Source organism: Streptomyces dysideae, from assembly GCF_001514305.1.
GTDB lineage: Bacteria > Actinomycetota > Actinomycetes > Streptomycetales > Streptomycetaceae > Streptomyces > Streptomyces dysideae.
This window is the reverse complement of record NZ_KQ949101.1, coordinates 111,931-152,394: the sequence shown is the minus strand read 5'-3', so window position 1 is coordinate 152,394 and position 40,464 is coordinate 111,931. Positions and strand designations below refer to the sequence as shown.

At 70.1% G+C, this 40,464-nt stretch carries 38 protein-coding genes and 4 pseudogenes (1 of these 42 only partly in view); 19 read left to right on the top strand and 23 right to left on the bottom strand.

Annotated elements, in window-relative coordinates; translation table 11 throughout:
- Nucleotides 1-163 precede the first annotated feature (163 nt).
- The 6 genes and pseudogenes from AQJ91_RS33730 to AQJ91_RS57525 all read left to right on the top strand — a co-directional run bounded on the left by AQJ91_RS33730 (nt 164) and on the right by AQJ91_RS57525 (nt 8,717).
- A complete protein-coding gene (locus tag AQJ91_RS33730) occupies nt 164-880 on the top strand; it encodes a helix-turn-helix domain-containing protein (protein ID WP_407696965.1) in 717 nt (238 codons plus the stop codon).
- 139 nt (nt 881-1,019) lie between these two features.
- Nucleotides 1,020-1,382, top strand: a pseudogene (locus tag AQJ91_RS33725) (transcriptional regulator); the annotation flags it as partial.
- Between the two features lie 13 nt (nt 1,383-1,395).
- Nucleotides 1,396-1,977, top strand: a complete 582-nt coding sequence (locus AQJ91_RS33720) for an HD domain-containing protein (RefSeq protein ID WP_067029182.1) — start codon at nt 1,396-1,398, stop codon at nt 1,975-1,977.
- A gap of 290 nt (nt 1,978-2,267) precedes the next feature.
- Nucleotides 2,268-3,095 (top strand): glycoside hydrolase domain-containing protein, encoded by an 828-nt coding sequence (locus AQJ91_RS33715; RefSeq protein WP_067029180.1) that lies wholly within the window; start codon nt 2,268-2,270, stop codon nt 3,093-3,095.
- Nucleotides 3,096-3,170: 75 nt separating this feature from the next.
- Complete coding sequence (locus AQJ91_RS33710; RefSeq protein WP_107122601.1) at nt 3,171-3,437, top strand: IS3 family transposase; 267 nt, start codon at nt 3,171-3,173, stop codon at nt 3,435-3,437.
- Nucleotides 3,438-4,445: 1,008 nt separating this feature from the next.
- Nucleotides 4,446-8,717, top strand: a complete 4,272-nt coding sequence (locus AQJ91_RS57525; RefSeq protein WP_067029176.1) for an RHS repeat domain-containing protein — start codon at nt 4,446-4,448, stop codon at nt 8,715-8,717.
- A 472-nt stretch (nt 8,718-9,189) separates the two neighbouring features.
- Here the strand turns inward: AQJ91_RS57525 and AQJ91_RS33695 are convergent, their stop codons facing one another.
- The gene (locus AQJ91_RS33695) at nt 9,190-9,390 is read right to left on the bottom strand and encodes a hypothetical protein (protein WP_067029174.1); all 201 of its coding nucleotides are present in this window, start codon (nt 9,388-9,390) and stop codon (nt 9,190-9,192) included.
- A 601-nt stretch (nt 9,391-9,991) separates the two neighbouring features.
- Entirely contained in the window at nt 9,992-12,820 is a 2,829-nt protein-coding gene (locus tag AQJ91_RS33690) for a glycoside hydrolase family 2 (RefSeq protein ID WP_067029172.1), read from the bottom strand.
- Nucleotides 12,821-13,024: 204 nt separating this feature from the next.
- On the opposite strand from AQJ91_RS33690, the pseudogene AQJ91_RS33685 reads away from it, so the two are divergent.
- Both AQJ91_RS33685 and AQJ91_RS33680 read left to right on the top strand, forming a co-directional pair.
- A pseudogene (locus AQJ91_RS33685) lies at nt 13,025-13,174 on the top strand (PIN domain nuclease); the annotation flags it as partial.
- Nucleotides 13,175-13,312: 138 nt separating this feature from the next.
- Entirely contained in the window at nt 13,313-14,641 is a 1,329-nt protein-coding gene (locus AQJ91_RS33680; protein WP_234383200.1) for a hypothetical protein, read from the top strand.
- Nucleotides 14,642-14,754: 113 nt separating this feature from the next.
- On the opposite strand, the gene AQJ91_RS33675 is transcribed toward AQJ91_RS33680, so the two are convergent.
- On the bottom strand, nt 14,755-15,042 hold the full coding sequence (locus tag AQJ91_RS33675; RefSeq protein ID WP_067029170.1) for a hypothetical protein: 288 nt from the start codon (nt 15,040-15,042) through the stop codon (nt 14,755-14,757).
- On the opposite strand from AQJ91_RS33675, the gene AQJ91_RS33670 reads away from it, so the two are divergent.
- Together AQJ91_RS33670 and AQJ91_RS33665 are read left to right on the top strand one after the other, a co-directional pair.
- Nucleotides 15,026-15,199, top strand: coding sequence for a hypothetical protein (locus AQJ91_RS33670; protein ID WP_234383199.1), 174 nt, complete (start codon nt 15,026-15,028; stop codon nt 15,197-15,199). The genes AQJ91_RS33675 and AQJ91_RS33670 overlap by 17 nt on opposite strands.
- 502 nt (nt 15,200-15,701) lie before the next feature.
- Nucleotides 15,702-16,469, top strand: a complete 768-nt coding sequence (locus tag AQJ91_RS33665; protein ID WP_067029210.1) for a GAF and ANTAR domain-containing protein — start codon at nt 15,702-15,704, stop codon at nt 16,467-16,469.
- A gap of 39 nt (nt 16,470-16,508) precedes the next feature.
- Here the strand turns inward: AQJ91_RS33665 and AQJ91_RS33660 are convergent, their stop codons facing one another.
- Nucleotides 16,509-16,907 carry a DUF5994 family protein gene (locus AQJ91_RS33660; RefSeq protein ID WP_067029169.1) on the bottom strand — a complete coding sequence of 133 codons (399 nt, stop codon included), beginning with the start codon at nt 16,905-16,907 and terminating at the stop codon, nt 16,509-16,511.
- Nucleotides 16,904-17,938, bottom strand: coding sequence for an acyl-CoA desaturase (locus AQJ91_RS33655; RefSeq protein WP_067029167.1), 1,035 nt, complete (start codon nt 17,936-17,938; stop codon nt 16,904-16,906). Before AQJ91_RS33655 ends, AQJ91_RS33660 begins: the two co-directional genes overlap by 4 nt.
- Nucleotides 17,939-18,151: 213 nt before the next feature.
- On the opposite strand from AQJ91_RS33655, the pseudogene AQJ91_RS56285 reads away from it, so the two are divergent.
- Nucleotides 18,152-18,514 (top strand): annotated as a pseudogene (locus AQJ91_RS56285) (DUF5994 family protein); the annotation flags it as partial.
- 177 nt (nt 18,515-18,691) lie between these two features.
- Here the strand turns inward: AQJ91_RS56285 and AQJ91_RS33650 are convergent.
- Nucleotides 18,692-19,177: a DUF5994 family protein gene (locus tag AQJ91_RS33650; protein WP_067029165.1), complete on the bottom strand. Its 486-nt coding sequence runs from the start codon at nt 19,175-19,177 to the stop codon at nt 18,692-18,694.
- Nucleotides 19,178-19,414: 237 nt separating this feature from the next.
- On the opposite strand from AQJ91_RS33650, the gene AQJ91_RS33645 reads away from it, so the two are divergent.
- The 3 genes and pseudogenes from AQJ91_RS33645 to AQJ91_RS33635 all read left to right on the top strand — a co-directional run bounded on the left by AQJ91_RS33645 (nt 19,415) and on the right by AQJ91_RS33635 (nt 20,538).
- Nucleotides 19,415-19,675, top strand: coding sequence for a hypothetical protein (locus tag AQJ91_RS33645; protein WP_067029208.1), 261 nt, complete (start codon nt 19,415-19,417; stop codon nt 19,673-19,675).
- Between the two features lie 4 nt (nt 19,676-19,679).
- A pseudogene (locus AQJ91_RS33640) lies at nt 19,680-20,084 on the top strand (IS200/IS605 family accessory protein TnpB-related protein); the annotation flags it as partial.
- A 163-nt stretch (nt 20,085-20,247) separates the two neighbouring features.
- Entirely contained in the window at nt 20,248-20,538 is a 291-nt protein-coding gene (locus tag AQJ91_RS33635; RefSeq protein ID WP_067029161.1) for a hypothetical protein, read from the top strand.
- 15 nt (nt 20,539-20,553) lie between these two features.
- Here the strand turns inward: AQJ91_RS33635 and AQJ91_RS33630 are convergent, their stop codons facing one another.
- The 5 genes from AQJ91_RS33630 to AQJ91_RS33610 all read right to left on the bottom strand — a co-directional run bounded on the left by AQJ91_RS33630 (nt 20,554) and on the right by AQJ91_RS33610 (nt 24,005).
- Nucleotides 20,554-20,886, bottom strand: coding sequence for an SCO5918 family protein (locus AQJ91_RS33630; RefSeq protein ID WP_067029158.1), 333 nt, complete (start codon nt 20,884-20,886; stop codon nt 20,554-20,556).
- Nucleotides 20,887-21,022: 136 nt separating this feature from the next.
- A complete protein-coding gene (locus AQJ91_RS33625) occupies nt 21,023-21,226 on the bottom strand; it encodes a cold-shock protein (RefSeq protein WP_067029156.1) in 204 nt (67 codons plus the stop codon).
- 257 nt (nt 21,227-21,483) lie between these two features.
- Nucleotides 21,484-21,810, bottom strand: a complete 327-nt coding sequence (locus AQJ91_RS33620; RefSeq protein ID WP_067029155.1) for a MerR family transcriptional regulator — start codon at nt 21,808-21,810, stop codon at nt 21,484-21,486.
- 483 nt (nt 21,811-22,293) lie between these two features.
- Nucleotides 22,294-23,010: a TIGR03943 family putative permease subunit gene (locus AQJ91_RS33615; protein ID WP_067029153.1), complete on the bottom strand. Its 717-nt coding sequence runs from the start codon at nt 23,008-23,010 to the stop codon at nt 22,294-22,296.
- The gene (locus AQJ91_RS33610) at nt 23,007-24,005 is read right to left on the bottom strand and encodes a permease (RefSeq protein WP_067029206.1); all 999 of its coding nucleotides are present in this window, start codon (nt 24,003-24,005) and stop codon (nt 23,007-23,009) included. Before AQJ91_RS33610 ends, AQJ91_RS33615 begins: the two co-directional genes overlap by 4 nt.
- Nucleotides 24,006-24,223: 218 nt before the next feature.
- Between AQJ91_RS33610 and AQJ91_RS33605 the strand changes: the two genes are divergently transcribed.
- On the top strand, nt 24,224-26,101 hold the full coding sequence (locus AQJ91_RS33605) for an NAD-binding protein (RefSeq protein ID WP_067029151.1): 1,878 nt from the start codon (nt 24,224-24,226) through the stop codon (nt 26,099-26,101).
- Nucleotides 26,102-26,139: 38 nt separating this feature from the next.
- Here AQJ91_RS33605 and AQJ91_RS33600 read toward each other — a convergent pair whose 3' ends face one another.
- On the bottom strand, nt 26,140-27,981 hold the full coding sequence (locus AQJ91_RS33600; RefSeq protein ID WP_067029149.1) for a S9 family peptidase: 1,842 nt from the start codon (nt 27,979-27,981) through the stop codon (nt 26,140-26,142).
- 229 nt (nt 27,982-28,210) lie between these two features.
- Here AQJ91_RS33600 and AQJ91_RS33595 point away from each other — a divergent pair, with 229 nt between their 5' ends.
- Nucleotides 28,211-29,026, top strand: a complete 816-nt coding sequence (locus tag AQJ91_RS33595) for an SURF1 family protein (RefSeq protein WP_067029147.1) — start codon at nt 28,211-28,213, stop codon at nt 29,024-29,026.
- Between the two features lie 147 nt (nt 29,027-29,173).
- Here AQJ91_RS33595 and AQJ91_RS33590 read toward each other — a convergent pair whose 3' ends face one another.
- From AQJ91_RS33590 to AQJ91_RS33570, 5 genes are all read right to left on the bottom strand, one after another.
- Nucleotides 29,174-30,241, bottom strand: coding sequence for a hypothetical protein (locus AQJ91_RS33590; protein ID WP_067029145.1), 1,068 nt, complete (start codon nt 30,239-30,241; stop codon nt 29,174-29,176).
- 89 nt (nt 30,242-30,330) lie between these two features.
- Complete coding sequence (locus AQJ91_RS33585; RefSeq protein ID WP_079085397.1) at nt 30,331-31,014, bottom strand: SigE family RNA polymerase sigma factor; 684 nt, start codon at nt 31,012-31,014, stop codon at nt 30,331-30,333.
- Between the two features lie 456 nt (nt 31,015-31,470).
- Complete coding sequence (locus AQJ91_RS33580) at nt 31,471-32,538, bottom strand: aspartate-semialdehyde dehydrogenase (RefSeq protein WP_067029143.1); 1,068 nt, start codon at nt 32,536-32,538, stop codon at nt 31,471-31,473.
- A complete protein-coding gene (locus AQJ91_RS33575; protein WP_067029141.1) occupies nt 32,538-33,830 on the bottom strand; it encodes an aspartate kinase in 1,293 nt (430 codons plus the stop codon). Before AQJ91_RS33575 ends, AQJ91_RS33580 begins: the two co-directional genes overlap by 1 nt.
- Before the next feature lie 227 nt (nt 33,831-34,057).
- Nucleotides 34,058-34,456, bottom strand: a complete 399-nt coding sequence (locus tag AQJ91_RS33570; RefSeq protein WP_067029139.1) for an ATP-binding protein — start codon at nt 34,454-34,456, stop codon at nt 34,058-34,060.
- 76 nt (nt 34,457-34,532) lie between these two features.
- Here AQJ91_RS33570 and AQJ91_RS33565 point away from each other — a divergent pair, with 76 nt between their 5' ends.
- Together AQJ91_RS33565 and AQJ91_RS33560 are read left to right on the top strand one after the other, a co-directional pair.
- Complete coding sequence (locus AQJ91_RS33565; RefSeq protein ID WP_067029137.1) at nt 34,533-35,228, top strand: response regulator transcription factor; 696 nt, start codon at nt 34,533-34,535, stop codon at nt 35,226-35,228.
- The gene (locus AQJ91_RS33560; protein WP_067029135.1) at nt 35,225-36,595 is read left to right on the top strand and encodes a sensor histidine kinase; all 1,371 of its coding nucleotides are present in this window, start codon (nt 35,225-35,227) and stop codon (nt 36,593-36,595) included. The genes AQJ91_RS33565 and AQJ91_RS33560 overlap by 4 nt, the downstream gene beginning before the upstream one ends.
- On the opposite strand, the gene AQJ91_RS33555 is transcribed toward AQJ91_RS33560, so the two are convergent.
- Together AQJ91_RS33555 and AQJ91_RS54700 are read right to left on the bottom strand one after the other, a co-directional pair.
- Nucleotides 36,561-37,061, bottom strand: coding sequence for an SgcJ/EcaC family oxidoreductase (locus tag AQJ91_RS33555; protein WP_067029133.1), 501 nt, complete (start codon nt 37,059-37,061; stop codon nt 36,561-36,563). The genes AQJ91_RS33560 and AQJ91_RS33555 overlap by 35 nt on opposite strands.
- 162 nt (nt 37,062-37,223) lie before the next feature.
- Nucleotides 37,224-37,370 carry a hypothetical protein gene (locus tag AQJ91_RS54700; protein ID WP_199848086.1) on the bottom strand — a complete coding sequence of 49 codons (147 nt, stop codon included), beginning with the start codon at nt 37,368-37,370 and terminating at the stop codon, nt 37,224-37,226.
- Between AQJ91_RS54700 and AQJ91_RS33550 the strand changes: the two genes are divergently transcribed.
- Nucleotides 37,360-38,001 carry a PhzF family phenazine biosynthesis protein gene (locus AQJ91_RS33550; RefSeq protein WP_407696964.1) on the top strand — a complete coding sequence of 214 codons (642 nt, stop codon included), beginning with the start codon at nt 37,360-37,362 and terminating at the stop codon, nt 37,999-38,001. The genes AQJ91_RS54700 and AQJ91_RS33550 overlap by 11 nt on opposite strands.
- A gap of 6 nt (nt 38,002-38,007) precedes the next feature.
- Here AQJ91_RS33550 and AQJ91_RS33545 read toward each other — a convergent pair whose 3' ends face one another.
- The 4 genes from AQJ91_RS33545 to AQJ91_RS33530 form a co-directional block, all read right to left on the bottom strand.
- Nucleotides 38,008-38,586, bottom strand: a complete 579-nt coding sequence (locus tag AQJ91_RS33545) for a Uma2 family endonuclease (protein WP_067029131.1) — start codon at nt 38,584-38,586, stop codon at nt 38,008-38,010.
- A 276-nt stretch (nt 38,587-38,862) separates the two neighbouring features.
- Nucleotides 38,863-39,849 (bottom strand): hypothetical protein, encoded by a 987-nt coding sequence (locus AQJ91_RS33540; RefSeq protein ID WP_067029129.1) that lies wholly within the window; start codon nt 39,847-39,849, stop codon nt 38,863-38,865.
- Between the two features lie 300 nt (nt 39,850-40,149).
- A complete protein-coding gene (locus AQJ91_RS33535; protein WP_067029127.1) occupies nt 40,150-40,332 on the bottom strand; it encodes a DUF397 domain-containing protein in 183 nt (60 codons plus the stop codon).
- Nucleotides 40,325-40,464, bottom strand: partial view of a helix-turn-helix domain-containing protein gene (locus AQJ91_RS33530; protein WP_324618037.1) — the 3' portion only. Its footprint extends 721 nt past the window's final position; only the last 140 of its 861 coding nucleotides appear in the window; its start codon lies off the right edge, out of view; its stop codon occupies nt 40,325-40,327. The genes AQJ91_RS33535 and AQJ91_RS33530 overlap by 8 nt, the downstream gene beginning before the upstream one ends.

Below are 40,464 nucleotides of genomic sequence, written 5' to 3'. Positions count from 1 at the left end.
GGCTCGTTCGGTGATGCATACGACGGTAGAGAACCGTGATCACTGCTTGAAGTGACCGCGAGTACAAGTGGTTTGCTGCGAACACCGGGGAAAGGGTCTGTTCATGCGGTCGAGTTCGCGACAAACCCTGACTGGTAGTCAGGGATCATCCGGGCGCCCACGCGTGGGCGTCATCGCCGGCTACGTCTTCCGGGTCATCCGAGAGCAGCAGGGACGCACCCAGGAGGAAGCGGCTGAGCAGCTGCGGGTGTCCGCGGACACGATCGCGGGGTGGGAGTCCGGTCGCCGCCCCCTGACCGCCGTGCCGGTCGGGCAGATGCTCGTGCACCGTCACCGGCTGATGCAGATGGGCACTGCCCCCGCGCTCCTGCAAGCCCTGGACCGCGCCCTGGAGGCGGACGTCCTCCTCGCCGAGGCCCTCGACAACGAGACCGAAGTCGAGGAAAGCCCGCTCGGGGCCTGGGTGATGCAGCGCGACCTCGTGGAGGTCCTCGCGTGGCCCCTCAACCACGTACCGCCACAGCCCGTCCGCGACCTGCCCGATCCGCCCCGCAAGCGCCGAGGACCCGCGCCGGCCGGGCCGGAGCTGTCGGCTGCCGACCGGGCGCTGTTCTTCACGCGGATGCGGCGAACCGCGGAGCAGGCCCGGGGGGAGGATCAGTTCCTGCTCCGCCGCCAGGCCCTCTACCTCTCCGGGTACGACGACCAAGCCGACACGTCGGAGTGGCTCGCCCACCAGCAGGCCACCGAACGCCCCGGCGACTGGCTCACGCATTGGCTCAGCTTCAGGTCCGTTGCCGCCGTCTCGGCCCGGCAGGGAGACCGGGACCGGATGAGTCACTTCATCGACACCGCCCTCATCGAGGGTCTTCGAAGTTGAGCGGTGCGCGGACGCCGGGCGCCGACTGGTAAGCCGCGAGGATGTGACAGTTTCCGCGGGAGTGTCACATCCCCGGCTTACGAGGGCCCTGGGGGCGGACGCCGACCAACAGGGGCGCACCGCTCAAGTTCGAAGACCCCTCATCGACGACGATGCCGGCGAGGCCGCGAACCTGAACTACTGGGCGTACTGGATCGGCGAGACCGCGCATCTGGAGCTGAGTGACGACTTCATCGCCGCCCGCACCCCGGGGCCGTGGCCGGGTGACAGACTCCTCGCCCACCTCGCTCACGGACTCGCGCCGCATCACGGCTATGTCGACCTCAACATCCACTCGGTGTGGTCCCTGCTCCAGGTACGGCCCAACCTGCTGCGATCCGGCGCAGCAGACCGTGTCCTGCGCGACAGGCTGCCCGTGATGTTGGATAGCCGGGAGCTTTCGGCGCGCGGGCGCCGGGAGCTGGAGAGCATCCGGTATGCGATCCGCCTCGCCGAGGCGTGAGAGGAGTCCGACGGTGGCCGAAGACCTGACCGCGGTAGCGCGTTTCCTTTACGAGGCGGGGACGCTGAAGCAGACCAAGCGCACCGGCTGGTGGATGGCCGGCGTACGCGATCCGGAGTCAGTCGCGGAGCACTCCTGGCGCACCGCTCTCCTCGCGACGATCATCGCGAAGCTCGAAGGCGCCGACCCCGCGCGGGCCGCCTACCTGGCGGTGTGGCACGACTCGCAGGAGACGCGCACCGGGGACGTGAACCACCTGGGCAAGAAGTACGCGCCTCCGGCGGACCCGCGCGCGGTCACCGACGACCAGGTCGCGGGCATGCCCGAGGTCCTGGCCTCCGCAGTGCGCGAGCTCGTTGCCGAGTACGAGGCCAAGGAGTCCCAGGAGGCCATCTGCGCCCGGGACGCCGACAAACTGGAGTGCATGATCCAGGGCGTCGAGTACAAGGCCCAGGGCTACGAGCACACCCAGCGTTGGATCGACAACAGCCGCGGCCGACTCACCACGAAATCGGCCAACGAACTCGCCGACGCGGTCCTGGCGACCGGTTCTCTGGACTGGCTGCGCGCAGCCCTCGGGGAAAAGCAGCGCTGACCGCCGGCAGCTACCGGAGAGCACCGTGACTGTCTCGACGGCGGGCTTCGAGACCCTGGTCTCGAAGCCCGCCGTCAGCTGTGTGGAGGCCATCGAACCCAGCGTTGCCACCCTCCGCCACCAATCAGCGGATAGGTCTTGGACAGGGTGCAGAACGCTCCGACTGCCGGAGCTCTACGGCCGCCGTAAAAAGCGCCGAACGCTGCAGCCACACCTCATGGTGTGTCACCGCGCGCATGCCTTCCGGTGCACCAAGCGCGGCTGCGGGCGGTGATCCGAATGGGGTGGGAATGTCCAGTCACCGGCTGTCCAAGAGAGGCCGTTACATCGCGTGGGCCGCGACCGGCGTTGTCGTAGTCGCCGGGGCCGGGATCGCGGCGCAGACCTCCATGGCCGCCAGGAGCTGGCCTGCGCAGAAGACATACACGGGCCGGGCATTCGACACCTGCACGGCACCCTCCCTCGCCGCGATGAAGGCTTGGAACACCGGCTTCTACGGCGCCGCGGCCGTCTACATCGGCGGCAAGAACCGCGGCTGCGCCCAGCCCAACCTCACCGCGTCCTGGGTGAAGTCGGTCAGCGCCGTCGGCTGGAAGCTCATCCCGCTCTACGTCGGAGCCCAGCCGCCCTGCCAGACCAGCAGGAACCCAGAAAGGTTCACCGCCTCCACGGCAGCCAGCCTCGGGGCGAGCAACGCCAAGGACGCGATCGCCAAGGCCGCCGCCCTCGGCATGAAGCCAGGCAGCCCCATCTACCTCAACATGGAGTCGTACGACATCACGAACAAGGCGTGCAACGACGCCACTCTGACGTACGTGCGCTCCTTCACCAAGACCCTGCGGGCGAAGACGTACCGCGCCGGCTACTACGGCTTCAGCAGCTCCAGCGCCAGGGCCATCGCCACCGCGAAGGACCGGACCGACCTGCCGGGCAACCTCTGGTACGCGCTGTGGAACAACAAGAACACCACCACCGCCGACTGGCCCTGGGATCCCAAGCTGTACACCAACCACAGCCGCGCCCACCAGTACATGGTCAACAGCAAGGAGACCCGCGGCGGCTACACCGTCACCGTCGACCGCAACGCCTGGGACGCCCCCGTTGCCCTGATCGGATGAGGTTGGCGTTGGCGGATGCCATATACGTCTGTGAAGCGCACAACTCGACTGCTGCGAGCGGGAGTTCAAGCGTCCTTGAACTCCGTCGGGGACTCCTATGACAATGCCCTCGCGGAGAACCTCTGGATGCTCATCAAAACCGAATGCATCCGCGGTCGCACCTTCACCACCCGCGCCGAGGCCAACCTCGCGCTCTTCGAGTACATCGACGGCTTTACAACTCCAGGCGCATCCAGAAACGGCTCGGTCACTTCAGCCCCCGTCGAGGAGAAGCACTACGCCGACCAGGCAACGGCCGAACGAACGGACCTGAAACCCCGTCAACCTGTTCTGGCCAGCTGATCAGCACCTGCCGCACGCCGGGGGAACCTCGGATCTGCAGATCCAGCCGCCAGGTGGTGTGCTCACCTGGCCTGACGACCATGGGCTCAGACGTTCCCGGGGCGGGCTGACACCCAAGCTGCACCTGGCCGTCGAGCATGCCCAGAAGCCGATATCGCTGGTCATCACGGCAAGACGGCGGGGCGACTCCCTGTCTGTCCGAACAGCGGGATGGCCCGGCCCGGGTCGCCCGCCGACGGGTAGGCGTTGGCGAGGTTGTTGCGGAAGTGAGGGTGTTGGGGGCGCGAACGTGCTGACCAGAGGCCAATACGGCACCCCTGGAGGCACTTTACGAATTTTGACCGCCGCTTAAGATCACGTGGTTATTCCAACTGGTGTTTGAAAAATGCTACGGGGAGACCATGAGACCTGGACGGAGTCTGCCTTCTTACACGAGAGGGCAGCGGCTGACGCGCAGGAGACGAAGAGACCTGCGCTGGATGGCGGGCGGACTCGCCGCCCTGCTGTCCGTGACGGTTCTGGAGGGCACGGCGATGTCCGCCCCGCCCTCAGCGGAGCAGACGAAAGCCCCGAAGGCTCAGCCCGTAAGGGCTGCGGCGGACATCGCGTCGGCGAAGGTGGCGGCCCGACTGTCGGGCAAGCGGGTCGAGGCGCTCAGCGAGCGTACGGAGACGTCGACGACGTGGGTGAACAAGGACGGCAGTCTGACGACGGAGCTGTCCGCCGGGCCGGTGCGCTTCGAGCGTGACGGCAAGTGGGTCGGCGTCGACGTGGAGTTGCGCGAGTCCGGTGACGGCGTGGCGCCGGTGGCACATCCGGCCGGACTGCGGCTCGCGGGCAGGACGGGTACGCCCGCGAGATCACTCGAGGCGGCGCAGGAGCAGAAGGCCGTCGACCTGGTGACACTGGGCGAGGGCAGCCGAGGCCGACGCCGCGAAGTACGACGCCGCGTCCTTCTCCTGGCGCCGCTCGGACGAGGACGACTGGAGCCCTGTCCCGGTCTCGGCGGTGACCGTCGGCGGCGACGCGCTGTCCGCCTGGCCGGTACCGCTCACCAACGGCAAGAACGAGGCCGTGGTGTGGAAGGCCACCGACACCGTCGACCCGGACGGCACCATCCAGATCAAGGCCGACTTCACGGGCCCGGACGACGCCGCGGCGAGTACCCAGCCGATCACCGCGATCGTCGACCGCCACGCCGACACGGCCTCGGCCACGGACATCGGCCCGGGCACGCTGAACCTGCTCACCGGTGACTTCAAGCTGTCCGGTACGGAGGAGAGCCACTTCGGCCTGTCCCTCGCCCGGTCCGCCTCCTCGCGTCGGCCCGCCGCAGGCGGTACGCAGGAGGGACAGTTCCCGATCTTCGGCCCGGAGTGGATCTCGGGTGTGGTCGCGGAGGCCGCCGAGGGCGGTTACACACACATCCGCAAGACATCGGACACCTCACTCGACGTCGTTCTCGACGACGACACCAGCGTCCACTTCACCGCCAAGGCGAACGACGCCGACGGCTGGGTCCCTGAGCCCGGCGCTGAGGCCCTTACCCTGACCGGCACCTTCTCCGGTTCCTTCACCCTCACCGACACCAACGGTGTGAAGTCCGTCTTCGAGAAGGTCGCCGCCGCCGCAGAGACCTGGCAGCTCGCCTCTTCGGGCCTCACCGGGGTCAGCAACTCGACGACCGGAGTGGTCTCCGAGGCAGTCGTGGTGGACGGCAGGACCCTGGCCCGGCCCAAGCTGCTCATCGCCTCGGGCGGCTCGATCCCCAACAGCACCTGCGCCGCCACGCCCTCGACACGCGGCTGCCGCGTGCTGGAGTTCCAGTACGCGGACAGCACCACCGCCGCGGACAGTGACTTCGGCGACTACAAGGGCCAGGTGAAGTCGATCCGGCTCTGGTCCACGGAGAACGGCGACACCCAGGCAACCTCCCGCACCATCCAGTCCTATGCGTACGACGCCTCCGGCCGACTGCGCGAGGCTTGGAACCCACAGATCAGCCCGGCCCTGAAGACGGCGTACGGCTATGACGCGGACGGCCGTGTCAACCGGTTGACCCCGCCCGGAACGCTGCCCTGGACCTTCGGCTACGGCAACGCCGGTGGCAGCACCGGCGGCGAGGGCATGCTGACCACCGTCACCCGGCCCACGCTGGCCCAGGGCAGTGCGTCGCAGACCAACGGCCAGGCAGTCACCTCCGTCGTCTACGACGTGCCGCTCTCCGGAGACCTCGCGCCGTACCCGATGAACGCCACCGCGGTGAAGAAGTGGGGCCAGCTCGACGCTCCCACCGACGCCACCGCCATCTTCCCCGCCGACTCGACTCCCGCCTCCCACAAGGGCGGGGAACTCACCGCCGACGCCTACGGCCGGGCCCTCGTCCACTACATCAACGCCTCTGGCGCTGAAGTCAACTTCGTGGACCAGGCAGGCGGGACCACCACCACCGAGTCGGACAAGCACGGCAACACGGTGCGCCAACTCTCCGCGGGCAACCACGCCCTGGCGCTGGGCACCACAGCCGAGCAGCGGGCTCGCCTGGCGGAGCTGGGCATCGGTGAGCTGAGCATCGCACAGCGCGCCCGGCTGCTGTCCACCACCTCGTACTTCAACAACAAGGGCACCCGGCTGCTGGAGCAGTTCGGGCCACTGCGCCGGATCGAACTGACCGAGGACTTCAAGGACGGCAGCACCGTCCTGATGCCGGCCGGCACCTCCGTCGCCGCCCAGCCGTGGACCGTCAACGAGTACGACGAGGGCCGCCCCACCGACGGCAGCGCCAGCGTTCGGGACCAACTGACGCTGGCGATCACCGGCGCCAGAGTCCGGGGCCAATACTCGATCATGAGTGAGAAGCGGCACTCCGAGACCCAGTACAACTGGGTGAAGGGCCTGCCGATCCACCAGATCGAGGACTCGGGCGGCCTCGACCTGATCACCACCACCGAGTACGACGCACAGGGCCGGGTCACCGCCCAGGTCCCGCCGGGCGGCACCGGAGAGGACGCGGCCTCCCGTGTCACCGTGTACTGGTCAGGGGAGGGCGACGGCTGGTGCAAGGGCCGTCCCGAGTGGGCCGGCATGCCCTGCTGGAACGGTCCGGCGGGTGACATCACCGGTGGCGGGAGCAACCCCGCTCAGGCGGTGGACTCCGCCCTGGAGTACGGCTTCTACGGACAGGCGCTGGAGAAGGTCGACACATCCGGTGACGCGGTTCGGGTCACCGACATGACGTACGACGGCGCGGGCCGGCTCAAGACGGTCTCGGTGACCAGCCAGACCGGGGAACCCGTGTCCGGCACCTCGTACACGTACAACGCCGACAACGGCCAGATCAGCGTCATCGAGTCGGCGAACGGGGGCACGATCCTCCAGGATCACGACGCACTCGGCCGACCGATCTCGTACACGGACGCGGACGACGGTGTGACGACGACGGCGTACGACTCCCTGGACCGGCCGGTGAAGATCACCGACTCGGTGCCGTCCACCGTCACCTACGCCTACGACCACGCGGCGGAGCCGCGCGGCCTGCCGGTGTCGATGACCGACTCGGTGGCGGGCACGTTCTCCGCGGTCCATGACGACGACGGCAACCTGGTCAGCCAGAAGATGCCCGGAGGGATCACTCTGACACAGACCACCGACCCGGGCGGCGCGCCGACGGGCCGTACGTACACGAGGGACGACGACGCCGTCGTCGTCTTCTCCGACACGGTGAAGCGCACGGTGTACGACCAGGTGGTGGAGCGTGCCTCCAGCACCGCGGGAGCCCAGCGCTACGGCTACGACGGCGCGGGCCGACTGAAGACCGTCCAGGACACCGGGGCCGACACGGTCTGCGTCACCCGCACCTACGGCCTGGACAAGCGTGCCAACCGCACCTCGCTCGCCACCGCGCGGGCGGAGGCCGGCGCCGAGTGCACCACGGCCGACGCAACCACCGTCAACCACTCCTACGACAGTGCGGACCGGATCACCGACTCCGGCTACGACTACGACGCCTTCGGGCGGACCACCGCCATGCCGGACGGTTCCTCGCTGACGTACTACGTGAACGACCTCGTGCGGCAGCAGACCACCGGAGACAAGCGGCAGACCTGGACGCTGGACGCGGCCAACCGGTTCCGTGGATGGACCACCGAGTCCAGGACCTCCGCGGGCGCCGACTGGGCGCAGACCGGTTCGAAGACCAACCACTACGGCGGGTCCTCGGACAGCCCGCGCTGGATCACCGACCATACGGCGAGCACCGTCTCGCGCATGGTCACCGGCTTCGAAGGCGGCATGGCGGCGACGACCTCGGCCACGGGCGAGGTGATCCTCCAACTCGCCAACGTGCACGGAGACGTGAGCGTGGCACTGCCGCTGGACGCCTCTCAGGCCCCGGTGGTGCGTAGCACCGACGAGTACGGGAACCCACGACAGGCGGACGGCACCGAGAACGGTGAGACCGGCAACACCCGTTACGGGTATCTGGGCAGTCACCAGCGCTCCTCCGAAACCCCGTCCGGGGCGGTCCTCATGGGCGTCCGGCTCTACTCCCCGGGCGAGGGCCGATTCCTGAGCACCGACCCGGTGCAGGGCGGCAGCTGCAGCGCGTACGACTACGTCTGCGGAGACCCGCTGAACAGCCGGGACCTGTCCGGTACGGCGAAGACCAAGTGCACCACGGTCTCCCGGACGTACCGCATGTACGAGGCCGGGGTGAAGATCGGCACCATATCCATGCAGGCCGAGTTCTGCGTGCGGAGCGGAAAGATCAGGTCCTCGTGCGCCTGGACCAGTGACGACACGGCCGGCTTCGCCGCCCGGAATGGGCTACTCAGTCCACTTCCACGGTCCGGCCCGCAACATCCGCACGAACAACAAGCACCAGTGGGGCGCGTCGGGCATGGCCCAGATCTGCGTCTTCAAGTACATCCCGATCTGCGGCTTCGAGGAGCGGTTCGCGATGACCGTCACCTACAAGAAGATCTACCCCAAGAGGGGCGGAGTCTCCTGGCACACCTCCTGGGGAGTGAGATGCACGAACCGCGGCTGCAAGCTCAAGTCCAAGTGACGCGGCCGGGTACGCCGGCTGGGAAAACCGGAGGAAAGGAATCGGCAATGCCTGCCCGTCGCTGGTGGCTCGTGATCGCCTTCGTGGAGTTCAACCTGCTGTGCCTCGTCGGTTACAAGCTGAACGACAGCCGACCGAGCGTTCCATGGGCCCTGGCGGGCCTGGCAGTCGGTGCTCTGACGGTGGCCGTGATGGCCTGGAAGAGCCGCCGATAGCCCGATGAAGCGAGCGGGGTGGTGCCATGTGACACATGGCACCACCCCGCTTCTGCGCGCCAAGCTCCCGGCAGCTGGTCAACGCGACGGCCCCGACGACGGTCGCGCCGTTGGCTCCACCGCCGAGCTCCCAGGCGCGGATCGGCGGCCTCCGGCGGCTCCGACGACGATCAGAGCGTGGGGAGGCACTTTGGTGGCTTTCTGCGAGGAGAGAGGCAATGGAGAGAGGGGCCCTGTGTTGTGAGCTGTGTACGACGGTCAGTGCCTGTTGACGACGACCAGGTGGTACTGGTCCGGGGTCGAGCGCCAGTCGCCCCACCAGTCGTCGTTCCCGCTCCATCCCTCGCAGTTCCTGCCGCGAGAGGCAGTCAACGAGACCTTGTCGCTGTTGGAGAACCACACGTTCGTCCAGTGGCTCGTATGGTGGGGCCGGCTGCCCGTGAGGCACCGGTTCCACCTGTGGCCATTGGGCTCAGTGAACACTGATACGCCAGCTGTACGCGTCCACGCTGTGGTTGGAGATCGCGACGCAGGCGGTGAAGACGGGGGAATTGCAGGCGGGGCCGGAGACGGGGATGGCACTGGCCTCCCCTGCGGCCAGGGTCAGCGACCCTCCCGCGAGGGCGGCCACGGCCAGGGCGCCGGCGAGTCTCTTACGGAGCAAACGGGGCATGGCTCCGCTCCCTTCTGTCCGGTTGGGTTCAGGCACAACCGAATCTCCAGGACGCGGGGTTGATCAGGAAGACGAAGCCATGGGCCAATCAATGTCGGCTGATCAATCCTGAGAAGCCATCCGCTGACCTGATCAACGGGCTGGTCTGGTCGAACAGGGTGTTTTTTTGTCGAGGTGAACGAGGACCACTGTCCCGGCGGGTTTGAGGGCCAGGTTGCTCTGTCCGTGAAGCGGGCGGACACGACGCAGGTCCGTGATCGTCAATCTGAGGGGGAGCCACCCCGACGCAGCTTGTGTGTCACCGGGCCCAGCTGGCCCGCGTCCCTGACCGGCCCGGTAAGGGAACCCCTTCTCGCCGAGGAAGACCGGGCCGTCGGGCTCCTCCTCGGCGAACCAGGCGCAGTGCTGCGTCACCTCCCTCGGGAGGAAGGAACTGCCCCGGCCGGCGGCGGGATCACCGCCTCCCACCACATCGGCACTGGCCGTCACGGTCGTGGAGGCAGGCGCACGCCTCGGGAAGGTGAGGTCGAGCACCTGCGGGAAGCGCCGGTCGGCAGGGGGCCCGGCCGCATGGTGCCGCGTCGGCGAGGGGGTGGACGTGCTACTGGGCGAACGAGAAGTACAGGGTTCGGCCGTAGTCGCCCGTCGCCGTGGTGGGGCCGCCGCTGGGGCCGAGCGCGGCCGGCGGGTCGAACTTGGTGCCGATGGCCGGGATGGCGTCGAGGAACGACAGGTCTCCCTTCGGGAAGGGCGGCGCAGTGTGGCGGGGGTCGGGGCCGAACCGGGGGGTGAAGAGGCGCAGGTAGAGGTTCTCGTCCTCGCAGACCATGGTGATGCGTCCGGCGGTGGTGTGCAGGGAGGCCCAGCGGACGCCCGCGTGGTAGCCCTTGAACTCCGGGTACACCCAGCCGTCGGCACCGGTCGCGGTGTCGTTGTACTGCTTCGTCCAGAGGTCCGTCGCGACGCCGCGCAGCCGGTTCTTCCACACCCTGTGGGGTCCGTGGCCGAGCCATGTCACGCCGGTCACCTGCGGTTCGGGATGGTCGAAGCCGACGCCGAACAGGTCGTGCTCGCCGGTGAGGTGGTAGCGGTAGTCCAACTGCAGCCAGCCGCTGGGGTGCAGACGCCACCGGACGTGGCGCAGGACGCCGGAGTACTCGGCCTGCACCGTGTAGCCGTTGCCGTCGGGCCCGTGCGTCAGGCGGGCGAGGTCGGCCGTTCCGGTGGTGGGCAGCGGGCCGCGGGACAGCGCGAAGTCCCTCCCCCGGTGGGTGACGCCGGCCAGCATGCCCGTCGTGGCGTCGAGCGTGACCGTGGTGTGGCGGGATGCGAGGGTGAGCGTGTCGTCCGCGAGCCGGCCGCGTACGGCTGGTCCCGGGCCCGTCCGTACCAGCCGTCGGGCCTGGTCGGCGGCGGACGCGATGGTCCATGTCCAGCGGCGGATCTCGCGGCCGTCGGCATCGGTGACGGTGAGCGCCAGGGCGTCGGCGCGTCGCCAGCCGGACGGCAGGGGCAGGCGCAGCGCACCTTGCGCGCCGGGCTCGATGTCCGGAGCGGAGGCGGTGCCCTGGGCGCGCACCGTGTGGCCGTCCCGCCGTTGCGACGGGGTACGGAAGTCCAGGAGCCGCCAAGTGAAACGGCAGGTGCGGGTGTTGGTGAAGGCGTAGTGGTTGGTGAGGCCGATCCGCCCGTGGAAGTCGTCCGGCAGGCCGGAGGTGAACCGCTCCGGCTCGGCGAGTTGTACGGGCGACCAGATGTCCTTGATCGTGTAGAAGCTTGCCTCCTTCTCACGGAAGGGGCCGAGGATGCCGTCGGGTGCGGCGTTGCCCGCCACATCGATGGTGCCGTCGAGGTCGTCGCGCACGATGCCCTCGTCGACCAGTGACCACAGGAAGCCGCCGGCGGAGAGCCGTTCACGGCCCATCAGCTTCCAGTAGTCGTCGAGCCCCGCGCCGGCGCCGCCGTCGTAGAGGCCGTGGAGGAACTCGGTGGGCATGAAGACGTCGCCCTGTTCCTGGAGGATGCGGCGCGTGCTGTCGTACGACTCGTAGTGGTCGGTGTTGATGCCGCCGAAGTTCGCCCAGGGGTGGAGAACGGTGCGCTGCTGGGGGTCGTGGCGGGCGTAGTCGTTGTCGAGGGCGGTGTTCCAGCCGCCTTCGTTGCCGTTGCACCAGAACAGGATCGACGGGTGGTTGACGTCACGGGTGACCATCGAGGCGACGAGGGGCCTGCCTGCCGCCTCGGCGTAGGACTTCTGCCAGCCGGCCAGTTCGTCGAGCACGTACAGCCCGAGTTCGTCGGCGAGGTCGAGGAAGTGCGTGTCCGGCGGGTAGTGGGACATCCGGACCGCGTTCATGTTCATCTCCTGCATCAGGAGGATGTCCTTGCGGCTGATGCGCGCGCTGGTCGCCCGGCCGGACGTGGGCCAGATGGTGTGCCGGTTGGCGCCTTTGAGGAGGATCTTGACGCCGTTGACGTACACGCCGTCGCCGGGGCGCACCTCGACGGTGCGGAAGCCGAATCTCTCCTCGACGCGGTGCACGGTGCGGCGGTCGCCGGAGCGGAGCGCGACCTCGACGCGGTAGAGGTGCGGGGTCTCCGCCGTCCACTGCCGAGGGGAGTCCAAAACGGTCCTGAGTGTCACCGTCGTGTCGCCGGGAGCGACGGACGCGGTGAACGGGGCGCCGACCGGGCGCCCGGAGAGGTCGGTGACCCGGGCGACGAGACGGTCGGCGGAACCGGTACCCGACAGATGGGCGTCGATCCGCAGCGTGCCGTCGGCGCGGGCGTCGACGGCGATGCGCTCGATGTGCTGGAGCGGGAACGCCTCGAGTTGGACGGGGCGGTAGATGCCGCCGAAGTTCCAGTAGTCCCCGAGGCGTTCGGCCCGGTTGACGGAGTCGTCGGCGGACTCCTTGCTGACGGTCACCTCCAGGAGGTTGTCCTGCCCCGGACGCAGCTTTCCGGTCACCTCGTGACGGAACCGGTAGAAGCCGCCGCGGTGGACGGGCCCGGCCGACTCTCCGTTGATCCACGCCTCGGTGTCGGTCATCGACCCTTCGAAGACGAGGAAGACGCGTCTGTCACGCCAGTGGGCGGGCGGCGTGAAGGTGTGCCGGTAGTTGCCCTTTTCCTCCGGGCGCAGATTCCACCCGTAGTTGTACGTGCCGTATCCGTGGAACTCCCAGTTGGACGGAACCGGGATGCTGCCCCAACTGCCGCTGCGCCGCCCGCTGGTGCACAGGAAGTCCCAGTCGACCGGGTTGTCGGCGTCCTCGCCGGACAGATACAGGCGCTCGGTGCGTATGGAGGCGTCCGTTCCGTCGGCCGTCTCGGCCTCGGCGGCCCGCGCCGAGCCCGCGGGGAGACCTCCGGCGACGGCCGCGCCGGCTGCGCCCAGGATCAGAACGCCGCGACGTGACATCTGCATGACATCTCCAGCCTTCAGGGAACTGTCGGGGAGGGAACGGCGGGGACGTGCGGGGCAGCCGCCGGGCCCGGTCGACACACGGTTGTCGAAGCGCTTCCGCACACAACACCGCAGATCAGAGTGATCTGGGGGAGCGACGACGACATTAGGAGTCGAATGCATCGAACACAAGAGGGCAGCAGAAGCTACAGGCGCCTCCGGAGGCACCGCAGCGCCGGGGCCATCGACCTCGTCGTCACCGCCACGGCCGAACTGCAGGGACTGACCCTGCCGCACCGCGACCCCGACTTCGGGTGCATCGCCGCCGTCACCGGCCAGGCGCTCCAGTGGTACGGCCCCGAAGCCGGCAAGTGAGCCAGGACCGAGCACCCTCCTTTCACCAGGAAGTCGGTCTCGCAGCATCGGGGCGCGGCCTTCGCACCTCGGTACGCCGTTCACTCGCCTGGCCCGGCCACGTGGCGCGCCGTGCGTCACACACATCTGCTGGTGACCATGAGCGACAGTGGTGACGGAGACCTCTCGGCCCGGGAGGGCGGCGAGCTGGACGAACTGCGGCGCCGAGTGAGTGCCCTGGAGGGCGCCGGGCCGCCGCGGCACCACCCGTTCCGCTCGCTCGGCTCGGGCCTGCTGATCCTTGTCGCCGCGCTGCTGTCGCTGCTGTCCGTCGTCGCGGTGTGGGCGAACAGCATCGTGCAGGACACGGACCGCTACGTCGCGACCGTCGGGCCTCTGGCGAGCGATCCCGAAGTGCAGAAGGCGGTCACCAATCGGGTCACCTCCGCCGTGCTGGAGCGCGTCGACGTGGACGCGCTGGTCCAGCAGTTGACGGACGCGGCATCGCAGCAGGGCGTGCCCCCGCGGGCGGCCGAGCTGCTGAAGAACCTGGACGGCCCGATCGAGAACGGCCTCAAGCAACTGGTCGGCAACACGGTGGAGCGGGTGGTCACCAGCAGCGCCTTCCAGACGGTCTGGGTGGATGCCAACCGCCGGGCGCACGCGGCGTTTGACGAGGCGCTGACGGGCGAGGGCGAGGGCGCGGTCAAGCTGGAGGACAACCAGGTCGTCATCGACGTGGGCCCGATCGTCGCCAGGGTCAAGGACCGGCTGGTCGACGCCGGCCTCACGCCGGCCGCGAACATCCCCGCCGTTCACACGGACTTCGTGGTGTTCGCGTCGGAGGACGTCGGTGAGATCAAAACCTACGTGCGCGTGCTGGAGCTCCTCGGCGGCTGGCTGCCCGTCATCGCGCTCCTGGTCGCGGCCGCCGGAGTCTACGTGGCGTTCAACCGCAGGCACGCGCTGATCGGGGCGGCCCTGGCCGTGTTCCTCGCCATGCTGGTTCTCGGTATCGGCCTCACCGTCGCCCGTGACGTCTACCTCGACCGTCTGCCGCCGGGGACCTCCCAGGCGGCCGCGGGAGCCGTGTACGACGCGCTGGTCAGGTTCCTGCGCGCCGGCGTGCGGGCGCTCGCCGCGGTCGCCCTCTTCACCGCCGTCGGTGCCTTCCTCACCGGCCCGTCCCGGATCGCCGTTCTCACCCGCACGGGCTGCCGAAGGAGCATCGGCGCACTGCGCGACGTGGCGATGTCGGCGGGGTTCCGTACGGGTGCCGTCGGGCGGTTCGTCCATCGTTTCAAGCGCTGGATCGGTGTTGCCATCCTGATGATCGCGGCGGTCGTACTGTTCACATGGAGCTACCCGACCACTGCAGTCGTGGTGTGGACCGCGGTGATCACGCTGGTGGGCTTCGCGATCCGCGAATTCCTGGACGCCCCCTCCACACCGCCCGCCGGCTCCCCGGCCGATGCCGCCGCTCACTGATGCCGAGCCCTGGCCTCGGTGAAAGGACGGCCGCCCCGTGGAGCCGGGAGCCCGCTGCCGCTGCCGCTGCCGCCACGGACGACAGGCACGGCTGGATCGGCCCGGTGCGACGCTCAGTCGCCGACCACTCCGGCGTCGATGCGCCGACCACGTGACGCGTCCACCACGACGGGGATACCGTCCGGGATCCGTCCCTCCAGCCGGTCGAGCAGAGACTCCACCGGCGGGAGGGCTCCGGGGGGGCGGACGTGGACGTACATCGTCCGGGAGGTCGCGTCGACACTCGTGACGGACGCGCCGGGCTCGTCGGCGAGCCACTGCTCCGCCGCGCCCTTGGTCCGGTCGGTCCAGGCGTTGAGCAGGAGCGTGACCACGGTGTTGGCCGTGAGCGGAATGAACACGACGCTCGGATGGGTGCGGGTCGTCCACGACCGGCCAGGTGCTGGTCTCGTGTTCCGGGCCGGCGGTCTGCAGGAGCGGTTCCCGCGGTACGCGAGCGCCCAGGACGCCTGGAAAGGCGTACCCGCCGACCACACGGCGGCGGACCGGGCCACGTGATGTGCGGCGGAAGCCGGGCGACGCCTCATCCCGAAGCGCCCCGGCCGCCGCGGAACGGAGCACGGTGATCAGCGACGGCATGGCCGGTGTCCTGCGGTCGCTGCGCCTGGGCGAAGGCGGCGATCCGGCGCGGGCGTGCGCCCGGGCGCTGGGTGCCGAAGGCGTCGCGCTGTCGCTGCTGGTCGGCGCCGACCGGGCGGCCGAGCCGCTCTGGCGCCATCCGGAGCTGAGTGCGCGGTTCGAGGAACTCCAGTTCACGCTGGGTGAGGGTCCGGGACCGGACTCGGTCCGCACCGGTTCGCCCGTGCTGGAGCCGGACCTGGACCGGGTGCGCCCCGAGCGGTGGCCGGCGCTGCTGCCGCTCGCGCACGAGATGGGCGTACGGGGTGTGTGCGGCTTCCCGCGAGCGCCCGCTCGGCGAGGTTGCGGAAGACGTGGTCGCCCGCAGGCTCCGTTTCGACGACGATGTGAGCGGGCCGTATTCGCCCGACGGTGGAGAGGGATGATCGGCATGGCCCGCGAACGACGTCTGGCCCAGATCTTCGTGGAGGTCGCGGACTCCCTCGTCGAGGACTTCGACGTCATCGACCTGCTGCACCGGCTGTCCGCGCGCTGCGTGGAACTGCTCGACGTGTCGGCGGCCGGGATCCTGCTCGCGGACGCGCACGACGAACTGCAGATCATCGCCGCCTCGGACGAGCACACCCGGCTGCTGGAACTCTTCGCGCTCCAGCACGACCAGGGCCCGTGCGTCGAGTGCTACCGCACCGGCGCCGCCCGGACGAACATCGACCTGAGGCGGGCGGAGGTGACCACCGGCTGGCCGCGTTTCGCGGCACAGGCCCGCGAGACCGGGTATCTGGCCACACACGCCATCCCGCTGCGGCTGCGCAGCCGCGTCGTCGGCGCGCTCAACCTCTTCCAGACCACTTCGCACCGCCTGGGCGACGACGACATCGCGCTCGCCCAGGCGCTCGCCGACGTGGCCACCATCGCGATCCTCCAGCAGCGCACGCTGGAGCAGTCGCACGTCGAGAACAGCCAGCTGGAGTACGCCCTGACCAGCCGCATACTGATCGAACAGGTCAAGGGCGTGCTCGCGGAGCGCTGGAACACCTCCGTCGACGACGCCTTCGCCGCGTTCCGGTCGTACGCGCGCGCCCGTCACCTGCGCCTGTCGGAGCTCGCGACACGCATCATCGCGGGCGACTTCGACACCACGACCATCCCGGGACCGGCCTCAGCCAGGCCCGAGGAACGCCACGGCTGACCGCGCGGTCGCCGACGACCGGCCGCGCCGGCGGTCCGTTCAGACGTGACCGCCCGCGGCGTCCGCCATGAGCGGCTCCGCCGCTTCCTCGGTCGTATCCGGGGGCACGACCAGCAGGTCCCAGCGGCCCCGGCCGGGGGCGAGCAGAATGACCGTGTGCGGGGCGGATGCCGTCACGGTCCTGCGCAGCCGTACGACCTGGTTGACGACGAGCATCCGGCCGGGCGTCGCGGGCCACATCGCCCCGTTGACCGTGACGCTGCTGATGTTGCCCCACATGCGAGGCAACCCGGCGAGCAGCCGGGGGAGTTCGGCGAGCAGGTCGTACGAGCGGGGCCACCACGCTCCGTTGATGGCCCGGGGCAGCACGCCGTGGGGTGCCAGGCGCAGCCGGACAAGAGGATGGGAGGGAAGCGGGGGGTCCGGGGCGATGGTCATGAAGCTCCTGTCAACTGCCTTGCGTGGATGAGGGGTTGGCGCCAGGCGCGACGGGCGGCGACACGCGCCGGTGTCGGCCAGTGCACGTCGTACACCCAGCCCGGGCGTTCGAGGAGGCGGATGACGGCCACCGACGGGTCGACCTGGCCACGGTCGACGCCGTGCCGGGCGCTGGTGGGGTCGGCGTGGTGGAGGTTGTGCCGGCTCTCCCCGAAGGAGAGCAGGGCCAGGGGCCACAGGTTGGTGGCCCGGTCGTGACGCCGGGTGCGGAACGGACGCTCACCGATCATGTGACACAGCGAGTTCACGCTCCAGGTCACATGGTGGAGCAGGGCGATGCGGACAAGTCCCGCCCACAGCAGGGCCGTTACGCCATACACCCAGGTGCCACCGATCGCCCACCCCAGCCCGAACGGCAGCGCGAGCGTGAGGACGCACAGGGCCGGGAAGGCGCGGGCGACGGCCCGGATGTCACGGTCGGCGAGCAGGTCGGGGGCGTAACGCTCCGCGGACGTACGGTCGTTGCGGAACAGCCAGCCGACGTGGGCGTGCAGCAGTCCGCGCAGCTGGGTGCCGTAACGGTACGGGGAGTGCGGGTCGCCGGGCCGGTCGGTGAAGGCGTGATGGCGGCGGTGCGTGGCGACCCAGCCGATGACGTCGCCCTGGAAGCTCAGCGACCCGGCCACCGCGAGGGCGATGCGCACGGGGCGGACGGCCCGGTAGGAGCCGTGGGTGAGACCACGGTGGAAGCCGACGGTGATGCCGAGGCCCGTGACCGTGTAGAAGACGGCCGCGAGCAGGATGTCGGCGGGGTGGATGAGGCTGCCCCACAGCAGCCAGCCGGCCAGGCCGAGCGCCACGAACGGCAGGACGACGATCAGCGCCGTCACCGTCACGTACAGCCGCTCCCCGCCGCCGCGCTCGGGCGCCGGGCCGTCCGGTGGGAAGGGCGAAGTCCCGTCGTAGCCCCGGGGCAGCGGGACGTTGTCCGGCGGGATCGCCGTCGTGGGCGCGCGGGAAATGAGCGACATGCAGGATCCTCTGCCTCGGTGCGAATGGCGCGGCCGGGGTCAGGGGCTGCCCCTGTGACGGGAATCGCGAGGACGAGACCGGTCCGGACACCGGCATACGAAGTGCCCTCGCTCCCTTTCACCGTACTCCCGCAGGCTCCGGAACGAGGCGGCCCGGGCACTGCTCAAGTTCCAGCCGCCGCCGACCCGCTCCGCGGCGGAGCGGAGAGTAGTGTGGTCGGTACTGAGGGCATTTCACACACCGGCTGCCACGCCGGGTCGTTCTCGGCGAGCGAAGAAACCCGGGCCGCCGCAGAAGCGGCCTGGAGACGGGTCCGCATCATGTCGGCGACCTTGCTTCCACCCCTGCCGCACGTCGAGCCCGTCGCGGCCCCGGCCGCGCGTCTCACGCTGAAGACCGACCGTACGTCCCGTGGACTCCTGGACGGTGCCTGGTGGCCCCGTTCCCGGGATCTGCTGAGCGAACTGCCCGCGCTGACCGAGGCGCTGGACCCGTTGTGGGGCCGCATCACCCGGATCGCCGTCAACCCGACGTACTGGCCGGTCATTCCGCGCCGGGTTCCCGTGGGCGGCCACGCCGCTGCGGCGTCTTCCGTACGACATGCCGGCCGACGATCCTCAGGTTGTCCGGCGGGGCGTCCAGGGCGAGGCCCGCGGCGACCGCCCGCAGGGCCGCGGACAGTTCGGCCGCGCGGCCCCGGGGCGGCCGGGCCTGGAGGGGTACGGCGTGCAGCTACGCGGGAGGCGGTTCCCTCAGGTAGACGGGGCCGACCGGCCCGTGCCCGTGTGGATGAGGATCTGTTCGGCCTCGGTGATGTTGTCGGCGCGGACGGCTTCGGCCATCGCGGTGCGGGCCGCGTCGGGCGTCGCGTGCGGGGGGATCACGAGGAGGGAGAAGTGGTCCTGGTCTCCCCGGGTGATGAGGACGGTGTCGTCGCCGACCGGGAAGGAGTCGACGTGGATGACACGGTCGTCGATGATCATGCGTGTCGGCAGTCCGTCCCAGGCACGGGCGTCCAGGCCGACGCGGGTGACCGGGCCGAAGTGCTCGGTCAGTGCGGCGATCAGGGTGGGAAGCTCGGCGGCGATGTCGCGCGAGCGCGGCCACCACGCCCCGTCGAGGACTCCCTTGCGGTCGTGTGCCGTCTCCAGCCGTACGACAGCCGTCCCTGGCTCGACGGCCCGGCGGACGGCGCCGGGCGGGAGCCTGGTCACACGCGGGGCGGCGGGATCGGACATCTCATACGCCTGTCTGCGGGGGACGACAGCGGCTCTCTCACCTCACGGTACTCCTCGGCCCGCCGGCGGCCGGGAACTCGCCCCGCACGCCCGGGGCCTGCGGGACAGCCCGGAGTAGAGTGGGAAAACCGGTCTGCCGATCTCTGTCCTCGGGGCACGAGATCCTGGGGACACGGGGATGTGGGGACCGTCGCGGGGTACTGCGGACGGGTCGTCCTGTTGCACAGCGAGGTCGCCGTGGAGTCACTTGAACCACCCTCGGCCGGACATGCCGAGGTACGTATCGTCGCCGCCTCCCCCGAGGTCGCCCGTCGGGTCGCGGAAGTCCTCCGGCGCTGCTTCGACGCCACCGAACAGCGCAGCTACCCCGCGGGGGCCGAGGGAGGAACCCGGCTGCACCTCACCGTGGACACCACCCACGCGGCAGAACCGGCACGGTCCTGGCTGGAGACCAGCCGGGCCTCGGCGGACCGAAGCCGACCGTCGGACCAGGCCTGACGCACTGCCGAACCTCAAGGCGCGCTGCCGGGACGGCTTGGAGCACTCCGGTGACACGTGGGCGGCGCGTAAGCGGGAGCTGACGCCGCTGTCGTCGTCGCGCTGGGCCGGGGCGATCACCAAGGCGTCGCACGACCAGTGGGCACTGGCCCGCCGCTGCCAGCTGGCGTACATCCAGAACCTGGAAGCGGGCATCCGTACCCTCACGCACCGCCTGTCCCTGCCGATCGGACAGAAGGGTTCCAGAGGAGTGCCCGGGGGTTACCGGTCCCGGCGGGAGTGGCACGCCAAGTCGCGTCGTCTGCGCGTGCTGGAGGACCGGCTGGCCGTCGAGCGGGCCGGCCGCGAGGCCGGACTCGTGCACGTCGTGCGGGGTGGTAAGCGCCTGGCCCGCACCCGCCACCACCTGGAGAACGTCAGTTCTCTCCCGAGAACCGGCACCTTGGCCAAGGCGCGCGACACGACACAGACCACCAGAACTCGTTCCCGCTCACCACGGCGCGCTTGAGCGCGCTCCAGCGGCAGCAGCTCCAAACCCCTCCGACGACCGCAACGCGGGCACGCTGTGGCTGGTGCACCGGTGGATCGCGGAACGGTTCGCCACCGACGAGGAGGCCGTGCCGGCCGTCCTGGCCGACGGTTTCGTGGCCCGGCTGCTGGACAGCACGCCCGCCGCGCACCGGCCGCGCGGGGCCGAGCTGTCCGCGGCCCTGCGGGCGGTCGCCGCGGGCCTCGCCCTGGACGCCCCGCCGGACAACCTGAGGATCGTCGGCCGGCATGTCGTACTGGCCCCGCGTGGCTGGTGCCGGGTGCCATGTCATGCCGCCGCCCCTGCCGGCCGGGATGCGGGCAAGGGCGGATGAAGGTGGGGTGCCGTGTCAGCCGATGGTGTCGATGTAAGACTGCGGGCCGGCATCCGGGTCACTGGCGGACGGCGCGGGCGTCGCGGGTGTCATGGGCGGTGCCGGCCGGAGCGGGGGCGTCGCGTGGCAGGTGAAGCCGAGACGGGTCAGGGCCCTGGTGACCTCGAAGGCGGTGAAGTCGCGGCGGTCCTGACGGGTGATCACCTCACCGACCTGCTTGACCGGGTACAGCTTGCGGCCGATCGTCACACAGGCTCCGGTGACGGGCTCGGGACGGACGCCCTGCATGGACGCCTCAACCTCGCTCTTGATCAGGTCGAAGGGGTAACGGGCGATCACACAGCGCATGGTGCCTCACCAAGGGTCGAGCGGAAACAGACCACCAAAGGGTCGTGCAAAGGGGCGTGCCGGGGTATGCCGGGAAAACAAACAGGGCCCGCACCCAAGGTGCGGGCCCCGTTTTACGATGCGCGAAGCGCGACGATCAGGCGGGAACGATGTTCTCCGCCTGCGGGCCCTTCTGGCCCTGCGTGACGTCGAAGCTCACCCGCTGGCCTTCCTGCAGCTCACGGAAACCCTGGGTGGCGATGTTCGAGTAGTGGGCGAAGACGTCGGCGCCGCCGCCGTCCTGCGCGATGAAGCCGAAGCCCTTTTCCGCGTTGAACCACTTCACTGTGCCGGTGGCCATGTCAAAACTCCTGTAAGGCAGTGCTGAGAACCCACACTTCGCGGGCCCCCTTCATCGCTGAGATGATCACCTGCCCGGAAATACAACCGACAGCAAAATGGCAACCACAACTGCAACTGACTCCCAGCCTAGCACGTAAGAAACCCGCAACAAGGGGCGAATAAAACGGCCGCAATCGACTGGAATGCTTCGCTGGAATATGCCGGGAAATAATTGCCCGGCGCCTGAGCTATTTCTGTCGTGCCGACGACAGATTTTCACTCGTCGCGCTCGCGGCGCAGCTCCTCGTTCACGCGGAGCGCCTCGTCCAGTCGGTCCTCGAGGCCGATGATCCGGCAGGCCACGTCGATGGGCGTGCCCTGATCGACCAGTTCGCGGGCGCGGGCGGCGAGACGCAGCTGATGACGCGAGTAGCGGCGGTGCCGGCCCTCCGAACGGGTCGGGGTGATCAGCCCCGCCTCGCCGACGGCACGCAGGAAGCCGGGCGTGGCGTCGATCAGCTCGGCGGCACGGCCCATGGTGTACGCCGGGTAGTGGTCGTCGTCGATGCGGCCGACGGCTTCCGGCCGACTGTCCGAGGGCATGTACGCCTTCCCGCGGGCCCGGGGTGAGGCCCGCCGCAGGGGAGCGGTTCCCCATACCGGAACTCTAGTCGCAACCACGCAATCCCTGTCGTGGCGAAGGCAGATGTTCATCGCCCGGACGAAGCGAAATCGGCTTTCGGACACACGTCACACCTGCCTAAGCTGCCCAGACCCCGGGTGCTCGCAAGCTCGGGGCCACGGGTCGGTGATCGCGCCGGCGGGCCCCTGCTTGGGGGCGGGGCCGTCTCTTCGGGGCGGGCGATCACTGGGCCCCGGCGGACGGGGCGCACGGTCTCCCTCGCCGGGCGAGCGGCGCGCCCTGCGAGCGAGTCATCGGCGGGATCTCGGCGGACGGGCGCCCACCATCCCTCCCGACGCACGATCAGCGGACCCCGCGAGCGGACCCCGACACCGCCCTCGGAGGGCGGCCGCCCATCCTGCCCGCGGACGGTCAACGATTCGTCCGGGCGGGCCGGGCCGTCGTCAGTTGTTCCAGCTCTCGTCGTACGGGTCCTGTGGTGCCGGTACCGGCTTGGCCTCCGTGACCTCGATGAACGGGATCGGGCCGTTGTTGACCGGGTCCGCCGTGCGGCGGGCGGTGTACGTGCCGGTGATCTCGAGCCAGGTGTCCGGCTGGAGGATCGGTGGGATGTGGCCGGTGAGGCCTACCTTGACCGGCTGGGCGTCGGCGGCGCAGCAGCTGAGGGCCATGCGGACGAGGTACGGGGTGCCGGCGCGGTCCAGGGCGACGAAGCCGGTGAGCCGGACGCGGCGGTCGCCGAGGGTGCGGCCGTGGTCGTAGGCGGCGCGGCCCGCGTAGTCGACGAGGCTGAGCGGGAGTGGGTCGCCGGACGGCAGGTTCGGGTAGGCGAGCGGCTCCTGGAGGGCCGTACCGGTGCGGGTCGCGCTGTATGAGCCGAGGGCGGGCGGCGCGACGAGGATCAGCGCGAGGACGGGGAGGATCAGGAGCCAGGCGACGCGGGGTTCGTGGTGATGGCCGCCGCCCTTGGGTCCCTCCTTCGTCCGTTTCCGCTCGTACCACGCCGTCGCCAGCGCCGCCGTGATCAGTACCGCGGCGGCCAGCAGCAGCAGCGGGCGCAGGCCGGTCTTGACGTAGCGCAGGTAGAGGTCGGTGGTGCCCGCGTGCAGCAGGCTCGCGCCGAGGAGGAACAGGACCGCCGCCTGGGCCTGCCGGTTCACAGGAGCACCGCCCCGGTCAGGACCGACGCCAGGACGGCGAGGGCGAAGGTGGCGGGCGCGAAGCGCAGGGCGAAGCCGCGGCCGAAGGTGCCCGCCTGCATGGCGAACAGCTTGAGGTCGATCATCGGGCCGACGACGAGGAAGGTGAGCCGGGCCGTCAGCGAGAACTGCGACAGCGACGCCGCCACGAACGCGTCCGCCTCCGAGCAGATCGACAGCAGTACGGCGAGGATCGCCAACGCCAGCACGGACAGCAGCGGGCTGTCGGCCGTCGCGCGCAGCCACTGCTCCGGCACCACGGCCTTGAGGGTCGCCGCGGCCATCGCGCCGACGACCAGGAAACCGCCCGCGTGCATCACGTCGTGCCGGACCGAGCCCCAGAAGGCGGCGCCCTTGCTCTGGCCGTCGTGGGCGCCGTGCGCCGAAGGCGGTCGTAGCCAGTCCGTACGGCCCAGCTTCAGCCACAGCCAGCCCATCGCGCACGCGACCAGCAGACTGGCGACGAGACGGGCGAGGACCATCTCCGGGTTGCGCGGGAACGCGACCGCCGTCGCCGTCAGCACGATCGGGTTGATCGCGGGCGCGGAGAGCAGGAACGCCAGCGCCGCCGCCGGCGCGACACCCCTCCGCACCAGCGCCCCGGCCACCGGCACGGACGCACACTCGCACCCCGGCAGCACCGCCCCCGCAGCCCCCGCGACCGGCACTGCGAGGGCGGGCCGGTTCGGCAGCGCGCGGGCGAAGAAGGACGGCGGCACGAACACCGCGATCGCCGCCGACAGCAGCACCCCGAGGACGAGGAAGGGCAGCGCCTGCACCACGACCGCCACGAACACCGTCGTCCAGTTCTGCATCACCGGGGCGGACAGGGCACGGCGGATCGGGCTCTGGAGCAGGACCAGGAGGAGAAGGACGACGACGAGAAGGAGCGGGGACCTCGACTCGGGCCCGGACTCCGGCTCCGCCGCCTTCGCCGCCGCCTGCGCTTCCTTCACTTCGACGGGCGGGGCCGTTCTGGTGGTCGCCACGGGCGAGGTACCTCCGGTGGTGCGGAAGGGCGCTGGTTTCCCTCCCCTTCAGTACGACGGGCGGGACAACGCCGTTCACGTACGGACGGATTCCTTCTGGAACCACCTGTATCTGTAAGGCAGTCTTGCCCCTTGTGGGGAGCGTTCCGAATCAGAGTCCGGCGGGCGGTGACACGTCCGCGCACATGGTGGTGTGCGGAGACGGCGGCCTGGCACACCGGCTGGCCGGCGAACTCCGGGTGGTGTACGGCGAACAGGTCACCCTCGTCGTACCGCCCTCCGAACGCACGGTACGCCCGCCGGTGGTCGGACGCGCCCGGGCGGCGTCGGCCGCACTGCTCGACCGGATGGTGAACGCGGCCGTCAACCGCGCCAACGGCGGCAACACCGGTGAACCCACCGGGAACGGACGGGTCGTCGAGGCCACCGAGGTGACCGAGGCCGTGCTCGCCGACGCGGGCGTGGAACGCGCCGCCGCGCTGGCGCTCGTGTACAACGACGACGAGACCAACATCCGCGCCGCCCTCACCGCCCGCCGCCTCAACCCCCGGCTGCGGCTCGTACTCCGGCTCTACAACCGCCGACTGGGCCAGCACATCGAGGAACTCCTCGACCAGGCGTCCGCGTTGGCGACGGGCGGCGCAGGCCAGGACCTGGACGCCTCCACGACCGTCCTGTCCGACGCCGACACGGCGGCACCCGCGCTGGCCGCCACCGCGGTGGCCGGCACCACCAAGGTCCTCCAGACGGACGGCCTGCTGCTGCGCGCGGTGGAACGACCGCCGCTGCGCCCCGGCCAGACCGCGCATCCGGGGCTGGCCACCCTGGGGCTGCTGTCCACGACGGGCAACGGCACGGCCGCGACGGACGGTTCGGAGAGCGGCGAGGAGCAGGGGCCGCTGCTGCTGCCGGACGCGGCGACGGTCCGCGGGGCCACGGGCCGCGGGGCCGTGGTCCTGGAGCAGGTGTCGTACTCCGGGCCGTCGCTGCCCGCCGCCCGGGGTGTCGTACCGCCGTTCGCGTCGCTGTTCTCGCGGCGGCTGCGGTGGTCGCTGGCCGGGCTGGTGGGGTGTGTGATCGCGCTGGCGGTGGCCTTGTCGGTGGTGACGCACAACGACCTGCTGCACGCGACCTATCTGACCCTGCTGGACCTCTTCGCGATCAACGACCCCGCGACCGGGCTGTCCACGGGCCGGCAGATCCTCCAACTCCTCTCCGGTCTGGTCGGGTTGCTGCTCCTTCCGGTGCTGCTGGCCGCGGTGCTGGAGGCGCTGGGCACCTTCCGGACCGCGTCCGCACTGCGCAAGCCGCCGCGGGGACTGGGCGGGCATGTGGTGCTGCTCGGGCTGGGCAAGATCGGCACCCGGGTACTGACGCGGCTGCGCGAACTGCACATCCCGGTGGTGTGTGTCGAGTCCGACCCCGAGGCACGCGGGCTGGCGACGGCCCGACGGCTGCGGGTTCCGGTGGTGCTCGGGGACGTGACCCAGGAGGGCGTCCTGGAAGCCGCCAAGATCCATCGGGCGCACGCACTGCTCGCGGTGACGAGCGCGGACACCACGAACCTGGAGGCCGCGCTGTACGCCCGCTCCGTGCGGCCCGACCTCCGTGTCGTACTGCGCCTGTACGACGACGACTTCGCGACCGCGGTGTACCGGACCCTGCGGGCCGCGCATCCGCACGCGTCCACGCGGAGCCGGAGCGTTTCGCATCTGGCCGCGCCCGCCTTCGCCGGGGCGATGATGGGGCGCCAGATCCTGGGGGCGATTCCTGTCGAGCGGCGGGTGCTGCTGTTCGCGGCGGTGGATGTGGGCGGGCATCCGCAGCTGGAGGGGAAGACCGTGGGGGACGCGTTCCGGGCGGGGGCCTGGCGGGTGCTGGCCCTGGACAAGAGGACGGGCGAGCAGGCACACGAGGGCGAGGGCGAGCGGCCACCGGAAGGCGGGTGGGGGCTGCCCGACGACTATGTACTGGGCCCCGCGGATCGGGTGGTGCTGGCGGCCACGCGCAGGGGACTGGCGGAGCTGCTGGGGCGGCGGAGCCGGGAGCGGGCAGGTGCGTAGAGGCTCCCGCCCCTACGCACGCTGGACTCGCCGCCGCGCTACCTCGGCAGATTCCGCTCCGCGAAGTCCAGCTCCAGCCTCACCTGCTTGATGCGCTCGTCCACCACCAGTGAGCCGTGCCCCGCGTCGTACCGGTACACCTCGTGCACCGCGCCCCGCGCCTCGAGGCGCTTGACGTAGTTGTCGATCTGGCGGATCGGGCAGCGCGGGTCGTTCACACCCGCCGAGATGTAGACGGGGGCCTTCACCTGGTCGACGTAGGTCAGCGGGGAGGACGCCTCGTAGCGCTCGGGGACCTCCTCCGGGGTGCCGCCGAGCAGCGTGCGGTCCATGGCCTTCAGGGCTTCCATCTCGTCGTGGTACGCCGTGACGTAGTCGGCGACCGGGACCGCCGCGATGCCCAGCGTCCAGGCGTCCGGCTGGGTGCCGAGGCCGAGGAGGGTGAGGTAGCCGCCCCAGGAACCGCCGGTGAGGATCAGCCGGTCGGGGTCCGCGAGGCCGGAGCCGACCGCCCACTCGCGGACCGCCGCGATGTCCTCCAGCTCGATGAGGCCGACCCGGTGCTTGAGGGCGTCGGTCCAGGCGCGGCCGTAGCCCGTCGAACCCCGGTAGTTGACGCGGATCACCGCGTATCCGTGGTCCACCCAGGCCGCCGGGCCCGCCGCGAACGCGTCGCTGTCGTGCCAGGTCGGGCCGCCGTGGATGTCGAAGACCGTCGGGAGGGGGCCGCTCGCTCCCGCCGGCTTCTGGACCAGCGCGTGGATGCGGCCGCCGGGGCCCTCCACCCACACGTCCTCCACCGGCACCGAGCCCGGCGACTTCATGCCCGGCGGGTCCAGCACCACGCGTCCCGTCGTCGAGCGCACCGCCGACGGCTCAGCGGCCGACGACCACAGGTACTCCACGCTGCCGTCCGGGCGGGCGGTCGCGCCGGACACCGAGCCGGCCGGGGTGGCGATCTCCTCCAGCGCGCGGGTGGCCAGGTCGTAGCGGAACATCTCGCTGCGGGCCTCGTGGCTGTGCACGATCAGCAGTCCGGAGCCGTCCGGATACCACTCGGCGCTCACGTCACCGGGCAGCTCGAGCGCCAGGTCCGTCTCCTCACGCGTCACGACGTCCCACACCAGCGGCTCCCAGCGGCCGCGGCGCTGGTGGCCGATGAGCAGCCGGGAGTCGCCGTCGACCGGGGCGAAGCCCAGGATCTCCAGGCCGAGCTCCTCGGTGCCGTCCTTGGTGTCGTCGAGCTCGGCGACCGCCGTGCCGTCGGGGCGCAGGACGCGCAGCGCCGAGTGCATCGCGTCGCCGTGCTCGGTGTGCTCGACCGCGATCAGCGAACCGTCGTGCGAGAGGTCGCCGACGCCGGCGGATTCGCGGTGGCGGTAGATCTCCACGGTGTCCGCGCCGCTCTCGCCGAGGCGCGCGAGGTGGATCGTCGTGCCCTCGTCGTCCGTCGAGCGGCCGACGACCGCCGTACGGCCGTCCCTGCCGAGGGCGAGGCCCGCCGGGTACGAGGCGTCCAGGCCCGGCACCGCGAGCTCGTCCCCGCCGCCGGTGAAGGGCTGGCGGCGCCAGACGCCGAACTCGTCGCCGTCCTTGTCGTCGAACCACCAGATCCACGCGCCGTCCGGGGAGAGCACGCCGTCCGTCGTGCCGTTCGGCCGGTTGGTCACCTGGCGCTGCTCGCCCGTGGAACGGTCCCAGGCGTACAGCTCGTATGTGCCGGTGGCGTTCGACACGAACAAGGAGCGGTCCGGTGTGTCCTCCGCCCAGTCCGGAAGTGACACCCGGGGCGCCCGGAAGCGCTTCTCCCAGTCCGCGATCTCCTTGTCCGGCATCTGCTTGTTCCGCTCCGGCGCAGCGGACCCGTTGCTCTCAGTCATGGCCCCATAGTGCCTGGCCCCGACGACATCGCGCCGCCGAGGCCCCCAGCCTGTGGATAACTCCATGACGGATCTCCAGGACGGATGACTCCACGGCCGATTGTCAGTGGCGGCGTGCAGACTTCTGGCATGACCGATCTGCGCAAGACAGTCGAGAGCTCAACCGTGAGTATCCGGGGGACTGACCCCGCGGCCGGGCCGCCGCTGAGGGCCCCGTACCTTTGAAGGCGTGTACCGGTTTCTGCTGACGCCCCGTTGGTGGGGGATCAACGTCTTCGTGCTGCTCGCCATCCCCTTCTGCGTGTTCATGGGGTCGTGGCAGCTGAGCCGGTTCGAGGACCGGGTGCAGGACCATCGCAGCGCCGGTGAGCTGGCCGCGGCGGCCAAGACGGAGGCGGCTCGCCCGCTCGCCGAGCTGCTGCCGGTGGACAAGGCGACGTCCGGCAGGCAGGTCACGGCGACCGGGCGGTACGGCGAGCAGCTGCTCGTTCCCGACCGGGAGCTGGACGGCAGGTCCGGCTTCTATGTGCTGACGCTGCTGCGCACGGAGGGTGGCGAGGCGCTGCCGGTGGTGCGGGGGTGGCTGCCGGGGGATGCGGACGTGGCGAAGGCGCCGGCCGCGCCTTCGGGTGAGGTCACGGTCGCCGGTGCCCTGCAGGCGTCCGAGATGCCGGGGGAGAACGGCGTGCCGGGGCAGGGTGGGTTGCCTGCCGGGCAGACGGGGGCGATCAGTGCGGCGTCGCTGGTGAACCTCGTGCCGTACGACGTGTATGACGCGTGGGTCACCCTGAACGTGGGGGACTCCGGGATGACGGCGGTGCCGGCTGCGGCCGCGCCGAACACGGGGCTCGATCTGAAGGCGTTCCAGAACCTCGGCTACACCGGGGAGTGGTTTGTCTTCGCGGGGTTCGTGGTCTTCATGTGGTTCCGGTTGCTGCGCCGGGAAGTGGAGTTCGTGCGGGATGCCGAGCTGGGGTTGATCCCGGACCCGGATCCGGATCCGACGCCGACGCCGACGCCTGGTGAGGAACGCGCGTCTGTGTGACGCCGGTTCCTGGTGAACCGGTGCCGGTGCCGGGCGGGGGTGGGTCGCGCAGCCCGGCGCCAACGGGGTGCCGCCCTCTTTGGGACGGGTGCCGCCCCCAGCGGCACGACTGCCCGCAGACTGACGGCTGTCTGCTGCCTCGTCCGGTTACGCCGTCGGTGCCAGTACGCCCGTCCAGTACACCGTGCCCGCGCATGCGTTCGACACCGTGACCTGGATCGACGGGGAGCCGGGTTCTGCCGTGTTGGTGATGAGGACGCTGCCGTCGGCCGTGCCGTCCTCCGTGACGAGCTGGGGGGACGTGCCGGTCTCGCCGGTCGTGGTCGCGCCCTCGGTGGTGCCCGTGTTCTGCGAGGGCGTCGGGGTGGGAGTCGGGGTGGGATCGCCGCCGCCGTTCGTGCCGCCGCTGCCGTCGTTCGTGGGGCAGGTCTCCGAGGGGACCCACGCGAACTTCACCTCGTACGACGCGCCCGGCTTCAGGACGAGCGACGCCAGCTCCAGGGACGGATCGGGCAGGCTCGTCGCCTGGTCGCCGGCGACGTGCCGGGCCACCATGATCTTCGCGGGGTCTGCCGCGCCCTGCGCGAGCGGGGTCACGGAACCGGGCCCCGTGACCGCGCACTCGGCGGTGGAGACGTTGGAGAAGCGGAACGTGCCGTAGACCGCGCCGGCGGTGTCGGGGACGTCCGTGCTGGAGCCGGCGATGCCGAGCTCGGCGGACGTGCAGGCGGGGACGCCCGCCGCGCTGGTCGCCGGCGGGTCGGCGGAGCTGCCGGAGCCCGAGCCACTGCCCGTGCTCTCACCCTTGCCCTGGTCCTCGGCGCCGCCCTTGTCCTTGTCCTCGACCTTGTCCGAGGCGCCGCCGGACTTGCCGTCCTCGTTCTCCGTGTCCTTGCCCTGGCTGACGCCGCCCTGCGCCTCCTGGCCATGACCGGCGTTGGACGCGTTGACACCGGAGCCCGTGGAGTTGGAGACATGCACGAGGGCCGGGACGGCGGTGCCGACGAAGAGCGCGGCGGCGGCCGCGCCCACGAGGGCCTGCCGCTTGCGCGCCCGCCGTGCGGGTACCGCCCGTCGCAGATGGTCCAGGGTGCCGTCACGCGGTTCGATCTCCTGGACCGCCGTGTGCAGCAGCCTGCGCAGTGCCAGCTCGTCCGAGTCGAGTTCCTCGGGGCCCTGGTCATCGGGGCCCTGGTCGTCGGGGCCGTTGTTCACAGTTCCGTTCCCAGCGTGCGATTGCTTCGGCTCTTCATTGTGCAGATGACGTCGCTCGTCGTGGTCCCCACGACCGCCCGTGCCGCCGCTCATGCCGGGGCCTCCATGGCGATCCGCAGGGCCGCGATGCCGCGCGAGCCGTAGGCCTTCACCGAGCCCAGCGATATGCCGAGCGTCTCGGCGACCTGCGCCTCGGTCATGTCGGCGAAGTACCGCAGCACCAGCACCTCGCGCTGACGGCGCTGCAGCCCCTTCATCGCCTTGATCAGCGAGTCGCGCTCCAGCTGGTCGTACGCCCCCTCCTCCGCGCTCGCCATGTCCGGCATCGGCTTGGAGAGCAGCTTCAGGCCGAGGATGCGGCGGCGCAGGGCGGAACGGGACAGGTTGACGACCGTCTGACGCAGGTACGCGAGCGTCTTCTCCGGGTCACGGACGCGCTTGCGCGCCGAGTGCACCCGGATGAATGCCTCCTGGACGACATCCTCGCAGGAGGCGGTGTCGTCGAGGAGGAGCGCCGCGAGACCCAGCAGCGAGCGGTAGTGCGTGCGGTAGGTCGCGGTGAGGTGGTCGACGGTCGTACCGGCCGCCGCTGCGTCCTCGGCGGACTCGACGCCGTCGCGCTGACTGGGTATGCGGGCGGGCCGCGCTGCGGGCATGGGCGCGATCACCGGCATGCCGCCGGACGCGCCGGACATGCGGGATCCCAAAGGCCGCCGGGGCGGCCGTAGGGCCGTGCCGCGCGCTGCCACGGTGAAGTCGAGTACCTCTGCCACGCCAGTTGGACACGCTTCCCCCCGTGAGGGTTGTACGTGCCGGACGTCGGTTTTACGTCGGCCGTCGCAGCCGATCGCGATCTCGCGTCGAACAGCACGACTGACGGTGACTCACATGCCCTCATGCGTCCCGCTCATCCCCTATGTCCCGGTTGGCCGAACGTCCCCACGTCCGGCTCAAGGCGTCCCCACGCCTGACCACGCCTGAAAAAAACGCGTCCACACGCTCCCGAAGGGCGACCGCAAAGACGCTCCCCGCCCTCCGCGCGGTTGCGGAGGGCGGGGAGGAAATCTCCGGACACCGAAGAGGCCCGCTACAAGTGGTCCGGACCATCGTCCGGACCACATGCCTTACATGGATCTTACAAGCGTTTCAGCCACCGGCCAGAACTTTTCCCGTGCCACACGCGCCACACCAGAAACCGCACGGGAACTGCGCGAGAAGCGACACGACGACTACGAGAGCTCCGCCGCCACCAGCTCGGCGATCTGCGCGGTGTTCAGGGCCGCACCCTTGCGCAGATTGTCCCCGCAGACGAAGAGTTCGAGGGCGGTGGGGTCGTCGAGCGCCCGGCGCACCCGGCCGACCCAGGTCGGGTCCGTGCCCACCACGTCGGCGGGCGTCGGGAACTCCCCGGCCTCCGGGTTGTCGCACAGGACGACCCCGGGCGCCGTGGCGAGGATCTCGCGCGCCCTGTCCACGGTGACCTCGCCCTCGAAGCGGGCGTGCACGGTCAGCGAGTGGGTCGTGATCACCGGCACCCGTACGCAGGTCACCGCGACCGGCAACTGGGGCAGCCCGAGGATCTTGCGGGACTCGTCCCGCACCTTCATCTCCTCGGACGACCAGCCGTCCTCGCGGACCGACCCGGCCCACGGCACGACGTTCAGCGCGACCGGCTCCGGGAACGGCCCGGTGTTGTCACCTACAGCCCGCCGTACGTCACCGGGGCTGGTCCCCAGCTCCGTACCGGCGACCAGCGACATCTGCTGCCGCAGCGTTTCCACGCCGGCCCGCCCGGCCCCACTGACCGCCTGGTACGACGACACCACCAGCTCGCGCAGCCCGAACTCGGCGTGCAGCGCGCCCAGCGCCACGATCATGGAGAGGGTCGTGCAGTTGGGATTGGCGATGATCCCGCGCGGCCGGCGCCTGGCCATGTGCGGATTGACCTCGGGGACGACGAGCGGCACGTCCGGGTCCATCCGGAAGGCACCGGAGTTGTCCACGACGACCGCGCCCTTGGCCGCGGCGACCGGTGCCCACTGCGCGGACACCTCGTCGGGTACGTCGAACATGGCGACGTCGACCCCGTCGAAGGCCTCCTCCGACAGGGCCACGACCTCGACCTCCTCGCCGCGCACGGCCAGCTTGCGGCCGGCCGAGCGCGGCGAGGCGATCAGACGGATCTCGCCCCAGATGTCCGCGTGCTGGGACAGGATCTGGAGCATGACCGTGCCGACGGCCCCGGTCGCACCCACCACCGCGAGCGTCGGGCGTACGGTCCGTCCGGTACCGGCCATCAGCGGCCGGTGCCCCCGTAGACGACGGCCTCGTCGCTGTCGGAGTCCAGACCGAAGGCGGTGTGCACGGCGCGGACGGCCTCGTTGACGTCGTCGGCGCGCGTGACGACCGAGATGCGGATCTCCGAGGTCGAGATCAGCTCGATGTTCACGCCCGCGTCGGACAGGGCGGTGAAGAAGTCGGCCGTGACGCCGGGGTTCGTCTTCATGCCCGCGCCGACGAGGGAGATCTTGCCGATCTGGTCGTCGTAGCGCAGCGACTCGAAGCCGATGCCGTGCTTGTTCTTCTCCAGGGCGTCGATGGCCTTGCGGCCCTCGGCCTTGGGGAGCGTGAAGGAGATGTCCGTCAGCCCGGTGGAGGCGGCGGACACGTTCTGCACGATCATGTCGATGTTGATCTCGGCGTCGGAGATCGTGCGGAAGATCGCGGCGGCCTCGCCCGGCTTGTCCGGTACGCCGACGACCGTGACCTTGGCCTCCGACGTGTCGTGCGCGACACCGGAGATGATGGCCTGCTCCACCTTCTGGTCCCCTTGCTGCTGTGCCTTTTGAACGAGTGGCTCACTGCTGACCCACGTGCCCTGCAGTCCGCTGAAGGACGAGCGGACGTGGATCGGGATGTTGTAGCGGCGGGCGTACTCCACACACCGGTGGAGCAGCACCTTCGACCCGGAGCTGGCCAGTTCGAGCATGTCCTCGAACGAGATCCAGTCGATCTTCCGGGCCTTCGTCACCACTCGCGGGTCGGCGGTGAACACGCCGTCCACGTCGGTGTAGATCTCGCAGACCTCGGCGTCCAGCGCGGCGGCGAGAGCGACGGCCGTGGTGTCGGAACCACCGCGACCGAGCGTGGTGATGTCCTTCTTGTCCTGGCTGACGCCCTGGAAGCCGGCGACGATGGCGATGTTGCCCTCGTTCACCGAGTCACGGATCCGGCCCGGCGTGACATCGATGATCCGGGCTTTGTTGTGGACCGAGTCGGTGATGACGCCTGCCTGGCTGCCGGTGAAGGACTGGGCCTCGTGGCCCAGGTTTTTGATCGCCATGGCCAGCAGGGCCATGGAGATACGCTCTCCGGCGGTCAGCAGCATGTCGAACTCACGCCCGGCAGGCATCGGAGACACCTGCTCGGCGAGATCGATCAGCTCGTCCGTCGTGTCGCCCATCGCGGAAACGACGACGACCACCTGGTGGCCGTTCTTCTTCGCTTCCACGATCCGCTTGGCGACGCGCTTGATGCCCTCGGCATCGGCTACGGAGGAGCCTCCGTACTTCTGCACGACAAGGCCCACGTGCGCTCCTCGCTCAGTCCGTGTGTGTCGGCTCAGTTTAACGAGCGTCCGAAATCCACCCTGGGGTTACCACATGATGAGATTCGGCGCTCCGGGATGGTGTCTGCCCTGTGAAGGGCCGAGCACACGGGAAGTGGTGCAGGTCACTCGGGCGTCCTCATAGTTTTCGGGAAAAGCTCCGTAGAGCAGCCGGATCGCCACGTCCCGGGCGTCGATGATCGTCTGCCCTACCAGCGCATGCTCACCGGGTGTCCGGGGAGACGGCCTGCACAAGGCGGTGGACGGAAAGCGTGTCGCCGTCCACCGAGATCATGCTGTGGGCGACGAGACGTTCCGGTACTGTCCTGCGCCCACTTCGCCACCAGCGTGGACTTCCCGATACCCCCGAGACCATGGACACACACCACGGCCGACGGCCCGTCCAGCAGGGCGAGTTCCCGCTCCCGCCCGACGAACAGCCTGGTCGGCGCCGGCAGCTTCACCAGCCGCTTCGGCAACTCCCCCACCGGCAGGAACGCCTCCGCCGGCAGCACGGTCGCCTGGTCGATCTGCTGGATGAAGTCCCCGGTGGCGACGTTGCGCGCGCTGCCCCCGAGCCCGACCGCCCGCTCCCCCGATGCCTCCACCGTTGACGCACCCCGTCTTCACCGGCCCGCGGCCCGGCCCCGGCCGTCTTTAAAGTTCAACCATTATGGTTCGCCTGTGCGTGTACTGCTGGTGGAAGACGACGAACCGGTCGCCGAGTCGCTACGGCGAGGCCTGCTGCGTTACGGGTTCGAGGTGGCGTGGGTCACCACGGGCGGCGCGGCGCTGAGCCACCGGGAGCCTTATGACGTCGTGCTGCTCGATCTCGGGCTGCCCGACACCGACGGCCTCGACGTCTGCAAGGCGCTGCGCGAACGCAGCGATGTGCCGATCATCGTGATCAGCGCCCGTAGCGACGAGACGGACCGGGTGGTCGGCCTGGAGCTCGGGGCCGACGACTACGTGTCCAAGCCGTTCGGGGTGCGTGAGGTGATCGCGCGGATACGAGCGGTGATGCGGCGCATGCAGCCCCGTACGCCCAATGGCGCGGAGAGCGCCGCCGACCGGTACGGCTCCCGCCTCACCATCGACCGCAAGGCGGCCCGGGTCCGCCTGGACGGCGAGGAGGTGGCGCTCGCGCCCAAGGAGTACGACCTGCTGGCCTTCCTCACCGAGGAGCCCGGGGCGCTGATGTCGCGCGAGCAGATCATGGAAGCGGTCTGGGACGCGAACTGGTTCGGGCCGACGAAGACGCTGGACGTGCATGTGGCCGCGCTGCGGCGCAAGTTCGCCGGGGTGATCACGATCGAGGCGGTGCGCGGGGTCGGGTTCCGGCTGGAGATCGCCAACGAGGGTGACGGCGGCGCACGGTGAACCGGCAACTGATCCAGAGCTACATCGCGCTCGTGGCGATCGCCATCGCCCTGTTCACCGTCCCGGTGGCGTACACGCTCACCGACCAGCTGCGCGACGACACCAGGGACTCCGTACTGCGCGAGGCCAGGACCATGGCCCAGCTGCTGGGCCAGGGCAACCCCGCCTCCTGCGAGGCGCTGGAGCAGATGGCCACGGCGTACCACGACAGGGTCGAGCTCTTCACCACCCACGACGAGCCCTGCGCGGCCGACCTCCCCCGCCCGGCCCGGGACGCGGCGCTCAACAACGCCCTGCGGAAGGGGGAGTCCACGACGGACTGGGGCTCGGACTTCATCTGGGGCCGCCATCTGGTGATCACCGTCGCCGCCCATGAGGCCGGCGACGAGGACAAGCCGGTCGTGGGCGCCGTACGGATCAAGTACGACACCGCCAAACTCACCAGCCGGCTGTGGACGATCTGGGGCTTCCGGGCCGGACTTGCCGTCGCCGTCCTGGCGGCCGCGGCCGGTCTGGGTGCGATCGTCGCGCGCCGGCTGACTGCTCCCCTGCGCCAGCTGAACGACATGGCCAGCAAGTTCAGCGACGGCGACCTGACGGCCCGCTCCGAGGTGACGGGCCCGGTGGAGACCCAGACGCTGGCCCGCACGCTCAACCAGGCCGGCGAACGCCTCGACACCCTGATCGCCTCGCAGCGCATCTTCGTGGCGGACGCCTCCCATCAACTCCGTACCCCTCTCACGGCCTTGCGTCTGTCGCTGGACAACATCGCGGACGGGGTGGACGACGAGTTCGTACGGGAGGACGTGGAGCAGGCGACGGCGGAGGTGGTCCGGATGAGCCGCCTGGTCAACGGCCTGCTGGTGCTGGCCCGCGCGGAGGCGAAGGTCACCGCCGCGGAGCCTCTCCCCCTGTGGGACATCGTGGAGGAGAGGCTCGCGGTGTGGAGGCCGGCCGCCGACGAGCGCGGAGTCACCATCGCGCTCAGGGGGAGTATCGACGGCCGGCTGCTTGTGCTGGCCAGCCCCGGTGCTCTGGACCAGGTGCTGGACAACGTGCTCTCGAACGCCCTGGAGGTCTCACCGGACGGCGCGACCATCACGGTCCGGATGGAGCCGAGGGGCGACAAGGTGGTCCTGTCCGTGCTGGACGAGGGACCGGGCATGTCGGACGCGGAGAAGTCCCGCGCCTTCGACCGCTTCTGGCGCGGCCAGGGCCTCACCGGGCGCTCCGGTTCGGGGCTCGGCCTCGCCGTCGTCAAGCAGCTCATCACCGACGACGGCGGGACGGTGGCCCTCAAGGACGCGCCCGGGGGCGGGCTGTGCGTGGCGATCAGCCTTCGGGCATCAACGAGGAGTGGTGGTTGACGATCTTCCACTCGCCGTCCCGCTTCTCCCACTCGTAGGTGTAACGGGCCTTGGCGACGCTCTTCTTGCCGGTCTCGTGGTCGGTGAGCGCGAACTGGTACGTGCCCGCGTCGAGCACCGAGTCCGAGTCGAGGACGTTGATGTGCGTCTCGATCTTCTTGCCGACCGGCTTGTTCTCCAGGAAGTGCTCGAAGTAGTCGATGCGGCCCTCGCGGTCCGTACGGACCTCGTTGGAGAGGGTGGGCAGCAGGACCGCGTCGTCCGCGTACAGGTCGGCGACCTTCTCCGGGTCACCGGTCTGCAGGGCCGCGTTCCAGTCGTCGAACAGGGCGGCGACCTGCTTCTTGGAAGGCTTCGCCTCCTCGCCGGACCCGGCGACCGCCGCGCCGGCGGCGAAGGTGCCGACGGCGACGAGGGCGGCGGCGGTGACGAGGGCAACGCGCTTGCTTATGGAACGACGGGTCATCGCTGTCTCCCAGTGCGGGTCGAAGTTGGGCTTCTCCCTCCGCTTTCTGTGTGGTCTGCGGTGGAAGTGATTCCAGATTCGCGTGGCACTGGTTAGGGCCCGTGCAAGGGAAATACAGGACCGGGACAGCGTGCATCCAATTCACGCCGGGTCATTGGACGATTACGCGGCGCCGCCTGCCTTCTTGCCGCGGAACAGGGCGCTGCCGGCCCCGAGGGAGACTACGCCCATCCCGACGCTGGTCATGATGCCCTGGGCCCCGTCGACGACGAAGGGCGCGGCGAGCGCGACGACGAGGTTGAACGCCACGATCGCGACCGCCGTCGCCCACGCGCACCGGCACGGCGTCGGCGCCCTTCAGCTCCGTACGAAGGCCGGCCCGGTCTCCGTCTCCACCGCCAAGGCGCCGGACGGCACGGTGACGGCCACGCTGGTGAGCGTGCCGCCACGGTCGGTGCCGCTCGCCGAGGCCGATCTGGCCGAGCTGCTGACGGCGCTGCGCCGGTCGGCCGGCGACCTCGACCCGGCGCTGCCGCCGCGGGTGGCCTATGCCGGTGCCTGGCATCCGGTCGTCGCCGTGGCCGGCCGGGGCCGGCTGGCCGACCTGGACTACGACATGCCGGCACTCGCCGACCTGATGCGCCGCCGGGACTGGACGACCGTCGCCCTGGTCTGGCGGGAGTCCCCGACGGTGTTCCACGCCCGCAACCCGTTCCCGCCCGGCGGGGTCGTGGAGGACCCGGCCACCGGTGCGGCGGCCGCGGCGTTCGGCGGCTACCTGCGCGAACTCGAACTGGTGCCGACTCCGGCGACCCTGACGGTCCTTCAGGGCGCGGACATGGGCCGCCCGAGCACGATCACGGTGACCGTGCCGAGGGAAACGGGCAGCGGGATCGGGGGGGTCGGGGACGGCCGTGGAGATCGGGTCGTAGACGCCTGAACCCGCCTAGTCCACGAACTCCTTGAGGGGCTCAGTGTCGAGGGTGATGTTCACGGGCTCGGGGATCTTGACGGTCGCACCGAAGGGGAGCTTCTCCTCGTGCCGGTAGCGGCCGTCTTCCGGCTGATTGAAGACGACGACCGAGCAGTCGTCACGGTCGATGAGGAGGTAGACGGGGATGCCGGCGGCTGCGTAACCGCCGGGCTTCTCGACGCGGTCGCGCTGATGCGTGTCGGAGTCGTGCGACGTGACTTCAACCGCCATGAGCACGCCTGAAGTCTCGGACCAGTTCCCGTGTCCCGTCGGGAATCCGAACGGGGCAAGGACACCGTCCGGGCGCGCCCGTCCCATGCGGTAGCGCTCGATCTTCATGCCGCGATCCCCATAAAGCCACAGCTCGGGACGGTGCTGCATGCACAGCCGCTGCAACCAGGCGATGATCTGGTCGTGGTTGCCATCGGTCACCGGCTTGACCTGGACCTTTCCGTTGATGAACTCCAGCCGCACGGTCTCCGGGGCATGGCGTTCCAGCTGCTCGAACTCCTCGGTGGTCATCTGCGGCTGGTGCTCGGTCCTGGGGGTCATGGCGTCGCCTCCTCGACTCCATGGTGCCCTGACCGGCGCATCCTGCACGCTCATACGTCGCTCCCGTCCGGCGCCCCGCCCTCCCGGCGGCGGCCCTGATCGTCGTCGGCGGGCCCAGCACCCGGTCGATCCGTGCATCGGCCTCGGCGAGTTCGGCCTCGGTGAAGGGCCCGTGCTCCGCCTCGTACTGCCTCATGGCAACGAGCCCCTCGCCACGCACCGCGGTGAGGTCCTCACCGATGGCCCCGGACAGGCTCCCGGCGTCCGTCAGCCCGGTCACCTCCAGCGCCCCAGACCCGCCGCACGGCGCAGGGACTCGACGCGGTCGGTGACGTCGATGACCTCGTCTGCGCCCGGAAGGCCTCCGCCCTCGCGCGGGCCGGGCAGGAACGTCTCCGGCACCGGCTCGTACACCGGCCCGTCCGCCTCGCACAGCGCCAGGCACTCGCCGCACAGCCCATTGACGATCTCCACCGTGCGCTCGTCCGCGTCACACAGACCGCAGGCCATGATCACGCGGGTCACCCGGGCGCGGCGAGCGGCCTTCTGCCGAATCGTGGCCTTCTTCGGGGGCATCTTGCTCTCCAATCGGTTGCGGGCGAATCCGCCCGGGTTGGTGACAGCGGGCGGCAGCCCGTCGGTCAGGGCCTTGGTGATGTCGTGAGGCGTCGCGCCACGGGACAGCCACTCGGCGGCGAGAGACTCGAGGGAGCGGCAGTCGCTGTCGGACAGGGGCATACGGGCGTCGGCGGCGCGGACGTCGGCGAGGGTCAGGTAGGCCTCGCTGGGCCGCTCAGCGGTCTGTTCGCCCGGCTCTGCCTGTTCGACCTGCTCGTCCTGTCCGGCTTCCGGAGTCGGCTCCTCGGCCTCCTCGACCCGGGCCAGCCCCGGCTGGTACCGCTCGGTCACGTCCCTGCCGTGCCGCTCCCGCGCGAACTCCGCCCACCACTCCGGTGACCTGCGCGTACGCGACCAGTACGTGCGCGTCACCCATCGCATCGAGTTGTCCTCGACGGTGATGTGCTCCTTGATCCAGCGCAGGTGGCCGGCGAGGGTGATGCGGCCCATCGAGGTGCGGACGGCTTGCTGGCCGTAGTGGGGGTGTTCCGCCGCGATGACCTTGTAGCCCATCGCGTGACCGTCTTCGAGGTGGTCGACGAAGACGGCGATCTCGCGGTCACGGGGGCTCAGATGTGCGAAGTCCGGGTCGGCGTACGGGTCTTCGTCACCCGTGGAGCGTTTTCCGTAGCCCGTCTTGGCCATGGGGTGGGACGGGGACGGCAGGACAGGACTAGGCTGGGCGTAAGCCACGATCGACTCTCATTCGATCCGTAGGTCTAGGCCCTGGCACTGGTGTTGGTAGCACCGGCCGGGGCCGATCTATTTGTGGCGAACCTAGAGTGGCTTTACCTTCCGAAGCAAGCCGATCACGGAACGTCACTCTTTCGAGGTACGCCGCCTCAACTCACGTTCAGACTTGGTTAGTTGGGTTGGATTTCAACCAAACCAAGAACCCAGAAACCCATGGGAGGAGCTCGAAGCCCGGGGCTTGAAGCCCGGGGCTCAAGCTCCGGGCTGAACTGCGGAAATGAACGCCGACCAGGCGGGGGCGGTGAGGTGGAGTTCAGGGCCCGCAGGGTTCTTGGAGTCACGGACGTGGATGCTGGCGAAGAGCGCCACTTCGACGCAGGCGCCGCCCTCGTCGTCGCTGTAGCTGGACTTGAACCACTTCAGCTGGTCACTCACGGCTGTCCACCATCCGCTCGATGAAACGGGCCGACTCGTCGGGTCCGAGAGCCTGCGTCCGGATCATGCTAAGCCGCTCGGTGACCCGGCTGACAACCCCCGGATCGGCCGAAAGCTCGCTGGCGAACTGCC

Bases quoted from the DNA above. Each gene is read 5' to 3' on its own strand.
- AQJ91_RS33630 (WP_067029158.1), bottom strand. From the start codon at position 20,886: ATGCGCTGTGTGATCGCCCGTTACCCCTTCGACCTGATCAAGAGCGAG.
- AQJ91_RS33680 (WP_234383200.1), top strand. From the start codon at position 13,313: ATGAGCGACAGTGGTGACGGAGACCTCTCGGCCCGGGAGGGCGGCGAG.
- AQJ91_RS33660 (WP_067029169.1), bottom strand. From the start codon at position 16,907: ATGACCATCGCCCCGGACCCCCCGCTTCCCTCCCATCCTCTTGTCCGG.
- AQJ91_RS33690 (WP_067029172.1), bottom strand. From the start codon at position 12,820: ATGCAGATGTCACGTCGCGGCGTTCTGATCCTGGGCGCAGCCGGCGCG.
- AQJ91_RS33545 (WP_067029131.1), bottom strand. From the start codon at position 38,586: ATGACCCCCAGGACCGAGCACCAGCCGCAGATGACCACCGAGGAGTTC.
- AQJ91_RS33655 (WP_067029167.1), bottom strand. From the start codon at position 17,938: ATGTCGCTCATTTCCCGCGCGCCCACGACGGCGATCCCGCCGGACAAC.
- AQJ91_RS33665 (WP_067029210.1), top strand. From the start codon at position 15,702: ATGATCGGCATGGCCCGCGAACGACGTCTGGCCCAGATCTTCGTGGAG.
- AQJ91_RS33715 (WP_067029180.1), top strand. From the start codon at position 2,268: ATGTCCAGTCACCGGCTGTCCAAGAGAGGCCGTTACATCGCGTGGGCC.
- AQJ91_RS33650 (WP_067029165.1), bottom strand. From the start codon at position 19,177: ATGTCCGATCCCGCCGCCCCGCGTGTGACCAGGCTCCCGCCCGGCGCC.
- AQJ91_RS33600 (WP_067029149.1), bottom strand. From the start codon at position 27,981: ATGACTGAGAGCAACGGGTCCGCTGCGCCGGAGCGGAACAAGCAGATG.
- AQJ91_RS33540 (WP_067029129.1), bottom strand. From the start codon at position 39,849: ATGGCCAAGACGGGCTACGGAAAACGCTCCACGGGTGACGAAGACCCG.
- AQJ91_RS33620 (WP_067029155.1), bottom strand. From the start codon at position 21,810: ATGCCCTCGGACAGTCGGCCGGAAGCCGTCGGCCGCATCGACGACGAC.
- AQJ91_RS33555 (WP_067029133.1), bottom strand. From the start codon at position 37,061: ATGACCCGTCGTTCCATAAGCAAGCGCGTTGCCCTCGTCACCGCCGCC.
- AQJ91_RS33580 (WP_067029143.1), bottom strand. From the start codon at position 32,538: ATGGCCGGTACCGGACGGACCGTACGCCCGACGCTCGCGGTGGTGGGT.
- AQJ91_RS33625 (WP_067029156.1), bottom strand. From the start codon at position 21,226: ATGGCCACCGGCACAGTGAAGTGGTTCAACGCGGAAAAGGGCTTCGGC.
- AQJ91_RS33695 (WP_067029174.1), bottom strand. From the start codon at position 9,390: ATGCCCCGTTTGCTCCGTAAGAGACTCGCCGGCGCCCTGGCCGTGGCC.
- AQJ91_RS33605 (WP_067029151.1), top strand. From the start codon at position 24,224: ATGGTGGTGTGCGGAGACGGCGGCCTGGCACACCGGCTGGCCGGCGAA.